The sequence below is a fragment of the Pseudomonas sp. DrBHI1 genome, from assembly GCF_002205115.1.
Lineage (GTDB): Bacteria > Pseudomonadota > Gammaproteobacteria > Pseudomonadales > Pseudomonadaceae > Aquipseudomonas > Aquipseudomonas mosselii.
On sequence record NZ_NIBE01000044.1, the window covers coordinates 1326 to 52700 of the forward strand.

General features: G+C 63.3%; 60 protein-coding genes and 3 tRNA genes. 37 read left to right on the forward strand and 26 right to left on the reverse strand.

All coding sequences use genetic code 11. From position 1 onward, the window contains the following. Positions 1–561: TetR/AcrR family transcriptional regulator (locus CC207_RS06785; RefSeq protein ID WP_143496087.1), on the forward strand; the 561-nt coding region annotated here is incomplete at its 5' end. A gap of 1 nt (position 562) precedes the next feature. On the opposite strand, the gene CC207_RS06790 is transcribed toward CC207_RS06785, so the two are convergent. Continuing rightward, entirely contained in the window at positions 563–1465 is a 903-nt protein-coding gene (locus CC207_RS06790) for a LysR family transcriptional regulator (protein WP_062361185.1), read from the reverse strand. Between the two features lie 90 nt (positions 1466–1555). On the opposite strand from CC207_RS06790, the gene CC207_RS06795 reads away from it, so the two are divergent. Both CC207_RS06795 and CC207_RS06800 read left to right on the forward strand, forming a co-directional pair. Next, positions 1556–2911 (forward strand): MFS transporter, encoded by a 1356-nt coding sequence (locus CC207_RS06795; protein WP_069016820.1) that lies wholly within the window; start codon positions 1556–1558, stop codon positions 2909–2911. Further along, complete coding sequence (locus CC207_RS06800) at positions 2904–3305, forward strand: nuclear transport factor 2 family protein (protein WP_062361181.1); 402 nt, start codon at positions 2904–2906, stop codon at positions 3303–3305. The genes CC207_RS06795 and CC207_RS06800 overlap by 8 nt, the downstream gene beginning before the upstream one ends. 80 nt (positions 3306–3385) lie before the next feature. Here the strand turns inward: CC207_RS06800 and CC207_RS06805 are convergent, their stop codons facing one another. After that, positions 3386–4078 carry a peptidase C39 family protein gene (locus CC207_RS06805; protein WP_062361179.1) on the reverse strand — a complete coding sequence of 231 codons (693 nt, stop codon included), beginning with the start codon at positions 4076–4078 and terminating at the stop codon, positions 3386–3388. A 204-nt stretch (positions 4079–4282) separates the two neighbouring features. On the opposite strand from CC207_RS06805, the gene CC207_RS06810 reads away from it, so the two are divergent. Further along, on the forward strand, positions 4283–4462 hold the full coding sequence (locus tag CC207_RS06810; RefSeq protein WP_028692419.1) for a hypothetical protein: 180 nt from the start codon (positions 4283–4285) through the stop codon (positions 4460–4462). An 81-nt stretch (positions 4463–4543) separates the two neighbouring features. Here the strand turns inward: CC207_RS06810 and CC207_RS06815 are convergent, their stop codons facing one another. Next, positions 4544–5299, reverse strand: a complete 756-nt coding sequence (locus CC207_RS06815) for a TerC family protein (RefSeq protein WP_028692420.1) — start codon at positions 5297–5299, stop codon at positions 4544–4546. Between the two features lie 15 nt (positions 5300–5314). Further along, on the reverse strand, positions 5315–5554 hold the full coding sequence (locus tag CC207_RS06820; RefSeq protein WP_028692421.1) for a hypothetical protein: 240 nt from the start codon (positions 5552–5554) through the stop codon (positions 5315–5317). A 132-nt stretch (positions 5555–5686) separates the two neighbouring features. On the opposite strand from CC207_RS06820, the gene nhaR reads away from it, so the two are divergent. Together nhaR and sstT are read left to right on the forward strand one after the other, a co-directional pair. Further along, entirely contained in the window at positions 5687–6580 is an 894-nt protein-coding gene (nhaR, locus tag CC207_RS06825; RefSeq protein WP_062361178.1) for a transcriptional activator NhaR, read from the forward strand. 96 nt (positions 6581–6676) lie between these two features. Then, positions 6677–7888, forward strand: a complete 1212-nt coding sequence (sstT, locus tag CC207_RS06830) for a serine/threonine transporter SstT (protein ID WP_088851779.1) — start codon at positions 6677–6679, stop codon at positions 7886–7888. Between the two features lie 78 nt (positions 7889–7966). Here sstT and ahpF read toward each other — a convergent pair whose 3' ends face one another. From ahpF to CC207_RS06865, 7 genes are all read right to left on the reverse strand, one after another. Then, positions 7967–9529, reverse strand: coding sequence for an alkyl hydroperoxide reductase subunit F (gene ahpF / locus CC207_RS06835; protein WP_088851780.1), 1563 nt, complete (start codon positions 9527–9529; stop codon positions 7967–7969). Between the two features lie 137 nt (positions 9530–9666). Next, complete coding sequence (ahpC, locus tag CC207_RS06840; RefSeq protein ID WP_008090543.1) at positions 9667–10230, reverse strand: alkyl hydroperoxide reductase subunit C; 564 nt, start codon at positions 10228–10230, stop codon at positions 9667–9669. A 249-nt stretch (positions 10231–10479) separates the two neighbouring features. Beyond that, positions 10480–11835, reverse strand: coding sequence for a glutathione-disulfide reductase (gorA, locus tag CC207_RS06845; RefSeq protein ID WP_028692425.1), 1356 nt, complete (start codon positions 11833–11835; stop codon positions 10480–10482). 96 nt (positions 11836–11931) lie between these two features. Further along, entirely contained in the window at positions 11932–12771 is an 840-nt protein-coding gene (gene galU, locus CC207_RS06850; RefSeq protein WP_010223914.1) for a UTP--glucose-1-phosphate uridylyltransferase GalU, read from the reverse strand. A gap of 204 nt (positions 12772–12975) precedes the next feature. Next, on the reverse strand, positions 12976–13887 hold the full coding sequence (locus CC207_RS06855) for a c-type cytochrome (protein WP_028692426.1): 912 nt from the start codon (positions 13885–13887) through the stop codon (positions 12976–12978). After that, a complete protein-coding gene (locus CC207_RS06860) occupies positions 13884–14534 on the reverse strand; it encodes a cytochrome c (protein ID WP_028692427.1) in 651 nt (216 codons plus the stop codon). Before CC207_RS06860 ends, CC207_RS06855 begins: the two co-directional genes overlap by 4 nt. A gap of 145 nt (positions 14535–14679) precedes the next feature. After that, on the reverse strand, positions 14680–15039 hold the full coding sequence (locus CC207_RS06865; protein WP_028692428.1) for a hypothetical protein: 360 nt from the start codon (positions 15037–15039) through the stop codon (positions 14680–14682). A gap of 164 nt (positions 15040–15203) precedes the next feature. Between CC207_RS06865 and CC207_RS06870 the strand changes: the two genes are divergently transcribed. The 8 genes from CC207_RS06870 to csrA all read left to right on the forward strand — a co-directional run bounded on the left by CC207_RS06870 (position 15204) and on the right by csrA (position 20954). Continuing rightward, positions 15204–15506 (forward strand): DUF1883 domain-containing protein, encoded by a 303-nt coding sequence (locus CC207_RS06870; protein ID WP_028692429.1) that lies wholly within the window; start codon positions 15204–15206, stop codon positions 15504–15506. Positions 15507–15521: 15 nt separating this feature from the next. Further along, the gene (locus CC207_RS27110; RefSeq protein WP_088851781.1) at positions 15522–15692 is read left to right on the forward strand and encodes a hypothetical protein; all 171 of its coding nucleotides are present in this window, start codon (positions 15522–15524) and stop codon (positions 15690–15692) included. 34 nt (positions 15693–15726) lie between these two features. Next, positions 15727–16791 (forward strand): nitronate monooxygenase family protein, encoded by a 1065-nt coding sequence (locus CC207_RS06880; RefSeq protein ID WP_069016822.1) that lies wholly within the window; start codon positions 15727–15729, stop codon positions 16789–16791. 103 nt (positions 16792–16894) lie between these two features. Beyond that, the gene (modA, locus tag CC207_RS06885; RefSeq protein ID WP_028692431.1) at positions 16895–17653 is read left to right on the forward strand and encodes a molybdate ABC transporter substrate-binding protein; all 759 of its coding nucleotides are present in this window, start codon (positions 16895–16897) and stop codon (positions 17651–17653) included. After that, on the forward strand, positions 17653–18333 hold the full coding sequence (modB, locus tag CC207_RS06890) for a molybdate ABC transporter permease subunit (RefSeq protein ID WP_069016824.1): 681 nt from the start codon (positions 17653–17655) through the stop codon (positions 18331–18333). Before modA ends, modB begins: the two co-directional genes overlap by 1 nt. 1 nt (position 18334) lies before the next feature. After that, entirely contained in the window at positions 18335–19426 is a 1092-nt protein-coding gene (gene modC, locus CC207_RS06895; RefSeq protein ID WP_088851782.1) for a molybdenum ABC transporter ATP-binding protein, read from the forward strand. 58 nt (positions 19427–19484) lie between these two features. After that, on the forward strand, positions 19485–20507 hold the full coding sequence (locus CC207_RS06900) for a DNA topoisomerase IB (RefSeq protein WP_028692434.1): 1023 nt from the start codon (positions 19485–19487) through the stop codon (positions 20505–20507). 252 nt (positions 20508–20759) lie between these two features. Further along, positions 20760–20954, forward strand: coding sequence for a carbon storage regulator CsrA (gene csrA / locus CC207_RS06905; RefSeq protein WP_023628788.1), 195 nt, complete (start codon positions 20760–20762; stop codon positions 20952–20954). A gap of 76 nt (positions 20955–21030) precedes the next feature. Here the strand turns inward: csrA and CC207_RS06910 are convergent, their stop codons facing one another. The 4 genes from CC207_RS06910 to CC207_RS06925 form a co-directional block, all read right to left on the reverse strand. Continuing rightward, complete coding sequence (locus CC207_RS06910; RefSeq protein WP_028692435.1) at positions 21031–21390, reverse strand: response regulator; 360 nt, start codon at positions 21388–21390, stop codon at positions 21031–21033. A gap of 4 nt (positions 21391–21394) precedes the next feature. Beyond that, positions 21395–22840: an ATPase domain-containing protein gene (locus tag CC207_RS06915; RefSeq protein ID WP_062361172.1), complete on the reverse strand. Its 1446-nt coding sequence runs from the start codon at positions 22838–22840 to the stop codon at positions 21395–21397. 6 nt (positions 22841–22846) lie between these two features. Then, the gene (locus CC207_RS06920; protein WP_036986660.1) at positions 22847–24007 is read right to left on the reverse strand and encodes a nitrogen regulation protein NR(II); all 1161 of its coding nucleotides are present in this window, start codon (positions 24005–24007) and stop codon (positions 22847–22849) included. Positions 24008–24086: 79 nt separating this feature from the next. Then, complete coding sequence (locus tag CC207_RS06925) at positions 24087–24371, reverse strand: hypothetical protein (protein ID WP_028692437.1); 285 nt, start codon at positions 24369–24371, stop codon at positions 24087–24089. A gap of 103 nt (positions 24372–24474) precedes the next feature. Here CC207_RS06925 and CC207_RS06930 point away from each other — a divergent pair, with 103 nt between their 5' ends. The 3 genes from CC207_RS06930 (at position 24475) to CC207_RS06940 (ending at position 25384) form a co-directional block, all read left to right on the forward strand. Further along, positions 24475–24687, forward strand: a complete 213-nt coding sequence (locus CC207_RS06930) for a hypothetical protein (RefSeq protein WP_036986661.1) — start codon at positions 24475–24477, stop codon at positions 24685–24687. Positions 24688–24780: 93 nt separating this feature from the next. Then, positions 24781–24865: transfer RNA gene (locus CC207_RS06935), tRNA-Leu, on the forward strand. Between the two features lie 105 nt (positions 24866–24970). Next, a complete protein-coding gene (locus CC207_RS06940) occupies positions 24971–25384 on the forward strand; it encodes a DoxX family protein (protein WP_028692439.1) in 414 nt (137 codons plus the stop codon). A gap of 17 nt (positions 25385–25401) precedes the next feature. Here CC207_RS06940 and CC207_RS06945 read toward each other — a convergent pair whose 3' ends face one another. Then, on the reverse strand, positions 25402–25590 hold the full coding sequence (locus CC207_RS06945) for a hypothetical protein (RefSeq protein ID WP_028692440.1): 189 nt from the start codon (positions 25588–25590) through the stop codon (positions 25402–25404). A 238-nt stretch (positions 25591–25828) separates the two neighbouring features. Between CC207_RS06945 and CC207_RS06950 the strand changes: the two genes are divergently transcribed. After that, positions 25829–26503 carry a polysaccharide lyase family 7 protein gene (locus CC207_RS06950; RefSeq protein ID WP_028692441.1) on the forward strand — a complete coding sequence of 225 codons (675 nt, stop codon included), beginning with the start codon at positions 25829–25831 and terminating at the stop codon, positions 26501–26503. Positions 26504–26647: 144 nt separating this feature from the next. Continuing rightward, complete coding sequence (locus tag CC207_RS06955) at positions 26648–27076, forward strand: hypothetical protein (protein WP_028692442.1); 429 nt, start codon at positions 26648–26650, stop codon at positions 27074–27076. Between the two features lie 222 nt (positions 27077–27298). Here the strand turns inward: CC207_RS06955 and CC207_RS06960 are convergent, their stop codons facing one another. Beyond that, positions 27299–27724, reverse strand: a complete 426-nt coding sequence (locus tag CC207_RS06960) for an anti-virulence regulator CigR family protein (protein ID WP_028692443.1) — start codon at positions 27722–27724, stop codon at positions 27299–27301. Positions 27725–27908: 184 nt separating this feature from the next. Between CC207_RS06960 and CC207_RS06965 the strand changes: the two genes are divergently transcribed. Both CC207_RS06965 and CC207_RS06970 read left to right on the forward strand, forming a co-directional pair. Further along, positions 27909–28265 (forward strand): hypothetical protein, encoded by a 357-nt coding sequence (locus tag CC207_RS06965; protein WP_028692444.1) that lies wholly within the window; start codon positions 27909–27911, stop codon positions 28263–28265. Positions 28266–28601: 336 nt separating this feature from the next. After that, positions 28602–29321 carry an META and DUF4377 domain-containing protein gene (locus CC207_RS06970; RefSeq protein ID WP_256582034.1) on the forward strand — a complete coding sequence of 240 codons (720 nt, stop codon included), beginning with the start codon at positions 28602–28604 and terminating at the stop codon, positions 29319–29321. Between the two features lie 66 nt (positions 29322–29387). Here CC207_RS06970 and CC207_RS06975 read toward each other — a convergent pair whose 3' ends face one another. Next, positions 29388–29780, reverse strand: a complete 393-nt coding sequence (locus CC207_RS06975) for a nuclear transport factor 2 family protein (protein WP_028692446.1) — start codon at positions 29778–29780, stop codon at positions 29388–29390. Next, positions 29777–30280 carry a DsbA family protein gene (locus CC207_RS06980; RefSeq protein ID WP_230962651.1) on the reverse strand — a complete coding sequence of 168 codons (504 nt, stop codon included), beginning with the start codon at positions 30278–30280 and terminating at the stop codon, positions 29777–29779. Before CC207_RS06980 ends, CC207_RS06975 begins: the two co-directional genes overlap by 4 nt. Positions 30281–30538: 258 nt before the next feature. On the opposite strand from CC207_RS06980, the gene CC207_RS06985 reads away from it, so the two are divergent. Continuing rightward, positions 30539–31435 (forward strand): LysR family transcriptional regulator, encoded by an 897-nt coding sequence (locus CC207_RS06985; RefSeq protein WP_088851784.1) that lies wholly within the window; start codon positions 30539–30541, stop codon positions 31433–31435. An 87-nt stretch (positions 31436–31522) separates the two neighbouring features. After that, on the forward strand, positions 31523–31729 hold the full coding sequence (locus CC207_RS06990; protein WP_088851793.1) for a DUF6434 domain-containing protein: 207 nt from the start codon (positions 31523–31525) through the stop codon (positions 31727–31729). Between the two features lie 69 nt (positions 31730–31798). Here the strand turns inward: CC207_RS06990 and CC207_RS06995 are convergent, their stop codons facing one another. The 3 genes from CC207_RS06995 to sohB all read right to left on the reverse strand — a co-directional run bounded on the left by CC207_RS06995 (position 31799) and on the right by sohB (position 33410). Then, a complete protein-coding gene (locus CC207_RS06995; protein ID WP_028692450.1) occupies positions 31799–32014 on the reverse strand; it encodes a hypothetical protein in 216 nt (71 codons plus the stop codon). 161 nt (positions 32015–32175) lie between these two features. Beyond that, positions 32176–32249: transfer RNA gene (locus tag CC207_RS07000), tRNA-Cys, on the reverse strand. A gap of 144 nt (positions 32250–32393) precedes the next feature. Next, positions 32394–33410 carry a protease SohB gene (gene sohB, locus CC207_RS07005; RefSeq protein WP_028692451.1) on the reverse strand — a complete coding sequence of 339 codons (1017 nt, stop codon included), beginning with the start codon at positions 33408–33410 and terminating at the stop codon, positions 32394–32396. A 199-nt stretch (positions 33411–33609) separates the two neighbouring features. Here sohB and CC207_RS07010 point away from each other — a divergent pair, with 199 nt between their 5' ends. The 4 genes from CC207_RS07010 to CC207_RS07025 all read left to right on the forward strand — a co-directional run bounded on the left by CC207_RS07010 (position 33610) and on the right by CC207_RS07025 (position 36754). Next, positions 33610–34323, forward strand: a complete 714-nt coding sequence (locus CC207_RS07010) for a histidine phosphatase family protein (RefSeq protein WP_062361157.1) — start codon at positions 33610–33612, stop codon at positions 34321–34323. A 54-nt stretch (positions 34324–34377) separates the two neighbouring features. Continuing rightward, positions 34378–34695, forward strand: a complete 318-nt coding sequence (locus tag CC207_RS07015) for an SCP2 sterol-binding domain-containing protein (RefSeq protein WP_028692453.1) — start codon at positions 34378–34380, stop codon at positions 34693–34695. A gap of 196 nt (positions 34696–34891) precedes the next feature. Further along, positions 34892–35959 carry a phosphotransferase family protein gene (locus CC207_RS07020; RefSeq protein ID WP_088851785.1) on the forward strand — a complete coding sequence of 356 codons (1068 nt, stop codon included), beginning with the start codon at positions 34892–34894 and terminating at the stop codon, positions 35957–35959. 27 nt (positions 35960–35986) lie between these two features. Beyond that, positions 35987–36754 carry an SDR family oxidoreductase gene (locus CC207_RS07025; RefSeq protein ID WP_028692455.1) on the forward strand — a complete coding sequence of 256 codons (768 nt, stop codon included), beginning with the start codon at positions 35987–35989 and terminating at the stop codon, positions 36752–36754. Between the two features lie 55 nt (positions 36755–36809). On the opposite strand, the gene CC207_RS07030 is transcribed toward CC207_RS07025, so the two are convergent. Next, positions 36810–37631, reverse strand: coding sequence for a bifunctional 2-polyprenyl-6-hydroxyphenol methylase/3-demethylubiquinol 3-O-methyltransferase UbiG (locus CC207_RS07030; protein ID WP_088851786.1), 822 nt, complete (start codon positions 37629–37631; stop codon positions 36810–36812). A 136-nt stretch (positions 37632–37767) separates the two neighbouring features. Here CC207_RS07030 and CC207_RS07035 point away from each other — a divergent pair, with 136 nt between their 5' ends. After that, the gene (locus CC207_RS07035) at positions 37768–38787 is read left to right on the forward strand and encodes a helix-turn-helix transcriptional regulator (RefSeq protein ID WP_088851787.1); all 1020 of its coding nucleotides are present in this window, start codon (positions 37768–37770) and stop codon (positions 38785–38787) included. 56 nt (positions 38788–38843) lie between these two features. On the opposite strand, the gene CC207_RS07040 is transcribed toward CC207_RS07035, so the two are convergent. The 3 genes from CC207_RS07040 to CC207_RS07050 all read right to left on the reverse strand — a co-directional run bounded on the left by CC207_RS07040 (position 38844) and on the right by CC207_RS07050 (position 41246). Continuing rightward, positions 38844–39413 (reverse strand): SPOR domain-containing protein, encoded by a 570-nt coding sequence (locus tag CC207_RS07040; protein WP_028692457.1) that lies wholly within the window; start codon positions 39411–39413, stop codon positions 38844–38846. Positions 39414–39568: 155 nt separating this feature from the next. Beyond that, positions 39569–39645, reverse strand: a tRNA-Val gene (locus CC207_RS07045). Positions 39646–39803: 158 nt separating this feature from the next. Further along, the gene (locus CC207_RS07050) at positions 39804–41246 is read right to left on the reverse strand and encodes a SulP family inorganic anion transporter (RefSeq protein ID WP_028692458.1); all 1443 of its coding nucleotides are present in this window, start codon (positions 41244–41246) and stop codon (positions 39804–39806) included. A gap of 142 nt (positions 41247–41388) precedes the next feature. Between CC207_RS07050 and CC207_RS07055 the strand changes: the two genes are divergently transcribed. The 9 genes from CC207_RS07055 to nuoG all read left to right on the forward strand — a co-directional run. Then, positions 41389–42153 carry a secretin N-terminal domain-containing protein gene (locus CC207_RS07055; protein WP_236180205.1) on the forward strand — a complete coding sequence of 255 codons (765 nt, stop codon included), beginning with the start codon at positions 41389–41391 and terminating at the stop codon, positions 42151–42153. Between the two features lie 494 nt (positions 42154–42647). Continuing rightward, complete coding sequence (gene aceA, locus CC207_RS07060; protein ID WP_088851788.1) at positions 42648–43973, forward strand: isocitrate lyase; 1326 nt, start codon at positions 42648–42650, stop codon at positions 43971–43973. 266 nt (positions 43974–44239) lie between these two features. Next, positions 44240–44902: a lysoplasmalogenase gene (locus tag CC207_RS07065; protein WP_088851789.1), complete on the forward strand. Its 663-nt coding sequence runs from the start codon at positions 44240–44242 to the stop codon at positions 44900–44902. A gap of 381 nt (positions 44903–45283) precedes the next feature. Then, positions 45284–45697, forward strand: coding sequence for an NADH-quinone oxidoreductase subunit A (locus tag CC207_RS07070; RefSeq protein ID WP_028692461.1), 414 nt, complete (start codon positions 45284–45286; stop codon positions 45695–45697). Between the two features lie 9 nt (positions 45698–45706). Next, positions 45707–46384, forward strand: a complete 678-nt coding sequence (locus CC207_RS07075) for an NADH-quinone oxidoreductase subunit B family protein (RefSeq protein WP_008096180.1) — start codon at positions 45707–45709, stop codon at positions 46382–46384. Positions 46385–46463: 79 nt separating this feature from the next. Further along, a complete protein-coding gene (gene nuoC, locus CC207_RS07080) occupies positions 46464–48245 on the forward strand; it encodes an NADH-quinone oxidoreductase subunit C/D (RefSeq protein ID WP_088851790.1) in 1782 nt (593 codons plus the stop codon). Positions 48246–48247: 2 nt separating this feature from the next. After that, on the forward strand, positions 48248–48745 hold the full coding sequence (gene nuoE / locus CC207_RS07085) for an NADH-quinone oxidoreductase subunit NuoE (protein ID WP_012313767.1): 498 nt from the start codon (positions 48248–48250) through the stop codon (positions 48743–48745). After that, positions 48742–50109, forward strand: a complete 1368-nt coding sequence (gene nuoF, locus CC207_RS07090) for an NADH-quinone oxidoreductase subunit NuoF (protein ID WP_028692463.1) — start codon at positions 48742–48744, stop codon at positions 50107–50109. Before nuoE ends, nuoF begins: the two co-directional genes overlap by 4 nt. 132 nt (positions 50110–50241) lie before the next feature. Further along, on the forward strand, positions 50242–51375 hold a 1134-nt coding region (gene nuoG / locus CC207_RS27410; protein ID WP_256582035.1), incomplete at its 3' end, for an NADH-quinone oxidoreductase subunit NuoG.

Here is a 51375-nt window from a genome sequence, read left to right on the forward strand (position 1 = left end):
GAGCAGGTGTTCGCCGACAAGGGCTACGGCGCCACCTCCATGGGCGATATCGCCGAGCTGGCGCAACTGCCGCGCTCCAACCTGCACTACTACTTCAGCACCAAGGACGAGCTGTACCGCGCCGTGCTGCAGGACCTGCTGGATGTGTGGAAGCAGGACGCCCTGTGCTTCGAGCGCTTCGACGACCCCAGGGTGGTACTGACCAGCTACATCCGCGCCAAGATGGGCCACTCGCGCTCAAGGCCGCTGGGCTCGAAGATCTGGGCCGAGGAGATGCTCCACGGCGCCCCGCTGCTCGGCGCCAGCCTGGACGAAATCCTGGTGCCCTGGGCGCAGCTCAAGCAAGCGAAGATCCGCAGTTGGGTCGAGGAACGCCGCATCCTGCCGGTGGAGCCGTCTGCGCTGCTGTACATGATCTGGGCCGCGACCCAGCACTACGCCGACTTCGGCTACCAGGTCAACCTGCTCAATGGCGGCGAGTCGCTGTCCGACGTGGCGTTCGAGCAAGCGGTGCAGACCGTCACCGGCGTCATCCTGCGCGGTATCGGCCTGGAGCCATGAACTAGCGCCCCAGGTGCTCGCACAGGAAGTCGATGAACACCCGGGTCTTGTGCGGCACATGGCTGCTGTTCGGGTAGACGACGCTGATGGGCTGCGCCGGCAGGCTGTAGTCCGGCAACACGCGCCGCAACCTGCCGGCGTCCAGATCCTCCTCGACCAGCCAGGCAGGCAGCACTGCCACGCCCAGCGCGGCGCAGGCCATCGCCCGGATGGCGTGGGACGCATTGGACTGGTAGACCGCCTTGCCCACCACGCTCGCACTGCCACTGCGCGTTGCGTGCAAGGTCCAACTGGTCGGGCTGCGCAGGTTGCTATTGGCGATCCAGGGTACCTGCGCAAGGTCGGCAGGCTCGGTGATGGCATGGCGAGCGAGAAAGGGCGGTGAGGCCACCAGCAGAATATCGTAGTCAGCCAGCTTGCGACTGCGCAGGTTCGAGTCCATCAGGGCACCGAGGCGCACCACCAGGTCGAGCCGTTCGGCAATCAGGTCGCTCAGCGACGAGTCGGTCTCGTAGCTGATCGACAACGCTGGGTAGCGCTCGGCGAACACCGGGATCAGCGGCAGGATGAAGCGCTCGCCGTACTCCCCGGTGGTACTGATGCGCAGTCGGCCTGATACGCCATTGTGCCGGCGCAGCACACTGTCGAAGGCGCCTTCGACATCGCTGACGATCACCTTGAAGTCTTCGTAGAAACCTTGGCCGGTTTCGGTCAGGGCGATGGAACGGGTGCTGCGCGCCAGCAGCGTCACTCCCAGGGCCTGCTCCAGCGCCTTGACGTGCTGGCTGGCCATGGCTTTGCTGATGCCGAGAAAGTCCGCCGCCTTGGTAAAGGAGCCGAAATCGACCACCGCCAGAAACGTCTGCACCCGGTTGAGCTGGGTGTGGAGGGCCGTGCGCGGCATTGTTCACTTCCATCAAACAGAGTTTCAAGGGTAGCGATATCGACGGGGACAGTCCACGGCACCTACGCTGCGCGCCGAAAAGGAGTGGCAATGACGTACCGATATCGCGTGGCAACGATCTTCCTGATGGGCTTCTTCATCGACTGCATCAACCTGTTCATGCCGACCGTGGCGTTGCCGCGGATCACGGACCAGTTCGCCATTGGCAATGCCAGCAGCGCCTGGGTCGGCAACGCCTACATGCTCGGGCTGACCCTGGCCGTGCCGGTGAGCACCTGGCTGGCGAACCACTGGGGCGCGCGGCGCCTGCTGTGCGCCGCGATGCTGGGGTTCAGCGTGGCAGTTTGGGGCTGTGGGGAAGCCGCAAGCTTCGCCGCGCTGATCGCCTGGCGTCTGCTCCAGGGGATGGCCGGTGGCCTGCTGATCCCTGTGGGGCAAGCGCTGACCTTCGAGCGGTTCCAGGGCCCGGAGCGCGCCCGCGTGTCCACCCTGGTGATGGCCGTGGCGCTACTGGCGCCGGCGCTGTCGCCGACCCTCGGCGGGATGATCGTCGACCATGGCCGCTGGCCGTGGGTCTTCCACTGCAACATTCCGCTGGCCCTGCTGACGGCGGCGCTGGCCTGGGCCTGGATTGACCAGACGCCCGGCCCGACAGCCTCCCGCCCGGACTTCAAGGGATTGCTGCTGGTCAGCGCCACCCTCGCCTGCCTGCTGCTGGGTCTGTCGCTGTACGGCGCTGGCCATGGCCTCGCGCTGACCATCGCCTGCCTGCTGGCCAGCGTGTCCTGCGCCCTGCTGTACCGCGCCCACTACCGACGCTCAGCCGGCGGCATCGTCGAACTCAAGCTGCTCGGCAGCCCTCGTCTGCGGGTCTCGATGCAGGTCTACCATGCGATCCCCGGTGTGTTCACTGGGGTCAACCTGCTGAACATCTTCTACCTGCAGGACGTGTTGAAACTGAGCGCCCAGGCCACCGGCCTGTTCATGCTGGTCTATGCCACCGGAGCCTTGGCCGCCATGCTGGTGACCGGCCGCCTGTACAACCGCGTCGGTGCCGTCCGCCTGCTGCTGCTCGGCCTGCTTCTGCACAGCCTGGGTATCAGCCTGCTGATATGGGTCGCCACGCCGACGGATAGCGCCGCGCTGGTCGCGGCCTACGGCCTCATGGGTATCGGCGGCGGCGTCGGCGCCAACACCGCCCAGACGACCGCGCTGCTCGATTTCAGCGGCGAGCGGATGCAGCAGGCCAGCGTACTGTGGAACCTCAATCGACAGATGGCCTTCAGCGTCGGCGCAGCCTTGCTGCTGATGATCTTCAACCTGCTGCTGGTGGACCTGGACGCGTCTTCGGCCTATCGCCTGACCTTTGCTCTGGCCGCGCTGCTGGGGCTGCTGCCATTGTTGGTACTGAACACACTGCCCAAGGAGAACCACGCCCATGCCTGAACACGCGATTGCCCGCGCCGAACGCAGCATTCATCACGTCCACGAACTGATCCAGATGATCTTCACTCGGTCGGCGGCCGAGACCCAGTCGGTGCTCGGCGGCCTGATGGCGGTGTTCGCCGACGATTTCAGCATGGTGGGCACGACAGGCAGGCTAGTGGGCCGCCAGCAGGTCGAGCAGTTGTTCAAGGGGGCCGCAGGCACACGTCCCGGGCTGCAGATCACGGTCGGCGATGTGCAAGTGGTGTGGCAGGCCGGGGTGAATGTGGCGGTGCGCTACAAGGAAACCCACCGCGCGCAGGACGTGACACGGGCACGCTGGTCGCTGGCATTGCTCGAATGCAGCGACCGTGGGGTGGTGTGGCGCTGCCTGCACGAGACGGCGATCCAATAAGCCCTTTCGCGACAATGCTCTCATTCGATCGGTAGAGGCACGTTTGAACTGCAGGCGGCGTCCTGCAACTGGCCAAGCCATCACTGGCCCAGGCTGGCAACCGCCTGCCTGGCGGCAATCTCCTGCCCTGAACGGGCCAGCTCATCCGCCGCCCGCAACCAGCGCTGGCGATCCACCTCGGCCGGCAGCTGCCGTGGCGACTGCAGCAGCACCGCCCAACTGCCCTCCTTGCCCCACGCCGATTCGAAATCATCGAAGGCCATCAACTGCCGTCGATGCATGCCCGAACGCAACAGCACCCGCTGCTTGTAGCGGTCATAGCCGATCAACACGGCGTAGCGCGTCTCGCTCCACCAGGCCGAACCTTCCTGGTAGCGCAGCAGCACCGGATAACCGGCGGCCACCTGCGCGAGCAAGGCGTCCAGGTGCTTGTCCAGCGGGTACACCACCCGGCCATATTCGCGGGCAACCCGGGGGATGCCGGTATCCAGCGATTCGGCGGCCTGGGGCAGGCCCAGCGCCTTGTCGAGCAGGCCCGGGGTAATCGGCGCGCCCTGTTGCGACAGCACCGCGGCCAGGGCCATCGAGCCGCTGTGGTTGGCGTTGCCGCGATAGAACGGCACGCTGCTGATCTCGACCCGCTGCGCCAGGCCCTTGAGCGCGGCCGGCGGCGAGCTTGCGCAACCGGAAAGGGTCGCCACCACCAGGCAGGCGGCCAGCAGGCGACGTGGGCCCAGGGCCCGAAACTTGGAGAGCTTTTGCAACGTGGACACTCGCTTGTTCCGCGGTCAGGCAGGCAGCGCCCGACCAAGAAGCCGATCATAGGACGCTGGCGCCTGCGGGTATAGCCCGGCGCGGGCTTGGAACAAAACAACCCAAGGACTAGACCTTCGGTCAATGGAACGTCACAGGCGACGGGCTAGACTAAAGCTGTGTCTGGATGGCGAGTCTGGCTCGCCAGAGATAAGGAGGCACACATGAGCCTGACAATGGCAATTCTAATGCTGGTCGGCATGTGGCTCAGCGTTGCGGCGGCCATGCTCTGGGGGGTGTTGCGCATCGTGCGCCGGCATTCCCACCCTCATCACCTGCCACCCCATGCACTGGCCAAGGCCCAGCCCATGCGCCGTGTCCGACGCCATGCCGGGGCTCATTGACAGCATCTACACACTTCGAGCCATGAACGACAAGAGGGAGACCAGGCTCCCTCTTGCTTATTATCATTTGTAGCTTGCGGCTCAGTTGCCCTCGGCCGCCTCACGCTTCAAGCGTGCCCGACGCGCCAGGATGTTGAGGATCTCGATCGCCGTGGAGAACGCCATGGCCGCATACACATAACCTTTCGGCACATGTGCGCCGAAACCTTCGGCGATCAGGGTCATGCCGATCATGATCAGGAAGCCCAGGGCCAGCATCACCACGGTCGGGTTGTCGTTGATGAACTTGGCCAGCGGGTCGGCGGCTACCAGCATCACGATGACGGCGCTGATCACGGCGATGATCATGATCGGCAGGTGCTCGGTCATGCCCACGGCGGTGATGATGCTGTCGATCGAGAAGACGATGTCCAGCAGCAGTATCTGGAAAATCGCCGCGGTGAAGCCGATGGTCACGGTGCTGCCAACCTTGGACTCTTCCTTGGCGCCGTGAGGGTCGACGCTTTCATGGATCTCCTTGGTCGCCTTCCACAGCAGGAACAGGCCACCGGCGATGAGGATCATGTCCTTCCACGAGAACGTGTGGCCGAACACCTCGACCACAGGCTCCGTCAGCTGAACGATCCAGGCCACGGTACTGAGCAGCGCCAGGCGCATGACCAGGGCCATGCTGATACCGATACGGCGTGCCTTGGAGCGGTATTGCTCAGGCAGCTTGTTGGTGAGGATGGAGATGAAGATCAGGTTGTCGATGCCAAGCACGACCTCCATGGCCACCAGGGTGGCGAGGGCAACCCAGGCGGTGGGGCTTGCGGCGAGTTCCAGCAAATATTCCATTGGTCAGTCCTGCTCTCAGATGTCCTGGGTGTCTTTCTTGTCGTCTTCGGCCTTGGCCTTCTCGGCATCGCCGCCGATGGCGTCGCTCAGGGCCTGCTGGGCGGCGTCGTTGGTCTTGTCGATGGCCTGCTTGGCGGTTTCGGCGGCCTGGTCGAGCATCTGCTGGGCGGATTTCTCGGCCTGGTCGCAACCGGACATGGCGAGCAGGGCCAGTGCCAGCACCAGCGGTGTACCAATGGATTTGAGTTGTAGCATGGGGTCCTCGCTTGTCGAATGCCGGGCGGCGCGTCATGCGCCTGATGGAATGGCATTCTAGAGAGGCTGAAACATCCGGAAAATTCGTTTTTTCAGCGTGTATACTTCGGTTTTCCCGAACCGAGAAAGGCCATGCTCAACTACCGCCAGCTCCACTATTTCTGGGCCGTGGCCAAGACCGGCAGCATCGCCCGCGCCAGCGAGCAGTTGAACCTCACCCCGCAGACCATCAGCGGTCAGATCAGCCTGTTCGAGCAGACCTGGAACCTCGAGCTGTTCCAGCGCGTCGGCCGCCAGCTGGAGCTGACCGAGACCGGGCGCCAGGCGCTGGTCTACGCTGAACAGATGTTCCAGATCGGCGGCGAACTGGAGGCCATGCTGCGGGCCGGGCCGCAGGAGCAGATCCTGTTTCGCGTGGGAGTGGCCGACGTGGTGCCCAAGTCCATCGTCTACCGCCTGCTGGCGCCGACCATGGAGCTGGACGAGGTGCTGCGCATCAGCTGCCGCGAGGACAAGCTCGAACGGTTGCTGGCGGACCTGGCGATCCAGCGCCTGGACCTGGTGATCTCCGATAGCCCCATGCCCAGCCACCTGGACATCAAGGGCTACAGCCAGAAACTCGGCGAATGCGGCCTGAGCTTCTTCGCCACGCCCACGCTGGCCGATCGCCTCGACCGGCCCTTCCCCGCCTGCCTGGACGACGCACCGTTGCTGATCCCCGGCCAGGAGACCGTGGTGCGTAGCCGGCTGCTGCGCTGGCTGGCTGAGCAGCAGGTGCAGCCGCGCATCGTCGGCGAGTTCGACGACAGCGCGCTGATGCAGGCCTTCGGCCAGTCGGGCAGCGGCATCTTCGTCGCCCCCAGCGTGATCGCCGAGGAGGTCTGCCGCCAGTACGGCGTGAGGCTGATCGGCCAGACCGAGGCGGTGAACGAGTCGTTCTACGCCATTTCGGTAGAGCGCAAGGTCAAGCACCCGGGGATCCTGGCGATCACCGAGGGCGCGCGGCGGGAGTTGTTTCACTGGTAGATCGGCCGGTGATCGCGGGACAGGCCCGTTGCCACGATATGCCCTGCGGGTCTGTGATAAAGTCGCGCGCTTTCACGTAACTGGATTGCGCTGCACATGACCCCCATCCTCCGCCTCATCAACCGCACCGGCCTGGTGACGCAGATCTGCATCGGCCTGGTGGCCGGCATTCTCCTCGCCCTGCTCGCCCCGGCCGTGGCCCGCGACCTGGCGTTCCTCGGCAAGGTCTTCGTCAGCGCCCTGAAGGCCGTGGCGCCGGTGCTGGTGTTCATCCTGGTGATGGCTTCGATCGCCAACCACCGCCATGGCCAGGAAACCCACATCCGCCCGATCCTCTGGCTGTACCTGCTGGGCACCTTCGCCGCAGCGGTGGTGGCCGTGACGGCGAGCATGCTGTTCCCGTCCAACCTGGCACTGAGCACCAGCGACGCCACGCTGAGCGCCCCCGGCGGTATCGGCGAGGTGTTGCAGAACCTGCTGCTCAGCGCCGTGGACAACCCGGTCAACGCGCTGCTCAACGCCAACTTCATCGGCGTGCTGACCTGGGCCATCGGCCTGGGCGTGGCCCTGCGCCATGCCAACGACACCACCCGCACCGTGGTCGAGGACCTGTCCAACGGCGTGACCCTGATCGTGCGCGTGGTGATCCGCTTCGCCCCGCTGGGTATCTTCGGCCTGGTCAGCGCCACCCTGGCGCAATCGGGCCTGGACGCGCTGCTCGGCTATCTGCACCTGCTCGGCGTGCTGATCGGCTGCATGCTGTTCGTGGCGCTGGTGATGAACCCGCTGATCGTGTTCTGGAAGATCCGCCGCAACCCCTACCCGCTGACCTTGCTGTGCCTGCGCGAGAGCGGCATCACCGCGTTCTTCACCCGCAGCTCGGCGGCCAACATCCCGGTCAACCTGGCGCTGTCGGAAAAACTCGGCCTGCATGAGGATACCTATTCGGTGTCGATCCCGCTGGGCGCGACCATCAACATGGCCGGCGCGGCGATCACCATCACCGTGCTGACCCTGGCCGCCGTGCACACCCTGGGTATCCCGGTGGACCTACCGACCGCGGTGCTGCTCAGCGTGGTGGCGGCGGTTTGCGCTTGTGGCGCATCAGGCGTGGCCGGCGGCTCGCTGCTGCTGATTCCGCTGGCCTGCAGCCTGTTCGGCATCCCCAGCGAGATCGCCATGCAAGTGGTGGCGGTCGGTTTCATTATCGGCGTGCTGCAGGACTCGGCGGAAACCGCGCTGAACTCCTCCACCGACGTGCTGTTCACCGCTGCAGCGTGCCAGGCAATGGAACAACGCAGCGCCTGATCGCGGCGTTACCGCCGGCAATGAAAACGCCGCCATCCCTCAGGGAATGGCGGCGTTTTCATGTGCGGCGCCTGGCGATCAGGCTGGCGCCGAGGTGCGGATCAAGTGATCGAAGGCCGCCAGCGAGGCCTTGGCCCCCTCGCCCACGGCGATGACGATCTGCTTGTACGGCACGGTGGTCACGTCACCGGCGGCGAACACGCCCGGGATGCTGGTCTGGCCCTTGGCGTCGACGATGATCTCGCCACGCGGCGACAGCTCGACCGTGCCCTTGAGCCAATCGGTGTTCGGCAGCAGGCCGATCTGCACGAAGATGCCTTCCAGCGCCAGGTCGTGCGACGCGTCGGTGGTGCGGTCCTTGTAGCGCAGGCCGGTGACCTTTTCGCCATCGCCGACCACCTCGGTGGTCAACGCGCTGGTGATCACCTTGACGTTCGGCAGGCTGTGCAGCTTGCGCTGCAGAACGGCATCGGCGCGCAGCTGGCTGTCGAATTCGATCAGGGTCACCTGGGCGACGACGCCGGCCAGGTCGATGGCCGCTTCCACGCCGGAGTTGCCACCGCCGATCACCGCCACGCGCTTGCCCTTGAACAGCGGGCCGTCGCAGTGCGGGCAGTAGGCCACGCCACGGGCGCGGTATTGCTGCTCACCCGGCACGTTCATCTCACGCCAGCGGGCGCCAGTGGCGAGGATCACGGTCTTGGCCTTGAGCGAGGCGCCGCCGGCCAGGCGTACTTCGTGCAAGCCGCCATCGGTGGCCGGGATCAGCGCTTCGCCGCGCTGCAGGTTCATGATGTCGACGTCGTATTGCTTGACGTGCTCTTCCAGGGCCGTGGCCAGCTTCGGCCCTTCGGTCTCCTGCACCGAGATGAAGTTCTCGATCGCCAGGGTGTCGAGCACCTGGCCACCAAAGCGCTCGGCAGCAACACCGGTGCGAATGCCTTTGCGCGCGGCGTAGATCGCGGCGGCGGCGCCGGCCGGGCCGCCCCCGACCACCAGCACGTCGAAGGCATCCTTGGCGTTGATCTTCTCGGCCTGGCGAGCGCCAGCATTGGTGTCGATCTTGCTGAGGATTTCTTCCAGGCCCATGCGGCCCTGGCCGAACACTTCGCCGTTCAGGTAGATGCTCGGCACCGCCATGACCTTGCGGGCTTCGACTTCATCCTGGAACAGCGCGCCGTCGATGGCGACATGACGCACATTGGGGTTGAGCACCGCCATCAGGTTCAGCGCCTGGACCACGTCCGGGCAGTTCTGGCACGACAGCGAGAAGTAGGTTTCGAAGGTGAACTCGCCTTCCAGCGCCTGGATCTGCTCGATCACTTCGGCGCTGGCCTTGGAGGGGTGGCCGCCGACCTGCAGCAGCGCCAGCACCAGGGAGGTGAATTCGTGCCCCATGGGGATGCCGGCGAAACGCAAGCTGATCTCGGCTCCCGGGCGGTTCAGCGAGAACGAAGGACGACGGGCGTCGTTGCCATCCGCGCTGAAGGTAATGAGGTTCGACAGGCCGGCGATTTCCACCAGCAGGTCGTGCAGTTCGCGGGACTTCGCGCCGTCGTCGAGGGAGGCAACGATCTCGATCGGCTGGGTGACCCGCTCCAGGTAGGTTTTCAGTTGCGATTTAAGCGTGGCGTCCAACATACGGGCGATTCCTTTTTCAAAACTCGGATACAAAAACGCCCAGGCGAGATCGCCCGGGCGTTTTTACGGGGCGGTAACTGCTTCAGCTTTGGCGGCCGTCTACCGCCCGCGATTGGCGCATGATCAAAGGCTTTGCCTTAGATCTTGCCGACCAGGTCCAGCGACGGCGCGAGAGTGGCTTCGCCTTCTTTCCACTTGGCCGGGCAGACTTCGCCTGGGTGAGCGGCAACGTACTGGGCAGCCTTGACCTTGCGCAGCAGCTCGCTGGCGTCACGGCCTACACCACCGTCGTTGATTTCGACGATCTTGATCTGACCTTCCGGGTTGATCACGAAGGTACCGCGATCGGCCAGGCCGGCTTCTTCGATCAGCACGTCGAAGTTGCGCGAGATGACGTGGGTCGGGTCACCGATCAGCGGGTACTTGATCTTGCCGATGGTGTCCGAGGTGTCGTGCCAGGCTTTGTGGGTGAAGTGGGTGTCGGTGGACACACCGTAGATTTCCACGCCCAGTTTCTGGAACTCAGCGTAGTTGTCAGCAAGGTCACCCAGTTCGGTCGGGCAGACAAAGGTGAAGTCGGCCGGGTAGAAGAACACGACGGACCACTTGCCTTTCAGGTCGGCTTCGCTGACCTGGACGAATTCGCCATTGTGGAAAGCAGTGGCGTTGAACGGTTTGACCTGGCTGTTGATGATTGGCATGAGAGACGCTCCTTCATGGGTTGAAATCAGTTGACGGAGAGAATCCTAACCGCTGGTCCCGATGAAGGCTCATTGGCAAAGCTCATGCTGGTGATTGGTTTTGGCTATAAGGCGGGATTATTAATAGAAGGGATTGGGCTGAGCAAAGGATTGCGGGGGCAAAATGCATCGCGGGGCAAGCCCGCCCCCACGCCAGAAGGTTTTCAGGCGTGGGGGCGGGCTTGCCCCGCGATCCGGGATAAACGCGTATCAGCGGGTGACGGTGCGCATGGTCACGAACTCTTCCGCGGCGGTCGGGTGCACGCCGATGGTCTCGTCGAACTGCTGCTTGGTCGCACCTGCCTTCAGGGCGATCCCCAGGCCCTGGATGATCTCGCCGGCATCCGGCCCGACCATGTGGCAGCCCAGCACCTTGTCGGTTTCTGCGTCGACCACCAGCTTCATCAGGGTCTTTTCCTGGATATCGGTGAGGGTCAGCTTCATCGCGCGGAAGCGGCTCTCGAAGATCTGCACCTTGTGCCCGGCGGCCAGCGCCTGCTCCTCGGTCAGGCCCACGGTGCCGATCGGCGGCTGGCTGAATACCGCAGTCGGGATGTTCTGGTAGTCGACCGTGCGGTACTGCTCGGGCTTGAACAGGCGCCGGGCCACGGCCATGCCTTCGGCCAGGGCCACGGGGGTGAGCTGCACACGGCCGATGACGTCGCCAATGGCCAGGATCGACGGTTCGGTGGTCTGGTACTGCTCGTCGACGCGGATGAAGCCGCGCGGGTCCAGTTCGACGCCGGTGTTTTCCAGGCCCAGGTTATCCAGCATCGGCCGGCGCCCGGTGGCGTAGAAGATGCAGTCGGCGACCAGCTCGCGACCGTCCTTGAGGGTGGCCTTGAGGCTACCATCCTCGAGCTTGTCGATGCGCTGGATGTCGGCGTTGAACTCAAGGTCCAGGCCGCGCTTCTCCAGCTCTTCCTTCAGGTGGGTACGCACCGAGCCGTCGAAGCCACGCAGGAACAGCTCGCCGCGGTACAGCAGCGTGGTGTCGGCGCCCAGGCCCTGGAAGATGCCGGCGAACTCCACGGCGATGTAGCCGCCGCCCACCACCAGTACCCGGCGCGGCAGGTCCTTGAGGTAGAAGGCTTCGTTGGAGGTGATCGCCAGCTCCTTGCCGGGGATGTCCGGCACCTGCGGCCAGCCGCCGGTGGCGATGAGGATATGCGCGGCGCTGTAACGCTGGCCCTCGACTTCCACCTCATGGGCGCCGGTCAGGCGCGCATGGCCCTGCAGCAAGGTCACGCCACTGTTGACCAGCAGGTTGCGATAGATGCCGTTGAGGCGCTCTATCTCGCGGTTCTTGTTGGCGATCAGCGTGCCCCAGTCGAAATGCCCCTCTTCCAGGGTCCAGCCGAAGCCCGCGGCCTGTTCCAGTTCGTCGGCGACATGGGCGCCGTACACCAGCAGCTTCTTCGGTACGCACCCGACGTTGACGCAGGTGCCGCCGAGGTAGCGGCTCTCGGCCACCGCCACTTTCGCACCGAACCCCGCGGCGAAACGTGCCGCGCGCACACCGCCGGAACCGGCGCCAATCACGAACAGATCAAAATCGTAGGCCATGTATTCACTCTCCTAGGCAGGCGCCCAGCATAGCGCCGTTGGCCGCCGCAAACAAAAAAGCCACCCGAAGGTGGCTTTTCACACAATACCGGAAACTCAGTAAGCCTTGCCGGTCTTGTAGAAGTTTTCGAAGCAGAAGTTGGTCGCTTCGATGTAACCTTCGGCGCCACCGCAGTCGAAACGCTTGCCCTTGAACTTGTAGGCAATCACACAGCCGTCCTGGGCCTGCTTCATCAATGCGTCGGTGATCTGAATTTCACCGCCCTTGCCAGGTTCGGTTTCCTCGATCAGCTTGAAGATGTCCGGGGTCATGATGTAGCGGCCGATGATCGCCAGGTTCGACGGTGCATCTTCGGGTTTCGGCTTCTCGACCATGTTGCGTACGCGGTACAGGTCGTCACCAATCAGGTCACCGGCGATCACGCCGTACTTGCTGGTTTCCTGCGGGTCGACTTCCATGATCGCCACGATGGTGCAGCGATACTGCTTGTACAGCTTTACCATCTGCTTGAGCACGCCGTCACCTTCGAGGTTGACGCACAGGTCGTCGGCCAGTACCACGGCGAATGGCTCGTCGCCGATCAGCGGACGACCGGTGAGGATCGCGTGGCCCAGGCCTTTCATTTCTGTCTGGCGAGTGTAGGAGAACGAGCACTCGTCGAGCAGTCGGCGGATGCCGACCAGGTATTTTTCCTTGTCGGTACCCTTGATCTGGTTTTCCAGCTCGTAGCTGATGTCGAAGTGGTCTTCCAGGGCGCGCTTGCCACGGCCGGTGACGATGGAGATCTCGTTGAGGCCAGCGTCCAGCGCTTCTTCAACGCCATACTGGATCAGTGGCTTGTTGACCACCGGCAGCATTTCCTTGGGCATGGCTTTGGTAGCGGGCAGGAAGCGGGTGCCGTAACCGGCTGCCGGGAACAAGCATTTCTTGATCATATACGTCCTTAACAAGGGCTTTGCGTACGAAATTCGGCGCAGTCTAATCAGGCGGCGTTCACCTTACAATGCCCCCCGCGCTGGCCGATGCCATCATAGAGATATTCCAGTGTAGATAGTTCCGCCAGGGCGTGAATTTCAGGCGACCGGCAGCGTCATCGCGGGGCAGGCCCGCTCTCGAAGATGCCCCGCGATGACCGTGGCTCAGCCGCCGATCCCCTGCCCGATCAGCACGCCATCGACCTTCTGCCCATACAGGTTGACCCCGTCGTTGGCATGGAACTTCAGCCGGGTCTTCTCGATCGAGCCTTCGACCAGCCGCGGATCCTGCGGTCGCTCATGGCGGTTGATCCACGCGGCCACGTCCCAGGCCTGCTGATCACTCAGGCTGCCAGGCTTGCCCAATGGCATGTTGTACTTGATGAACGACGCCGCGGTATTGATCCGGTGCATGCCGGCGCCCCAATTGTAGGAATCCTTGCCCCACAGCGGCGGCATCACATACTCCCCGGCCACCTTCTGCCCTTCGCCATTGCCACCGTGACAGATCGCGCATTGCTCGTCATACACCTGCTTGCCGCGCTTGAAGTCATAACCACCTTCGGGCCTGGGCACCTCCGGGTAGCCGCGACCGGCGATTTCCACGCCTGTCGGCGCCTGGGTCGACAGCCAGTAGGCGTAAACGCTCAAGGCGGTCATCTGTGGGCTGTCGGCCGCCGGCGGCTTGCCGTTCATGCTGAAGGTGAAGCAGCCCTGGATGCGCTCGGCGAAGGTGTTGACCTTGTCGTTCTTCTTGCGATACGCCGGGTACATTGGGTAGGCGCCCCACAATGGCGCGGAATGTGGCATACGTCCCTGGTCGAGGTGGCAGTTACTGCAGTTCATGCCGTTGCCGACCGCGTCGGGCATCAATCGTCGCGTATCGACGAACAGCGCGTGGCCTTCACGGATCATCTTGCCGAAGGCGTTATCCGGGATCGCGCTTTCCGCCGGCGGCACGAACTGCGGGGCGGCCTGCACGCCCGGGACCTTGAGCTGGGACTGGTCTTCCATGGCGATGGGGGCGGCTTGGGCAGTGCCCATGGCCAGCAGCAGGGTTGGCATCAGGACTTTCATGGCTTGACCTCCTGGCTGGCCGGTTGGGCAAAGTAGTCAGCGACCGCCTTGACCTCGGCATCGGTCATCGCCTTGGCCACGTTGACCATCAACTGGTTGGGGTCATTGCTGCGGCTGCCATCGCGCCAGGCATTGAGTTGCGCCACCAGGTAAGCGGCGGGCTGCCCGGCCAGCGGCGGGAAGTGCTCGCCGACGCCGCTGCCGCCCGGGCCATGACACTGCACGCAACCGGGGATCAGCCGGCTCCAGTCGCCGTAGATGGCCAGGCGGGCCACCGGATCGTTGGCGATCTGCTGGCGACGCGTGCCCGCCGCGGCATCGGCAGGCAGCTTGGCCAGATAGGTGCTGACCGCCTCGATTTCGGCATCGTCCAGGGCCTTGGCCAGCGGCTCCATCACTGGCTGCTTGCGGCTGGCGCTGCGAAAGTCGTGCAACTGCTTGCTGAGATAGCCGGCAGGCAGGCCGGCGAGACGGGGAAAGCCGGCGGCGGCGATACCCTTGCCGTCCGGGCCATGACAGCCCAGGCAGGCCATGGCGGCGGGGTTCTGCCCGCCCTGGTTGAAGATTTTCTGGCCATCGGCAGCGTGCGCCGAGGGCCAGGCCAAGATCAGCAGGCTGCCGATCACGACATGGCTCAGGGGTTTCATCACGGAGGCTCCATTTCCTTGTTATAAGCTTAGGCTCAAACGATATAAGCCCAGAAATACTAGGCCTAATCCCCGACGTGCGACAACGCGTCACCGGGAAGGAAAGTGGCAAACCGCCAGCTAATCGCCGATTAACTGAGCTGGATCAAGAACCGGAGATGCACTGGGTCGCCGAAGTACGCACATCACCCAGGCGCAGCGGGAAGTTGTTCAGCCGTTCATACACCTTGATCGCGCTGCCGCTGCCGCGCTTGTCGATATCGAGCAGCGCCGCAGGACCGACACCGGCCGACACCTTCTGCGGCACGGTCAGGCGCAGGCCATCGCCCCGTACCTCTTCCTGCAAGGGATCACGCGTGTCGGCCAGCTTGCGCTTCACGCAATCGGCATATTCGCGCGGCGTCTTGCCGGAGATCACATCCAGCGTCGCGTGGGACTGCTCGAGTTCCGTTACGCTGACACAGCCCCCCAAGGCCAACGATACCGCCGCTAAAACCCATTTCATCTACATCGTCTCCAGCATCTGCAAAGTCATCCTCTGACCACATCCAGGCGGTTTTGCTCCCACGTCTGGCAGAAATCTCCTTGGCTTGGCCAGCCCGGGCGCAAGTGTAACCTCACATCGTGGTATCTTTCGCGTTTGCTGAACCAATCCTTGCGGAGCTCCCCATGAAATTCGTACACCAGCGCGAGCACCTGAACGAAGACGACATCGTCGTCATCGAGTGCTCCCAGCGCTGCAACATCCGCCTGATGAACGACGCCAACTTCCGCAGCTTCAAGAATGGCGGGCGCCACACCTACCACGGCGGCCACTTCGAGCGTTTCCCGGCGAAGATCACCGTGCCGAGCACTGGCTTCTGGAACATCACCATCGACACCGTGACCACTCGCCCGATCTCGGTGACGCGCAAGCCGGCCCTCAGCCACAAGATCAAGATCGTCCGTCGCTCGTCGTCGAAACTCGGATAACACGTGGATAGCCGCATGACCCAGACCATCAAATATGTGATCAAGTACAAGCTCGACGGCGAGCGCCGCTGGGACTTCGCCCAGATGCCCGACGCCTCCCTCGAGCAGGCGCAGCAAGCGCTGCGCAAGATCCACGGCGACGACGTCGACAAGATCAGCGACATCCAGGTCAGCAAGGCCTTGTAACCACGCAGCACGCCCCGCACTCAAGGAGTCGTCCATGAGCACCCGGCAAGACCGTCGCATCCTCGACCTGCTGAGTATCGAGCTGCCCATTCTCCAGGCGCCCATGGCCGGCGCCAGCGGTTCGGCCATGGCCATTGCCGTCGGCAACGCCGGCGGCCTCGGCGCCCTGCCCTGCGCCATGCTCACCGCCGAGCAGGTGCGCGGCGAGATCGAGGCCTTTCGCGCCGCCTGCCGGGGCCCGCTCAACCTGAACTTCTTCTGCCACCAGCCGCCGCCGCCGGACCCCGAGCGCGACGCCCGCTGGAAGCAGGCGCTCAAGCCCTACTACGAGGAAGTCGGCGCGGACTTCGAGGCGCCGACGCCGGTGTCCAATCGCGCGCCCTTCGACGAACAGAGCTGCCAGCTGGTGGAGGAACTGCGCCCGGAGGTGGTCAGTTTCCACTTCGGCCTACCGGCGCCCGAGCTGCTGCGAAGGGTCAAGGCAGCCGGGGCCAAGGTGCTGTCCAGCGCCACCACGGTGGAGGAAGCGCGGTGGCTTGAACAGCATGGCTGCGACGCGATCATCGCCATGGGCTACGAGGCCGGCGGCCATCGTGGCATGTTCCTCGACAGCGACATCAACAGCCAGATCGGCACCTTCGCCCTGGTGCCCCAGGTTGTGGATGCCGTGCAGTTGCCGGTGATCGCGGCGGGTGGTGTCGGCGACCATCGCGGCCTGGTCGCCGCCCTGGCCCTGGGCGCCTCGGCGGTGCAGGTCGGTACTGCGTACCTGTTCTGCCCAGAGGCCAAGGTGTCCCCGGCGCACCGCCGCGCCCTGGACAGCGCGTCCGCCAACGATACAGCGCTGACCAACCTGTTCACCGGCCGCCCGGCGCGTGGCATCAACAACCGCCTGATGCGCGAGCTGGGGCCGATGAGCGCCCTCGCCCCGCGCTTCCCGCTGGCCGGCGGCGCGCTGATGCCACTGCGGGCGATCACCGACCCGCAGGGCAACGCCGATTTCAGCAACCTGTGGTCCGGACAGGCGCTGCGCCTTGGGCGTCACATGCCGGCGGGTGAGCTGACCCGAGCCATTGCCGGGCGGCCAACAAAAAGCTGACCAAAAGATCAAGAAAATTTCAGGCACCCTCTTCCCGACGGATGGCGTATCGCTATATAGTTCAAGCCATAACGATAATCCGCCGCCCCTAGGAGCCGTCTACATGCGTATTCGTCTGCCCCACCTGGCCTTAAGTGCCCTGGCCACCCTGATCGCCGTCAACGCCGCCCAGGCCGATGAAGTCCATGTCGCCGTAGCGGCCAACTTTACAGCGCCCATCCAGGCCATCGCCAAGGACTTCGAGAAGGACACCGGCCACAAGCTGGTCGCCGCCTACGGCGCTACCGGCCAGTTCTACGCACAAATCAAGAATGGCGCGCCGTTCGAAGTGTTCCTCGCCGCCGACGACAGCACCCCGGCCAAGCTCGAGCAGGAAAAGGAAATCGTCGCGGGCTCACGCTTCACCTACGCCATCGGCACCCTGGCGCTGTGGTCGGCCAAGCCGGGCTACGTCGACGCCAAGGGCGACGTGCTGAAGAAGAACGAATACAAGCACCTGTCCATTGCCAACCCCAAGGCCGCGCCCTATGGCCTGGCCGCCACCCAGGTGCTGGACAAGCTCAAGCTGACCGAAGCCACCAAGGCGAAGATCGTCGAAGGTCAGAACATCACCCAGGCCTTCCAGTTCGTTTCCACCGGCAATGCCGAGCTGGGCTTCGTCGCCCTGTCGCAGATCTACAAGGATGGCAAGGTCAGCGAAGGCTCCGCCTGGATCGTGCCCGCCGAGCTGCATGACCCGATCCGCCAGGACGCGGTGATTCTCAACAAAGGCAAGGACAACCCGGCCGCCAAGGCCCTGGTCGACTACCTAAAGGGTCCAAAGGCCGCCGCGGTGATCAAGTCCTACGGCTATGAGCTCTGATGCCGCTCGACGCCGGTGACCTGAGCGCGATCTGGCTGACCATCAAGCTGGCCAGCCTGACCACCGCCATTCTCCTGGTGCTGGGCACGCCCATCGCCTGGTGGCTGGCGCGCACACGCTCCTGGCTGCGCGGACCGATCGGCGCGGTGGTGGCCCTACCGCTGGTGCTGCCACCGACCGTGATCGGCTTTTACCTGCTGCTGGCCCTCGGCCCCCATGGCTGGATAGGCCAGGCCACCCAGGCCCTGGGCCTGGGCAGCGTGGTGTTCAGCTTCACCGGGCTGGTGATCGGCTCGGTGGTGTACTCCATGCCCTTCGTGGTGCAGCCCTTGCAGAACGCCTTCGGCGCCATCGGCCAGCGCCCGCTGGAGGTGGCCGCCACCCTGCGGGCCAGCCCGTGGGATACCTTCATCCACGTGGTGCTGCCGCTGGCGCGCCCCGGCTTCATCACCGCCAGCATTCTTGGCTTCGCCCACACCGTGGGCGAGTTCGGCGTGGTGCTGATGATCGGCGGCAATATTCCCGACAAGACCCGGGTGGTCTCGGTGCAGATCTTCGATCATGTCGAAGCCATGGAATACAGCCAGGCGCACTGGCTGGCCGGAGCCATGCTGGTGTTCTCGTTCCTGGTGCTGCTGATGCTCTATGCAGGCCGTCGCAGCAAGGCCGGCTGGAGCTGACATGAGTACATCGATACAGGCGCGTCTGAAACTGGCGCGTGACGACTTCACCCTGGACGTCGACCTGAACCTGCCCGGACGCGGCATCAGCGCCCTGTTCGGCCATTCCGGCTCGGGCAAGACCTCGTGCCTGCGTTGCCTGGCCGGCCTGGAGCGGGCCGCCAGCGCCTACATCGAGGTCAATGGCGAGGTCTGGGAAGACAGCGCGCGCGGGCACTTCATCCCGCCACACCAGCGGCCAGTAGGGTACGTGTTCCAGGAGGCCAGCCTGTTCCCGCACCTGTCGGTGCGCGGCAACCTCGAGTTCGGCTGGCGCCGCATCGCCCCCGAGGCGCGCAAGATCAGCCAGGAGCAGGCCTGCCAACTGCTGGGCATCGGCCACCTGCTGGCACGCAAGCCGGCGACCCTGTCCGGTGGCGAGGCGCAGCGGGTCGGTATCGCCCGAGCCCTGCTCAGCAGCCCACGGCTGCTGCTGATGGACGAACCCCTGGCCGCGCTGGACAGCGCGCGCAAGCGGGAAATCCTGCCGTACCTGGAACGCCTGCACGACGAACTGGACATTCCGCTGATCTACGTCAGCCATGCCCAGGACGAAGTGGCGCGCCTGGCCGACCACCTGGTCCTGCTCGAACAGGGCAAGGCCGTGGCCAGCGGGCTGATCGGCCAGACCCTGGCGCGCCTCGACCTGCCGCTGGCCCAGGGCGAGGATGCCGGCGTGGTGCTCGAAGGCGTGGTGGTAGGTCACGATCCGCATTACCAGCTGTTCGAGCTACGCCTGCCCGGCAGTGACGGCCAGCGCTTGCGCATCGCCCACCCGGGGCTGCACATGGGCAGCACCCTGCGGCTCAAGGTCCAGGCCCGGGATGTCAGCCTGGCACTGACCGCCGACAGCGCCTCGAGCATCCTCAATCGCCTGCCGGTGCGAGTCCGCGAATGCCGCCCGGCGGACAACCCCGCCCATGTGCTGGTCAGCCTGGACGCCGCCGGCAACGCCCTGCTGGCGCGCATCACCCGCTATTCGGCGGATCAGCTCGCGGTGCAGCCGGGCCAGACCCTCTGGGCGCAGATCAAGTCGGTAGCGCTGCTGGGCTGAGCAATGACGCAACCGGCGCTGTCCATTGCAGCAAGAGTGCCCTTCATGGACCGCCCCCATGCCCGACTGCCCGCTCCCTGCCGCCCTGCACTACGTCGATGACAGCCAGCCCGGCTTGACCCGGCGGCGCTGGCGCGATCGCTTTCATTATTTCGACGCAAGCAACCAGCGTGTCCGCGATGCCGACACACTGGCGCGCATCGCAGCCCTGGTGATCCCGCCGGCCTACACCGATGTGTGGATCTGTGCCGATCCACAGGGCCACCTGCAGGCCACCGGCCGGGATGCCCGGGGGCGCAAGCAGTACCGCTACCACACGCAATGGCGCGAGCTGCGCGACCAGCACAAGTACGGGCGCATGCTGGCCTTCGCCGAAGCGCTGCCGAAGCTGCGCAAGCAACTGGATGCGCACCTGGCCTGCCCGGGGCTGGGCCGGGAGAAGGTCATGGCGCTGGTGATCAGCCTGCTCGACAGTACGCTGATCCGCATCGGCAACCGCCAATACCTGCGCGCCAATCGCTCCTACGGACTGACCACGCTCAACACCCGCCATGTGCAGGTCAAGGGTAGCCAAATTCGCTTTCAGTTCCGTGGCAAGCGCGGAGTCGAGCACAACGTCACCCTGACCGACCGGCGCCTGGCCGGGCTGGTCAAGCGCTGCATGGAATTGCCCGGCCAAGCCTTGTTCCAGTACCTGGACGAACAGGGCCAGCGCCATGGCATCGGCTCGACCGAGGTCAACCAGTTTCTCCAGCAACTGACCGGCGCCGACTTCACCGCCAAGGACTACCGCACCTGGGCCGGCAGCAGCCTTGCCCTGAGCCTGCTGCGGCCACTGGCCTGGGAACCCGACAGCGAGGCCAGGCGCCAGGTCGCCGACACCGTCCGCCAGGTGGCGGCGCGACTGGGCAACACGCCAGCGGTGTGCCGACGCTGCTACATCCACCCTGCCGTACTCGAACACTTCCAACTCGGACGCCTGGCGGACCTGCCCCGCGCGCGGGCACGCAAGGGCCTGGAACTCGAGGAAGTGTCACTGCTGCGCTTTCTCCAGGCGCTTGCGCGCCAAAACGATCATTGACCCCAACTATTTAGTTCATCGAGCAGAGAAATTTCCCATATGGACCCAAGCACCCTATCCTTGCCACTGAGCACCTTGGCCAGCGGAATGCGTAGCACCCCCACTGGCACCTGCAACTAAAGATCGATAACAGAATTTGTCTGTCGGGGAATTACTATCCGCCGAAAGCGTCTTTAATGAGAGGGAAGAGGGACAGGCTCCCACCGCAGACCATCAGGCTCGGCGGTTTTCTACATCACCAAGGAGAAATACATGCTGATACTCACACGCAAGGTTGGCGAAAGCATCGTCATCGACGATGACATCAAAGTCACCATTCTGGGCGTCAAGGGGATGCAGGTGAGGATCGGTATCGATGCACCGAAGGATGTCCAGGTGCACCGTGAAGAGATCTACAAGCGGATCCAGGCCGGCAGCCCGGCGCCGGAAAAAAGCAACGACGAGTAACCCCAAGCCAACCGCATCATGCCGCACGGATGCGCCTGATCGATTGCCCGCCCATGCGGGGAGCCTCTTGCGAACCTCAGGCGCCAAGCAGTTCGCGTACCGTGGCGATCATTCGGTCCATGTCGAAGGGTTTGTCGAACACCGCCGCGAACCTTCCGGGGCAGGCCCGGCCCTGGCTGGCCTGGGCACCGCTCATGAGGATCACCGGCAGGTCCGTCAGCAGCAGTTCGTCACGAATCGCATTCAACAGTTCCTCGCCATTGAGCACCGGCATCATGTAGTCGGTGATCACCAGGTCCACGCGCTTTTCTCTCAAGGCCTCCAGCGCCTTGCGCCCATTGCTGGCCTTTTCCACCAGGTAGCCCTCATCCTCCAGAGCGAATCCCAGGATATCGGCGATCAGGTACTCGTCGTCGACGATCAGGATGCTGCTCATCCCATTAGCGGTCTCCTGGCGATGTCGCCGAGCCACTGAGCACGCCGCTGGCGCCATCGAATGCCCGCGCCAGGTTGATGCCTGTCGGCCCCAGATTCAATGCCTGCAAGGCCGGATCGTGGTCGCTGTCACGCACCTTGATGATCGACAGGGCGCGATGCAGTTGTGCGTCGAGCTCGGCGAAGCGCATGAGGATCAGGTTGTCGACGATGCTCGACAGGTCCGGAGCCGGCGCAGTGATCTCCGCACCGAAGATGTCGCGCATCTCCCAGGTCAGCAGCACCGTGACGCCACGGGCACGCAGCTCGCCGGTCAGCGCGCGGAAGAACGCATTCAGACGGGCGGGCTCTAGCGCCAAACGGCCGAAGGCGCCCAGGCTGTCGATCACCACGCGTCGCGCGCCCAATGCCTCGACCTGCGCCAGCAGGCGCGCGCCGAGTTGATCCAGCAGGCCTTCGGTGGTCGGCTGCCAACTCAGTTGCACCGCCCCCTCGCGCTCCAGCGCAGGCAAGTCGTAGCCCAGAGCGGACGCTTTCAGGCGCAGTCGCGCCGGCGTCTCGTAAAATCCAAAATGCAGACCCGGTGCGGCCCTCGTCGAGGCGGCGAGAAACGCGATGCCCAAAGCCGTCTTGCCCACGCCGGATGGCCCCATCAGCAAGCTCACCGAGGCTTCGGCCAGCCCGCCACCGAGCATGCCGTCCAGGTCGGCGACCCCGGTGGCGACCCGCGCCAGGGTTTGCGCACCCTGCTGGCTGGGGCGGCTGTAGAGCGCTTCAAGGCGCGGATAGACCTGCAACCCCGACTCATCGATCTGGCATTCGTGGCGACCAGACAGCGCGCCGCTGCCGCGGGTCTTGCGCAACTGGACATGCCGCACCGCGGTACTGCCGACCAGGTGTTCGCCCAGCTCTATCACGCCGTCGACCATGGTGTGCTCGGGACTGCCCTCCTCAAGCCGGGCACTGGTCAGCAGCAGCACCGTGCAACCGGCGAACGCCGCATGCCCCTGCAGCTCGGAGACGAACTTCTTGGTATCCAGGCTGGTTTCCGCCCGTGAGCGGGCGTTGAGCAGGCCATCGACGACCAGCAAGGTGGCCTGCTGCCGCGCAATCTCTTGACGCAACAGCCTGACTACCGCATCCAGGCCATCCTGCTCGAGGGTATCGAAGGCGCTGACGAACTGGATGCTGTCGCCGACCAGCGCCGGGTCGAAGAAGCTCAGCGTCGACAGGTACTGGAACAAGCGCTCATGAGACTCGCTGAGCAGGGTCGCCACCAGCACCCGGCCACCGTCGCGCACATGGTTGCAGGCCAGCTGGTTGGCGAGAATGGTCTTGCCCGAGCCCGGGTGGCCCTGGACGATGTAGGACGCACCGACCACCAGCCCGCCCTTGAGCAGCGCATCAAGCCCTTCGATGCCGGTGGCCAGTCGCTTGAGTTGCTCTACCATGATGGTCTATCCGTCGCTCGATGGGGTATCGTCGCCCATTCGGGCGGGCAGGTACAAGCTCATGCAGGTGCCTTCACCGGGGCGGCTGGACACGCTGATCGCGCCATCACTCTGACGAGCGAAACCATAGGCCTGGCTCAGGCCAAGACCGGTGCCCTTGCCGAAGGCCTTGGTAGTGAAGAACGGCTCGAAGATGCGCGGCAACACCTGGGGGTCGATACCCTGCCCGTCATCACGCACATCGAAGCGCACGAAGCGCCCATGCAGCCCCTCCACCTCGCCGGCCAGGCGGACGCTTTCGGCCGTCAGGTGGATCTGCCCCGTCGTCGCGATCGCATCGCGGGCATTGAACACCAGGTTGAGCAGGACCATCTGCAGCTGCCCGGCGTCCACCTCGATCAGCGGCAGGTCCGGCTGCACCTGCAGCAGCAGTTCGATGTCCCTGGGCAACGCGTGCTCCGCCAGCCCGCGAGTGGTGTCGATCACCTGGGCTGGCGCGATGCTGGTGACATTCAGTTGCCGATGCCGGGCAAAACTGAGCAGTTGCTGGGTAAGTTGGGTACCGCGCTGCCCGGCGTCGAGAATATGCTCGAGCAGGCGCCGCACGCGTGCCGGATCCTGGTTGCCAGAGGCCAGCCGGGCAGAACTGATGATGATCGTCAGCAGGTTGTTGAAATCGTGGGCCAGGCCTCCGGTCAGTTGTCCCAAGGCTTCGAGCTTCTGCGCCTGGAACAACTGTGCGCGCATGGCGTCCAGTTGCAGCGCGGACTCGCGGCGATCGGTGATGTCGCGGGTGACCTTGGCCAGGCCGATGACCTCGCCATGCTCATCACGGATCACATCCAGCGCCGCCAGCGCCCAGAACTGCGTGCCATCCTTGCGCACGCGCCAGCCCTCGTCCTGCGCCTTGCCTTCTTCCAGGGCCTGGCGTAGCAGTTGTTGTGGGCGCCCTTCAGAACGGTCCTGATCGGTAAAGAACAACGAGAAATGCTGGCCGATCACCTCATCGGCACGATAACCCTTGATTCGCTGCGCACCCGCGTTCCACGACACCACATGGCCGGTCGGGTCGAGCATGTAGATGGCATAGTCCACCACGGCCTGGACCAATTGCTCGTAGCGCGCCTCGGGCATTACCGAATGAGTGGGGCGGTCTGTCGACACCATGCAAGCTCCACAAGCACCGCGAAAGGACATATTGAGCGTAGCCAAAGTCCCGCCGACACCGTCCTTCAGGCGACGATCGTCAGTGCTCACGCTCCACCACCGTCGGCACCAGACGGCGCGGCATCGCCACCTTCAACAGCCACAGCCCCAGTAACAGGATCGACACGCCGCCGCCCAATGCCAGGAAGCGTTGAGGTTCGGGGTGGTCCAGGTCGAGCCCTAGCATCAGCAGGTAGCCGCCCAGGCTCATGAAGCCGGCGTACAGGAATGCCGCCAGCAGGCAGACAAGCAGGAACAGCAGCCGCCAGAACAGCTTCGGCTGTACACGCCGTGCTGTCTCTGGATAGGAGGAACGCGATGACATGGCGACACGACCCGTTGGATCCAATGCCTGAACAGTGGCGTAATGGCGGCATGCTGTCAATTGGCCTATAGTGGGCCCCGCCCCGATCCCACGAGGACCCGACATGACTTCGAACTTTCGCATGCAAGGGCTGCAGGATGATCTGGTGCGCAACGCCAGCGAACTCGACGAACTGTGCCAGGCCCTGGATGGCCATGCCCGCTTCCTGCGTCACTCGGTTCACGAGGCCGATGCACAGGCCATGGACGGGCATGTCGATGCCCTGCGCCACTCGGCCTGCGACATGCGCGACATCGCCCGCAGCATCGAACCCTGAACCCCAGGGCCAGTTGACGCTTCTATAACAATGGGTTATAAAGCGCGCCTGATTGCCCAGGCCCCGCCGCTATGCAGCGCGCCGGCCTATCGTGCGAGTGTGGTGGAATTGGTATACACAGCAGACTTAAAATCTGTCGGCGTGAGCCTTGCGGGTTCGAGTCCCGCCACTCGCACCATCTTCTGTCGATCAAGGCGCCCTTGCGGCGCCTTTTTCATGCCCGCCGGAAAACCGCCACACAACTGCTAGAGTGGAACTTGTCCCTGTCCACTGGAGCGCCGCCATGCGCTATAGCCTGCTCGACGGTCAACGCGACGTCATCCTGCTGCTCGCTCGCATCCTGCTGATGATCCTGTTCGTGCTCTCCGGCTGGAGCAAACTGAGCGGTTTCGAAGGCACGGTCGGCTACATGACCTCCCTGGGCGCGCCCGCGCCCATGCTGGCGGCGGCCGTCGCCGTGATCATGGAACTGCTGGTCGGCATACTGTTGATCCTGGGCTTCTACACCCGCCCGCTGGCCTTGCTGTTTGCCCTGTTCGTGCTGGGTACCGCGCTGCTCGGGCACCCGTTCTGGAACATGGTCGAGCCCGAGCGCAGCGCCAACATGACCCAGTTCCTGAAGAACCTCGCTATCGTCGGCGGATTGCTGCTGCTGGCCCTCACCGGCGCCGGGCGCTTCTCCCTCGACCGTCGCTGAGCGTGACGGCGGCGACATCAATCGTCGCAGTCGTCGTGCCAGGCCGGGTGGTCGTCCTCATCGTCGAAGTCGTCGAGTGACTCTTCATCCTCTTCGACTTCATCCAGCGCCCCGTAAGCGTCGGCCTCAGGGTCGTAGTCTTCGTGGAATTCGGGATCGAGCAGGTGATCGTGCTCGGGTTCGGGCAGATCGTCTTCGTCGTGCATTGCAGGCTCCGGTAACAACGGCACGCCTGTATAGGCGCATCGGCGCGGGCGGTCAATGCTCGCGGCACTTAACCTCGGCTTAACCGACAAGGTGCAAGGTACAGGCTCTCCCTTCAAAAACGCACTTCGCCCGCCGCCCTGGCGGGCTTTTTTTGCCCGGACCTCCCTGGCTCACTGAACCCGACGCCTTTCAACTGCTCGCATAGGTGCAGGATCTTTTTATCCAGGAGGTTTCCGTATGGCCGTGAACATCGACACGCTGATCATCACCACACCGCTCGCCAAATCCGCTAGCGACCCTCTGGCCCTAGAGGTCACCGGGGCACAGGCCCTGGCCACCCTGCCACAGGTGGTCAGACGCCTGGACAATGGCGCGGTACGCATGACCGCGCCGACCAAGGGCGCGTCGAGCAAGAGCACACATCGCACTCGCTGCGAGTGGAAGGAAGCCACCTATTGGGCCATGAACAGTGCCAACCGACATTTCAGCCACCAGCGCATGGTGCTCGAGCAGGTCAACTCGGCGCAGAAGGTGGTGATCGCGCAGATGCATGTGAAAGACGACGACAGCCCGGCGATCAAGGTGTTCTGGAACAAGGGCAGGATCACCCTCGGCTTTCGCCGGGACTTCGATCAGGTGACGCCGATCAACAGCACCTTGCTGGCTGGCGTGCCCTTGGGCGCCCTCTTCGACATCAGTATCGAAGTCACTGCCGACGGCTCTGCCAAGGTCATCGCCATCCATGACGGACGCGAAGCAGACTCGGGCACACTGAAGCTGACCTCAAGCTGGTATGGACGCACGTTCAACTTCCATGGCGGGGTGTACAACCAGGTGGACTACAGCGCAGCAACGCCCGCGGAGGATCGCTCGGTGTGCGTCATCAGCCAGTTGGCGCTCGCGCATGCTTGAGCTGGCCGAGTGTTTTTTCATGGCTATTTCTGACGAGTACGGATGATTCGGATGACAGCCGGGTTGCCGTCCTGGGCGCAGCATGGCATTACCTCGTGCCCATGGCTTGCGAGGATGAATTCCCCCCGCAAGTAAGGACTCACGATGCTTCATCGCTATCTGCTGACTGCAGCGCTACTTACGCTGATCACCGGCTGCGCCAGCGGCCTGAATTCCGTCCAGACGGCCGAACTCGATCATTACCGGGCCAACAACCTGGCCGTGGAAGAGAAGAGCCCCGTGGGTGCACTGCTGTTAGGGCTGTTGCCGGGAGGTGGCTCATTCTATGGGCGTGCCTACGGCTACGGCACCGTAAACCTGTTGCTATGGCCTGTCTCGGTACTGTGGGACCCGTTCAGTGGGTACAACGCGGCCGAGTCAATCAATTATCAGGTCACCCGGGCGCATGTGTCAGGCATGAAAAGAAGAGAACTGGATGAGCTCGACAACCAACTGCTGCTGGATATCATCAACCAGAAACAGTACGCCGTGAAACGGCGCAGGATCGATGAAAAATTCAGTAACGGTTACTGACCAAGCCTTCACGAAATTCTGACATCTGCACAGGCAGACTGACCTGGCTTCGATACGTTCTGTTCAACCCGCCTCTTTAGGCGGGTTTTCTTTTTTGGGCGCTCCGATCACGAGAAAGCCACGGCAATTGACAACATTTTCACGTCTGCCGTGCCAAGGTAGTGACTCATCCGTGAAACACTTGGCCCGCCCTCCCCAGCGGGCCTTTTCTTTGCCTGCGCGCTAGTCGAAAGCACCGTTGAGTACTTCGTAGATCACCCCCGTGGCGACTGCCACCAGAATCAGGTCGACACCCGCCTGCATCCATTCGTAACCGTCATAACGCGGCAGTTGGCCCAGCAGCCGGCCATCGAGCTTCTTTGCAATGCCAGGGGGCAGAGGCTTGCCACGCGCCAGGTTCTTCTGGATACCCGGAGGAAGCGCTGGCCCAGGACTCCAGTAGTCACGGTGCCCCCCCAGGATACCGAGCACATCGCCACGGTCGATCACGGGGCCGCCATGACCACCATCGTGCTTGCCCGCCCCCGGGTTGCCATGGTTCTGCTGGGATTTCCCCTTGCCATTCCCCGGGTCGGCGAAGGATATGCAGGGCGCCAGTACCAGTGCGATGGATGTCAATGTGGCAATGACGGTGCGGTATTTGCTCATTGCTGTTTGCCTCTGCAGATTGGGGTCTGTGCAATCCTAGCCCACGACAACGACAAGAAGCTTTCTCATACCCCTACTTGAGCGATCAGGCATATCAACACCACGGCGGATGCGCACTCTCCCGTTGCGACTTGGTAAAGTGGCATACGGCCGGTATTGAAGGACCATAGGTCAAAAGAACGACATGCTGAAACTGCTCACCGACATCGCCTTTCTGTGCGCTGGACTGTTGGTACTGATCGCCCTCTTCTGGGCATGCACCTACGAGCGCAATCGCTGGCGCGCAGCCTTAGAGGCAGACTTCACGGCCAGGCTGGGCAGTTTGGATATCGACGGCTACGAACTGATGGTCGATAAAGTCACGCTACCAACCCCCCATAGAGCTGCCGATGTTTACCGGATCTTCCACGACCTGCAGGGCAACTATTTTCTTTACATCAAGAACGGCTATGCAGCAGGGGCACTCACGCCCTTGGCCAGGGAGCGTGCGCTGCAGGCCGCGAAAATGAGTGGATATCCCTGCAAAGGCCCGCAGGTCTAGAGGGCGCTGGCTTTCCTGCAAAATCCGGCAACACTTGCAGGCCACCCCGTTGATGAAACTCAATGGAATCGATGCTGTCCCATTGCCATCGGTTACTGCCGAGGCCGTCCGATAGCGCTCACAGGCGTGGCAAGGTCCACATCGCGAAGCGATCCTGAAACGGTCTCGATATCCCGGTTTACCGGCGCGCGCATCCCGCCTGTCGAGGATGCCGCCCCCCACTTTTCAAGGCTGAAAGAGCGAACCATGAAACAGAATATTCTCCTCGTTGCCGTCTGCGCCGCCCTGCTCCAGGCGTGCGCTCCGGCTTCCACTTCCCATGAAGGGACGCCTTCCATGCCTGCTACTGCCGCCTCTCCCGCAACCCAGCCCAAACTCTCGGCCTACTACTGGAACTTGGTCGCTGCCAACGATGCGTCGGGCAAGGCCATCGCCGCCATGGCGCCTGGCATCGAGGGCAAGCTGCGCCTGAACTTCGCCGAGCGTAACCTGAACATCAATGGCGGCTGCAACAACCAGTTCGGCGGCTATTCCTACAAGAACGGCGTATTGAAGGTGCAATCACTGGCCTCGACCCTGAAGGCCTGCGATAAGCCCCTGATGGAGTTGGACGCCCAGGTCGGGCGCCTGTTCAAGGGCGACCTGCGCACCACCTTCTCCGACGATGCCGGGGAGCCGGTGCTGCAACTGACCACCCAGGACGGTTCGGTGCTGAAATTCCAGGGTGAAGCCACCCCAGAGACCCGCTATGGCAGCAAGGGCGAGATCAAGTTCCTGGAAGTGGCCGCCAAGACCGTCAAGTGCAGCCACCCGCTGATCCACAACTACCAGTGCCTGCAAGTGCGCGAGCGTCGCTATGACGACGCCGGCCTGCAACTGGCGACCCAGGACAGCTGGCACCCGCTGTACCAATCCATCGAAGGCTACGAGCACCGCGACGGCGTGCGCACCGTGCTGCGCGTGAAGCAATACGAATGGAAGAACCCGCCGGCCGACGCCTCGTCGCAGGTCTATGTGCTTGACCTGGTGGTCGAGCAGGACGCTTCGGGCAAGTAATTGCCTGTCGGCGCAGGCCGCTCTGCGGCGGCCTGCGCCTTAAGCCAACGGCGACCGTGAAACGGCTCAGGTGAGCGCCGCGTTGACCTGCGCACTGTCGACGTATTGCTCCATGCTGACAATTTTGCCGTTCGTCAAACGGTACAGATGGGCAAAGGTTGCGGTCATCGCTTTCCCGGTCTTGCGATAGGTACCTGAGTAAACGCCAAAGGCGGCAACTCGGTCGTCCTCGGCCACATAGGTATGCACCTTGGCCTGGTAGCCATCCCATTCGGTGGCCAGGCGATGGAACACACCCTCCATGATCGCCTGGGGGCCGACATAGGTACCGGCATAAGGAAAGCCGGCCGCCTCGGTCCAGGTCACGTCCGCAGCCAACGCCGCCAGCAGATTCTGGCCATTCTGTTCGGCTGAGCCTTCGTACGAGGCTCGGATGATGTCCAGGTTGCCCTTGCTCATGATTTTACCCCCGCGTTCAGCTCGCGAATGAAGGCCCGTGGATCTGAAAAGATAGCGCTGGCAGGCAACAACTGCAGGGCATCGTCCGCTTGTTGCAGAACGAATGTCGGTACGCCTTGGCCGCCCACACGACGCAGCAAGGCACGCCCCTGCCCCACACGATCGTCGTTGACCTGCAGCAAGGCCGAATCCGGACGCGTCAGGCGCTCGGCGGCGGTATCCAAGCCCAGGTTTGCCAGGACAGCGGTCAACGTCTCCACTCGAGTCACGTCCAGGCCATCGACATAGCGCGCCGCCTGGATCGCCTTGAGCGCTTCGAACTCGCGCTCAGGCGCTGTCAGGTTCACTGCACTGAGCGCCAGGGTAGATGGGCCGCTGTCGAACGCCTGAAGACGGTCGGCGAGTACATGGTCGCGATAGCGTTCACTGAAGACTTGCCCGGTCAGGCGTTCGATACGCTGGTCGTTGCTCCAGGCATAGGCCGCAAAGTCGTCATCCATGACGCGCGCACCGCTACCGGAAAACAGCCCCGTCGGTATCAGGCGCAACGCAAGGCCAGTGGACTCGAGGACCTGAGGCAGCGGTCCAGCTGCGCCGTAGCACCAGCCGCACAGTGGATCGAAGAGGTAAACCAGAGTCCTGCTCATAGTAGATCGCCTTAAATGGAATGCCTCAAATCCTACCGCGCAGGCATTGACATTTAAATACATACGAAATAAACAAACCGTATGCTATAGACATACATTGAGGATCTATCAATGACCGGCGCTTCCAGCCTGAACAGGCTTGCGTACTTCACCGCAGTGGTCGAGACCGGCTCCTTCACCGCCGCTGCCGAACGCCTCGGCATCACCAAGGCCGTGGTCAGTCAGCAGGTAGCGCGGCTGGAAAGCGACTGCCGCACCACACTGCTGGTGCGCAGCACGCGAAAAGTCCGCACCACCGAGGCAGGCCAACAGTTCTACCACCGCTGTGCTCTGATCCTCAAAGAGGCGGAAGAGGCTTTCGAAGAATTGTCCGAGGCCGCCAGTGAGCCGACGGGCACCCTACGCCTGACCGCCCCTTTCGATTACGGCATCGGTGTCGTGGTGCCGGCCATCACCGCATTCTCGCAGCGATATCCGCAGTGCAAGGTCGAGGCCCATTTCAGCGACCAAACCCTGGATCTGGGCGCCAACGATCTGGACCTTTCCATTCGCGTTGGCTGGATTACCGAGCAACATCTGCAGGCCCGACGAATCGGCCAGTTTGCGCAACGATTGGTGGCCGCCCCTCAGTGGCAAGCGCGGGTAGGCAAACTGCAGACCCCAGCGGAGCTGGCCGAGTTGCCGATCGTGGCGAACCTGGCGCTGCGAGAACCAACCCGCTGGGTATTTGCCAAGGACACCTCACAGCGCGAAACGGTTGAGATGAGAGCCAGCCTGTCGCTCAACGCCACCTTGGCAGTGCGCGAAGCCACGCTGCTCGGGGCCGGGCTATCGGTCCTTCCGGACTATGTGGCGGAACCTGACCTGCAAGCAGACCGGCTGATCGAGGTGCTGCCGCAATGGTCGCTACCCCGAGGCGAGATCCATGCAGTCTTTCCAACGGCTCGCTTTCGACCGGTCAAGGTGCGGGCGTTTGTCGAGCTTCTGGCAAGCCGCCTGGCTCAATAGACGGCACTGACCATCAGGTGAGCGCACGCCCGCACAGCCGCAGACAGTGCTACGCTCCGAGGATCATGGCCATCCAAGGGAATGAAGATGAGCTTCGACTGGCACGCTGGGCCGATCACCCGCACCACCCCGCTGGAAAGGCACTACCGGAATACGCAGAAGGTCCGACAGTTCCTGGTTAATGAATGTGGCGAGGCCTTCAAGTTCGACCGCGCCTTCATGGCCTGGATCAAGAGCGCTGCGCCTGCCACCATGGGGGACGTCGCGGATGAGTGGCTGCGCAGACGCGGCTGATCAAGGCGGTTCGCTGTCCAACGTTGGCCGCCCTTGCTACCACCCAAGACCACTACCCAGTAGCTGCCTTCAGGATTGGCCCTTTTTAGCGTGGAACGGCGCGAAGGTCATACCGAAGAACCAGCCGCCAATCATTGCCAGCCAGATCGATTTGTATCCCTCTACGTTGTAGGCGCACCAATAGTTGATCGCCGTAATCACAACGAAAATCGAGAAAAACTGCTTGCGGGAGTACCTGCTCAGGTAACGGGTGGCGGCTGCGTCCAGCTCTTTGAGCTTCTTCATTGCGTTTCATCCTTGAATAACCAGTAGAAGATCACCGCGGATTTACTGGTGGTCACACACTTTCCTTAGTGTCCCACGATTTGTCCCAGATAGTGGGACGACGAATAATTCGCAGGCATTAAAAAACCCCGCAGACCTGCGGTCTGCGGGGTTTCGAATAGTGGAGGCCGAGGTCGGAATCGAACCGGCGTAGACGGATTTGCAATCCGGAGCATAACCACTTTGCTACTCGGCCTCAAAGTCGGAGTCAGCTTTCGCTATCCCCTTGAAACCGCTGGGCTTTTTCAAGTCAGCTGCGTTTCGATGGACGCCATTATGTCGGCATTCGATGGACCTTGCAACCCCCTTGAAGAAAAAAATCTTCAAGGGGTTCAAGGTGTTAGCGCAGACGCCCGAGTTTGCTCCACAAGCCTACCAGGGTGTTCTCCACCGCCCCACTGGCGGCCACGCCGATGCGCTCCTGCAGGCTCTTGCGCTCGGCGAAGCGCAGGTGGAACACATTGGCCTCGCGGGCGCTGCGGCTCAGGTACTCGTCACTGGTGCCCAGCTCATCGACCAACTGGCGATTGAGCGCGGCGATGCCGAGCCAGACCTCGCCGGTCGCCACTTCGTCTATATGAAGCTGCGGACGGTAGCGGGCAACGAAGTCCTTGAACAGCTGGTGGGTAATGTCCAGGTCTTCCTGGAACTTCTCCCGGCCCTTGTCGGTATTCTCGCCGAACACGGTCAGGGTGCGTTTGTACTCACCGGCGGTGAGCACTTCGAAATCGATGTCGTGCTTCTTCAGCAGCCGGTTGACGTTGGGCATCTGCGCCACCACGCCGATCGAGCCCAGCACCGCGAACGGTGCACTGACGATCTTCTCGCCGATGCAGGCCATCATGTAGCCGCCGCTGGCGGCGACTTTGTCGATGCAGATGGTCAGCGGGATGCCGGCCTCGCGGATACGCGCCAGCTGCGAGGAAGCCAGACCGTAGCTGTGCACCATACCGCCGCCGCTCTCCAGACGCAGCACCACCTCGTCACGCGGGGTGGCCAGTGTCAGCAGCGCGGTGATCTCGTTGCGCAGGCTCTCGGTGGCCGAGGCCTTGATGTCACCGTCGAAGTCGAGGACGAACACCCGGCGCTTGTCCTCGGGCTTTTTCTTCTGCTGTTTTTCCGCCTTGGCCTGCTGCTTGCGCAGGGCCTTGAGCTGGGTCTTGTCGAGCAGGCCCGATTCCAGGCGCTCGCGCAGCTCCTTGTAGAACTCGTTGAGACGGGTGACCTGCAACTGCCCGCCCGGCTTGCGCCGCCCTTTGCCACGCAGGCCGGCGATGGCCGACAGCACCACCAGGATGGCGATCACCAGGGTGGCGGTTTTGGCGAGAAAGCTTGCGTATTCGGCAAGAAACTCCACATTGACTCCTTGATAAACCAGCGCCGCAACGGCGCGAACTGGATGCAAGCATACCGGGGCGCCAGAGCCGCTGCCAGCCGGTGAAAATGCTGGCAACACAGTTCAAACGACCTTTTCAAACGCTTGTATGTTTTTTCGTTGACAGCCCGCCTGGGGCAACCTAACCTCGCAACAACCTCCAACCGGGCCGGACTTCAACGTGGGCAATCTCTACCTGATCCGACATGGCCAAGCCTCCTTCGGTGCCGCTGACTACGACGTGCTCTCGCCGGTCGGTGAGCGTCAGAGCCGGGCACTGGGCGAGCACCTCGCTCAGCTGGGCGTGCGCCTGGACCGTTGCCTGGCCGGCACCCTGCGTCGCCAGCAGGACACCGCCCGCCTGGCCCTCGACGCGCTGCAGGCACATGGCGAGGCAGTCCCGACCATTGAGACCGACGCGGCCTTCAACGAGTTCGACGCCGACGGCGTGATCCGTGCCCTGCTCCCTGCCCTGCTGCCCGAAGAGCCCGAGGCCCTGCATGTACTGCGCAATGGCGCCCAGCACCGCGGCGAGTTCCAACGTCTGTTCGCCCTGATGGTGCAGCGCTGGCACGACGGCGAGCATGCCCACGATGAACACCTGGAAACCTGGCAGGCCTTCACCGGCCGGGTCGGCGATGGTCTGCGACGGCTGCTCGACAGCGCCGCCAGCGGCGACAACATCGCCCTGTTCACCTCCGGCGGTACCATCGCTGCCCTGCTTCACCTGGTGAGCGGAATCACGCCGGCTCAGGCGTTCACCCTGAACTGGCAGATCATCAACACGTCGCTCAGCCACCTGAAATTCCGGGGCCGCGACGTCACCCTGGCTTCCTTCAACAGCCAAGCCCATGTGCGGCTGTTGCGGTTGCCGGAGCTCGTCACCTACCGATGAGCCCGGTCTGTTGTGTCCTTGCGGACGCGAATATCACTTAACAAGGAATACACCATGAGCGATGTAGCTAAAGCCGTCGAGGCGATGAAGGCAAAATTCAACCCATCCGCTGCCGCCGGCCTGGACCTGGTGTTCGGCTTCAACATCACCGATGAAGACAAGCACTACGCCCTGCTGGTCAAGGATGGCACCTGCGAGATCCAGGAAGGCGAGAATGCCGACGCCAACTGCACCCTGGTGATGGACAGCGAGACCCTCAAGGGCATCGTCAGCGGTGAAACCGACGGCATGCAAGCCTTCATGGGTGGCAAGCTGCGCGTCGAAGGCGACATGATGCTGTCGATGAAGCTCAGCGAGCTGTTCCCATCCTGATCGGCGCGGCGAATCGCCAATGAAAAACCGAAGCCTGACGGGCTTCGGTTTTTTTTCGCCCGCCGCTAGGCCCATCCATCAGGGCGATTGATCGTCCGGCAACACCCAGGCCAATAAATGTCTGGCACGCTTGTACCAGCTTTGACGGGAAATTAGATTAGCCAATAGTCCTTGCTACCGATCATAAGGAAATCGCATGACGCTCACCGACCAGTCCACCCAGGCACGCCCCGGCGAAGAACTCGACGCGGCCGTCATCGATCCGTACCTGAAGGATCACATTCCCGACCTCGACGGCACGCCGAGCATCAGCCAGTTCCCCGGCGGCGCCTCCAACCTGACCTACCTGGTCAGCTACCCGGATCGTGAATTCGTGCTGCGTCGCCCACCGTTCGGTCACAAGGCCAAGTCGGCCCACGACATGGGCCGTGAGTTTCGCATCCTCAACCAGCTCAACGCCGGCTTCCCCTATTGCCCCAAGGCCTACGTGCACTGCACCAACGAATCGCTGATCGGCGGCGAGTTCTATGTAATGGAACGGGTCAACGGCATCATCCTGCGTTCGGACATCCCTGCCGAACTGGACCTTGATGCTGGCCGCACCGAAGCCTTGTGCAAGAGCTTCATCGATCGCCTGGTCGAGCTGCACCAGGTCGACTACCAGGCCTGCGGCCTGGCTGACCTGGGCAAGCCGGAAGGGTATGTGCAGCGCCAGATCGAAGGCTGGGCCAGCCGCTATGAAAAAGCCCTGACGCCCGACGCGCCGCGCTGGGAGCAGGTGATCGCCTGGCTGCGCGAGAAGATGCCCACCGACCATCCGCACCCGGGCATCGTGCACAACGACTACCGCTTCGACAACGTCATCCTCGACAGCGCCAATCCGATGCGCATCATCGGCGTGCTGGACTGGGAGATGGCCACCATCGGCGACCCGCTGATGGACCTGGGCAACAGCCTGGCCTACTGGATCGAGGCGGGCGACCCGGCGCCGGTGCAACTGATGCGCCGCCAGCCGAGCAACGCCCCCGGCATGCTCACTCGCCAGCAGTTCGTCGACTATTACGCCGAGCGCGCCGGCATCCGCATCGACAACTTCGACTTCTATTATTGCTACGGCCTGTTCCGCCTGGCCGGCATCGTCCAGCAGATCTACTACCGCTTCTTCCACGGCCAGACCCAGGACAAGCGCTTCGCCCAGTTCATCCACATGAACCGGCTGCTGGAGCAGATGAGCCTGCAACTGATCGGCAAATCCAGCCTGTAACTTCGGCAGACAACAAGGAATATGCGCATGTCCAAGACCCACCTGTTCGACCTCGACGGCAAGATCGCCTTCGTTTCCGGCGCCAGCCGCGGCATCGGCGAAGCCATCGCCCACCTGCTGGCCCAGCAAGGTGCCCATGTGATCGTTTCCAGCCGCAAGCTCGACGGCTGTCAGCAGGTGGCCGAGGCGATCGTCGCCGCCGGCGGCAAGGCCACCGCGATGGCCTGTCACATTGGCGAGATGGAGCAGATCCAGCAGGTGTTCGCCGCCATCCGCGAACAGTTCGGCCGCCTCGACATCCTGGTCAACAACGCCGCCACCAACCCGCAGTTCTGCAACGTCCTGGACACCGACCTGGGGGCGTTCCAGAAGACCGTCGACGTCAATATCCGCGGTTACTTCTTCATGTCGGTGGAAGCCGGCAAGCTGATGCGCGAGCACGGCGGCGGCAGCATTATCAACGTGGCCTCGATCAATGGCGTCTCGCCCGGATTGTTCCAGGGCATCTACTCGGTGACCAAGGCGGCGGTGATCAACATGACCAAGGTCTTCGCCAAGGAGTGCGCGCAGTTCGGCATCCGCTGCAACGCCCTGCTGCCGGGGCTGACCGACACCAAGTTCGCCTCGGCGCTGGTGAAGAACGACAGCATCCGCAACGCCGCGCTGCAGCAGATCCCGCTCAAGCGCGTGGCCGACCCGAGCGAGATGGCAGGCGCGGTGCTGTACCTGGCCAGTGATGCCTCCAGCTATACCACCGGCACCGCGCTCAATGTCGACGGTGGATTCCTGTCCTGATCCGGATTCATGCACGCGCCTAAGGGGTGGTGACGCATGCCATAGGTCCGCGCGCCTACCCCTTCACCGCCTGCAGCGTATAGCTCAGCGGCAACCGCCACGGCGCCTCGTTCAGGCGCCACTCGCCGTCATCGCCCAGCGTCATCTGCCCCGGCAGCGCCTCCCAGGGGAGGCTCTGATGCTCTTCCAGGCCGGTAATGCGCAGGCCATTGTTCAGCAACGCGGTGATCACCTCGCCCAAGCCATGGTTCCACTCATGAGTTTCGGTCTGGGTCAGGGCCTGGTCGGTCTCGACGTAGGTCTCGTCGCTGTGCCACACCGTCGGCGCCTCGCGCTCGAAGTACGGATACTCCAGTTGCAGGCGGTCCTGATGGTCCTCGTTCACGGCCATCAGCATCGGGTGGCCGTCGCGCAGGAACAGCCGCCCGCCCGGCTTGAGCAAAGCCGCCACGGTCTGCGCCCAGCGCTCGATGCACGGCAGCCAGCACAGCGCGCCGATGCCGGTGTAGACCAGGTCGAATGCCTCAGCAGCCAGTACCTGCGCGGCCTGATAGACGTCCGATTCGACATACCCGATGCCCGCACCACAGCGCTCGGCCAGTTGGCGCGCCTGAGCCAGGGAGGCCGCGGAGAAGTCCAGGCCGCAGACCTCGGCGCCCAGGCGCGCCAGCGACAGGGTGTCGGTACCGATATGGCATTGCAGGTGCACGGCGCGCAGGCCGTGGATATCGCCCAGACGCGGCAGGTCGAAACGCACCACCTCGGACAGATGCCCGGGCTCGGCGACGAAGCGCTCGACTTCGTAGTCCCCGGAGGCGGCGTGCAGGGGCGCGCGCTCGTCCCAGCTGGCGCGGTTGAGTTCCAGTGATCGGCTCATTGCGGTGCTTCCCTGTCCTGAGTGAGTCAGGCGCCACGTTAACCGGCCCCGACATGCCCGGCAACCACCCCGTCAACCTCAAGTTGACAGCTCGGGTATACTGCCCCCTTCGTGCCCGCCCAAGGATCCAGCGCCCATGACCGAAAACAGCTTCGCCTTTCGCCTCAAGGAACTGCTCGAACACCACAAGCTAACCCTGCAGGCTGTGGGCACGGCGCTGGGAATCTCGCGCACCGCGGTGCACAAGTGGACCCGCGGCGGCGAGATCGACTACGACAACCTGCGCCGCCTGGCCGACCTGCTCAAGGTCAACTGGATCTGGCTGCGCTACGGCGAGGAGGCCCTGCACAGCGTGCAGCAGGCCGCGGTGGTCGAGCTGCCGATGACCGACGTGCGCCGCCGCTACACCGCCGAGATCATGGAAAGCGAGACGCGCATGAAGCTGGCCCAGGAGGGCGCGCGCATCGTCACCTGGGAATGGAACCTGGTCACCGACGAAGTGACCTACTCGCCCAACGTCGAGGCGGTGTATGGCTGGCCGTTGCGTCGTAACGAGGACTTCTGGGAACACATCCATGTCGATGACGCCCAGCACATGCAGGGCATGTATGCCCAGGCGGTGGCCGACGGCACCGGCTGCGAATGCGATTTTCGCATCACCCGCCCCGACGGCGGCCAGCGCTGGATCGCCTCACGCGCCACGGTATTGCGCGACAGTGTCGGGCGCCCGGTGAAAATGGTCGGCATCAGCATGGACAACACCGAGCGCAAGGTGGCCGAAGAGGAGCTGCGCCATAGCGAAGCGCGTTTTCGCACCATCTTCGAACTGGCCTGGGGCGCGCTGGCCTACATCGACCCAGATGGCAGCTGGCAGCGGGTCAACGGCAGTTTTTGCGAGCTGCTGGGGTACAGTGAAGACGAACTGTACGGCACGACCTTCCAGCAGATCACCCACCCCGACGACCTGCCGGACAACCTGGCGCTACTGAGGCGCATGCTGGCCGGCGAGATCGACCGTTACGAGGTGCAGAAACGCGTGCGCCACAAGGACGGGCACTATATCTGGGTGCGGGCGCGCACCTCGCTGGAACGCCGAGCAGATGGGCAACCGCAGCATCTGATCAGCGTGTTCGAGGACATCAGCACTGATCGCTAGCCGTTGAAGCGGTCCGCACCGCAACCTGGGCAATGCCCCCAAGCCACGGTCGACAATCAGCGTTGGACGCCGTGCTGGATGACGATCGAGTCAGTGCCCAGCTTGGCCATCACTTCGGCCTTGCGCGCATCGGCATCGGCCTTGGCCGGGAACGGCCCCATCAGCACCACCGGCTTGCCCTCGCGGTATTCGACCCAGGACGGAATGCCCTTCTCGATCAGGCGCGCGGTCATGTCGGTCAGGGCGCCCATGTTCGGCCCCTGGATCACCTCCACGTCCCAGCCCTCCGGCGCCGGCTGGTCGGCCAGGGCCTCGGCGCGACGCTGCAGGTCGGCGCCCCCGCAGACTTCACGAATGCGCAGGTTGTTGCCGGTCTCGTCGATGAGGATTTCGTATTGCCCATCATGCTTGATCGCCACGTAGCTGCGATACGCTTCGTACTGCCCGGCGTCGTCCTTGCCACGCACCTGGCCGCAGATAGAGCCCTGGGTGTCGAAGCGCACGTTGGCGAACTTGGCCGTCTTGGGGTTGTTCAGGTGTTCGGCCACCTGCTTGTGTACGCCTTCGACCTCGTTGTTACAGCCCGCCAGGGCCAACACCGCCATTACCACCGCCAGTTTGCGCACGCCTGTACCTCCAGATTCGAAGGGGCGGATTCTAACATGAGCGGACAGCTCGGCCGCAGGGATGAGGCGAAGGTGGAAGGTTGCAGCGTATGTCGGCAACGGTGGAACGGCACAAAGCAAAGAGGGCGATCCTTACGGATCGCCCTCTTCAGGTTTGGTAGGCACAATTGGACTCGAACCAACGACCCCCACCATGTCAAGGTGGTGCTCTAACCAACTGAGCTATGTGCCTGTCGTGTGGGGCGCATATTAGTCATCGATCGTGCGTCTGTAAAGCGGTTTTTTCAAAAAAATCAAAAACTTTGCGAATCAGCTTAACGCGACCTCTGCTTGGACGCGCAGTGCCCAGGCCCAAGACCCTCTACAACAATCCTGCTCGCCAGCACACACTCAGTGCTGCTCCCCCGCACGCCTGAGCAGCTTCCTGCAACGCTCCGACAAGTGCACCACCCGCAACTGCTTGCCTGCCTTGGCATACCGCTCGCGCAAGGTCTTCAGCGCCGCCACCGCAGAATAATCGACAAAGCTCAGGTGCTGGCAGTCCAGGGTGACCCTGGCCGGATCATTGGCCGGATCGAACTGGTTGAGAAACGGCGTGGTCGAGGCGAAGAACAGCGTGCCATGGACCTGGTAATGCTTGCTGCCCTCGCCGTCCACATGACTGTCGGCATACAACTCCCGCGCATGCTGCCAGGCGAAGTTGATCGCGGCGATGACGATGCCGAACAGTACCGCCGTGGCCAGGTCAGTGAACACCGTGACCACGGTCACGGCGATAATCGCCAGCACATCACTTACCGGCACCTTGTGCAGCACCCGCAGGGAGGCCCAGGCGAAGGTCTGCTGGGCCACCACGAACATCACCCCGACCAGCGCCGCCAGCGGAATGCGCTCGATCAGCGGCGACAGGAACAGGATGAACAGCAGGATCATCACCCCGGCCACCACGCCCGACAGGCGCCCACGGCCATTGGAACTGAGGTTGATCACGGTCTGGCCGATCATCGCGCAGCCGCCCATGCCACCGCACAGGCCCGAGACCATGTTGGCCGCGCCCAGCGCCACACACTCGCGGTCCGGATAGCCGCGGCTCTCGGTGATCTCGTCGGTGAGGTTGAGGGTCAGCAGGGTTTCCAGCAGGCCGACCATGGCCATCAGCACTGCATAGGGAGCAATGATCTTGAGGGTTTCCAGGTTCCATGGCACCTGCGGCAGGGCCAGGATCGGCAGGCCGCCGGCGATGTGCGCCATGTCGCCGAGGGTACGGGTCGGCAGGCCGAGCAGATAGACCAGCAGACCGACACCGAGGATCGCGACCAACGCCGGTGGCACCGCACGAGTCAGCTTTGGCAGGACGTAGACCACCAGCATGGTCAGCGCCACCAAGCCGATCATCAGGTACAGCGGCGTCCCGCCAAGCCAGTGCTCGCCGTCCTTGAAGTGCTCCAGCTGGGCCAGGGCGATGACGATGGCCAGGCCGTTGACGAAGCCGAGCATCACCGGGTAAGGCACCAGTCGCACCAGCTTGCCCAGGCGCAGCGCGCCGAACAGGATCATCACCACACCGCCGAGCAGCACCGTGGCCAGCAGATACTGGGCGCCGTGCTGCACCACCAGGGCGACGATCACCACCGCCATGGAGCCGGCGGCGCCGGAGATCATGCCGGGACGACCGCCGAACAAGGCGGTCAGGGTACAGATAATGAAGGCACCATACAGCCCCATGAGCGGGTTGAGGTGTGCCACCAGGGCAAAGGCGATGCACTCCGGCACCAAGGCGAACGAAGTGGTGAGGCCGGCGAGCAGGTCGGCGCGTAGTCGGGCGGGTTTCATGGAGGTCCTGTAGACAACCTCAAGCTCCCACGCTGTGGAGACTTGAGTAATGAGCCTGAAAATCGAGGGCGCGATGTTACGGATTTTGTCTGACAGCAGCCACCGCCAATCCGCACGGCAAGTTGCACGCAAATTTGCCATCATGTCCATTCCACCCGCGGAGATCATGGACATGCCGCTACGCCCCCTGCTCGCCTCCCTGCTGCTGGCCGCCAGCCTCACCGCCCAGGCCGCCACCGAGGTCATCCCCCTGCAACACCGCAGCAGCGCCGAACTGCTGCCCGCCGCCCAGTCGTTCCTGGGCAAGGACGGCAGCGTCAGCACCTTCGAGGACAAGCTGATCGTCAACGCCAGCCAGGAACGCATCGACGATCTGCGCGCCCTGCTGCAACAGCTCGACACCGCGCCCAAGCGCCTGCTGATCAGCGTCGACAACAACGACAGCAACTTCCAGGACAACCACGGCAACGCCCGCGTGATCCGCTACGGCACAGCCAATCGCGAAGGCGGCGTGCAGCAGGTGCAGGCCAGCGACGGGCAGCCGGCACTGATCCAGGTGGGCCAGAGCATTCCCGTCACCAGCACCGCCACCGATGGTTACGGGCGCCTCCAGAGCAACACCGAATACCGCAATGTCACCCAAGGCTTCTACGTCACGCCACGCCTGAGCGGCGACACGGTTCGTCTGCAAATCAGCACCAATAATGATCGAATGAGCCAGGAACGTGCCGATGTAGTGAAAGTTCAAAGCACCGACACGACCGTCACCGGCAAGCTCGGCGAGTGGATCACCCTGGCCGGGTTCAACCAGCAGAGCCAATCCGAACGCAGCGCTTCAAGCCTCAGTTACAGCACTCAGCGCGGTGAAAACATGACTCTGCGCGTCAAAGTCGACCTTCTCGACTGAACCCAGGCAATTCAAGGCCTCGACCAAAGGCCTTGAAACTGACCGCCAAGTCGCATTAGACCAAAGATGTAGTAAGCAGAAAAAAGCACTACAAAACATTTGACAGGCTCTTTTCGCCAAGGGCATGATGGCCTCGCTCCCGCTAATCAGAGGCCCTGGCAAGGGTCTTCGAGGTGCGCTCCTCCCACCGTGGAGGCACCTCGTGTCCATACGGCCCACAAGGCGGTTCGACGGGATTGCGACTGCAACGAAGAAGTTGTCCCGAGGGACGGAAGCGCATCACCGCAGTTCTGGCAATCGCGTCGCACCGCAGCAAGGCAACCACGAGCCGACCTGCAGGGCACACCTTCGCCTGGCCGCACACCCCTTCCCCCTTCGAGCCTTCTGCGTTCGCCGCCGCACGCCCCCGGACAGGACAGCCGCCTGGCTTCTGATCCGCGTATCCGAGCATCAGCACAATTACACTCAAGATCGATGCGACGAGGTTTATTTCCATGGCACTGACACGCGAACAGCAAATTGCAGCCCTCGAGAAAGACTGGGCCGAAAACCCGCGCTGGAAAGGCGTGACCCGTACCTACACCGCCGCTGATGTCGTTCGCCTGCGTGGCTCGCTGCAGCCAGAGCACACCTTTGCTCGCCAAGGCGCAGAAAAACTGTGGAAGCTGGTCACCGAAGGTGCCCACCCATCCTTCCGCCCAGAAAAAGATTTCGTCAACTGCATGGGCGCCCTGACCGGTGGCCAGGCAGTGCAGCAGGTAAAAGCTGGCATCCAGGCCATCTACCTGTCCGGCTGGCAAGTTGCCGCCGACAACAACTCGGCCGAGTCGATGTACCCCGACCAGTCGCTGTACCCGGTCGACTCGGTACCAACCGTAGTCAAGCGCATCAACAACGCCTTCCGCCGCGCCGACCAGATCCAGTGGAAAGCCGGCAAGAACCCGGGCGACGATGGCTACATCGACTACTTCGCACCGATCGTGGCTGACGCCGAAGCCGGTTTCGGCGGCGTGCTGAACGCCTACGAGCTGATGAAGAACATGATTGAAGCGGGCGCCGCCGGCGTGCACTTCGAAGACCAGCTGGCCTCGGTGAAAAAATGCGGCCACATGGGCGGCAAGGTCCTGGTGCCGACCCAGGAAGCCGTGCAGAAGCTGGTTGCAGCGCGTCTGGCCGCCGACGTCTCGGGTGTGCCGACCATCATCCTGGCCCGTACCGACGCCAACGCCGCCGACCTGCTGACCAGCGACTGCGACCCGTACGACCAGCCGTTCGTGATCGGCGAGCGTACCCGTGAAGGCTTCTACAAGGTGCGCGCCGGCCTCGACCAGGCCATCGCCCGCGGCCTGGCCTACGCCCCGTACGCCGACCTGATCTGGTGTGAAACCGCCAAGCCGGACCTGGAAGAAGCCCGTCGCTTCGCCGAGGCGATCAAGAAGGAATACCCAGGCCAGATCCTGTCGTACAACTGCTCGCCTTCCTTCAACTGGAAGAAGAATCTGGACGACGCCACCATCGCCAAGTTCCAGCGCGAGCTGTCGGCCATGGGCTACAAGCACCAGTTCATCACCCTGGCCGGCATCCACAACATGTGGCACGGCATGTTCAACCTGGCGCACGACTACGCCCGCAACGACATGACCGCCTACGTGAAGCTGCAGGAGCAGGAATTCGCCGACGCGAGCAAAGGCTACACCTTCGTGGCGCACCAGCAGGAAGTCGGTACCGGCTACTTCGACGACATGACCACCGTGATCCAGGGTGGCGCCTCGTCGGTGACCGCACTGACCGGTTCGACCGAGGAAGAGCAGTTCCACTGAGTGCAGTGAGCTGTTGAGCAAGGCCCGGGATTCGCGAGGATTCCGGGCCTTCTTCATTGTTTTCAGGCCAAACGCCCCCCTGTAGGAGCGGCCTTGTGTCGCGAAAGGGCCGCAAAGCGGCCCCGGCGATCTTTGCGTCAACGCTGAAACCCTGGGGCCGCTCCGCGCCCCTTTCGCGACACAAGGCAGCTCCTACAGGGACCGCATTACCAGCAAAACCCAGGATCAGGTCTAAGCTTGTGGCTACCCCACAGCAAGGACTGCCCATGCCCCGCCCTGGCCACCTGCTCACCCTCGCCGTCGCAGCCGCCGCCGTCTATCTATATGCGCTGACCAGCGACAACGCCCTGCTCGGCCTGCTGGTCAAACCCATTCCGGTGCTCGCCCTGATTGCCTGGCTGAGCACCACCCCCGTCACACCCTATCGTCGCTGGATCATCGTCGGCCTGGCCTTCTCAGTGCTTGGCGACATACTCCTGGCCATTCCCCGTGACCTGTTCGTGTTCGGCCTCGCGGCGTTTCTTTGCGCCCACCTGGCCTACCTGCGCGGCTATTGCAGCCTCACATGGCGCCCGGCCTACCCGGCCCTGGCCTTCGCCGTGCTGATCGGCGGTTCGCTGTTCGGCCTGCTCGCCGGCCATGGCCTGGGTCCACTGCTGATCCCGGTGGTACTCTACGCCCTGACCATCGGCGCCATGCTCTGGCGCGCCCTGGCCTGTGGTGGCCTGGCCGCGCTGGGCGCCTGCGCCTTCGTGTTCTCCGACGGCCTGATCGGCATCGACCGCTTCGTCAGCCCGTTCGCCGCCGCCGAGTACCTGATCATCCTCTTCTACTGGCTCGGCCAGTGGCTGATCGCCGCGTCGGTCAGCCGCGACGCAAGCGACAAAGTATTGATCCAGAGCGGTACGCGCAGCGCCGGAAGCTGCTAGAACGAGAGTTTTTCGCATTTGCAAGAGGGGCGCTCGGCAGATGAACTTTGCAAGGGCCAGAACAGCAAAAACATTACAGGCCAGATCAAATGATATTAATTATCATTACGCAACTAGCCCGTCATTACGCGGGGCAAGAAACATAATTAACAAATCCGCGCCCAATGCCCGAAACTCAAGGGTTTCAGCCAGTTACGAAAGATTTTTGTTCTTAAACCTACGAATAAATTTGCAACGGAAATTTTACTTGCACTGGGTTTACCCATAAAATCAGCGCGATTGATTCAGCTGCGACATTTGGTCACTGCGTCTGCGACACCACGTCGCCGCTCTACTTTATTTCAGACTGCAGAGCTGGGTCTCTGTATAAGGATTTCTAGCATGTCCGATTCGGCAGGACTCATCGCCCACAACTGGGGCTTTGCCATCTTCCTCCTGGGTGTCGTCGGCCTGTGTGCCTTCATGCTCGGCCTGTCCAGCCTGCTCGGTAGCAAGGCCTGGGGTCGCGCCAAGAACGAACCCTTCGAATCCGGCATGCTGCCCGTCGGCAGCGCCCGCCTGCGCCTGTCCGCCAAATTCTATCTGGTCGCGATGCTGTTCGTGATCTTCGATATCGAAGCCCTCTTCCTGTATGCATGGTCTGTGTCCGTCCGCGAAAGCGGCTGGACCGGATTCGTCGAAGCTCTCATTTTCATAGCAATTCTGTTGGCAGGTCTTGTCTACCTATGGCGCGTCGGGGCGCTCGATTGGGCTCCCGAAGGTCGCCGCAAGCGGCAAGCGAAGCTGAAACAATGAGGCTTTGGCATGCAATACAATCTCACCAGAATCGATCCGGACGCACCCAACGAGCAGTATCCGGTCGGTGAGCGGGAAACCGTCACCGATCAACTGCTGGAAGACCAGGTCCACAAGAACATCTACATGGGGAAACTCGAAGATGTGCTGCGTGGCGCGGTCAACTGGGGTCGCAAGAACTCCCTCTGGCCGTATAACTTCGGCCTTTCCTGCTGCTACGTGGAAATGACCACGGCCTTCACGGCACCCCACGACATCGCCCGCTTCGGCGCCGAAGTCATCCGGGCCTCGCCGCGCCAGGCCGACTTCATGGTCATCGCCGGTACCTGCTTCGTCAAAATGGCGCCGATCATCCAGCGCCTGTACGAGCAGATGCTCGAGCCCAAGTGGGTCATCTCCATGGGTTCGTGCGCCAACTCCGGCGGCATGTACGACATCTACTCGGTCGTTCAGGGGGTCGACAAGTTCCTCCCCGTGGACGTCTATGTGCCTGGCTGCCCGCCGCGCCCCGAGGCATTCCTGCAAGGCTTGATGCTGCTGCAGGAGTCGATCGGCCAAGAACGACGCCCGCTTTCCTGGGTGGTTGGTGATCAAGGCATCTACCGTGCCGAGATGCCCGCCCAGAAAGACTTGCGTCGCGAACAGCGCATTGCGGTAACCAACCTGCGCAGCCCCGACGAAGTCTGATCCAGCGACCTGCCGCCCGCTCCCGAAGGAGCCGGCGGCCTGGCTTCATTCTTAACGCTGACCCAAAGCGACCGAGACCATGACAGCGGACAACGCTATTTATATTCCGCCCTACAAGGCTGACGACCAGGATGTGGTCGTCGAACTGCACAACCGTTTTGGCGCCGACGCGTTCGTCGCCCAGGAAACCCGCACCGGCATGCCGGTACTGTGGGTAAAACGTGCCCAGCTCAAGGAAGTGCTCAGCTTCCTGCGCGGCGTCGCCAAGCCGTACAGCATGCTGTACGACCTGCACGGCGTCGACGAGCGCCTGCGCACCCAGCGCCGTGGCCTGCCCGCCGCCGATTTCAGCGTGTTCTACCACCTGCTGTCGGTCGAGCGTAACAGCGACGTGATGATCAAGGTGTCGCTCAGCGAGGGCGACCTGAACCTGCCGACCGTGACCGGCATCTGGCCGAACGCCAACTGGTACGAGCGCGAAGTCTGGGACATGTTCGGCATCGATTTTGCCGGCCACCCGCACCTGAGCCGCATCATGATGCCGCCGACCTGGGAAGGCCACCCGCTGCGTAAGGACTACCCGGCCCGCGCCACCGAGTTCGACCCCTACAGCCTGACCCTGGCCAAGCAGCAGCTTGAAGAGGAATCGGCGCGCTTCAACCCCGAAGCCTGGGGCATGAAGCGTCACGGTGCCAACGAGGACTACATGTTCCTCAACCTCGGCCCGAACCACCCTTCGGCCCACGGTGCCTTCCGCATCGTCCTGCAACTGGACGGCGAAGAGATCGTCGACTGCGTCCCGGACATCGGCTACCACCACCGTGGCGCCGAGAAGATGGCCGAGCGTCAATCATGGCATAGCTTCATTCCCTACACCGACCGTATCGACTACCTCGGCGGGGTGATGAACAACCTGCCGTACGTACTGGCGGTGGAAAAGCTGGCCGGCATCAAGGTGCCGCAGAAAGTCGACGTGATTCGCATCATGCTCGCCGAATTCTTCCGTATCACCAGCCACCTGCTGTTCCTGGGTACCTACATCCAGGACGTCGGCGCCATGACCCCGGTGTTCTTCACCTTCACCGACCGCCAGCGCGCCTACACCGTGATCGAGGCGATCACCGGTTTCCGCCTGCACCCGGCCTGGTACCGCATCGGTGGTGTCGCCCACGACCTGCCGCGCGGCTGGGACAAGCTGGTCAAGGACTTCGTCGAATGGCTGCCCAAGCGCCTCGATGAGTACACCAAGGCGGCCCTGCAGAACAGCATCCTCAAAGGCCGTACTATTGGCGTCGCCGCCTACAACACCAAGGAAGCCCTGGCCTGGGGCACCACCGGTGCCGGCCTGCGCTCCACCGGTTGCGACTTCGACCTGCGTAAAGCACGCCCCTACTCCGGCTACGAGAACTTCGAGTTCGAAGTGCCGCTGGCCCACAACGGCGATGCCTACGATCGCTGCATGGTCCGCGTCGAGGAGATGCGCCAGAGTATCCGCATCATCGACCAGTGCCTGCGCAACATGCCGGAAGGCCCGTACAAGGCGGACCATCCGCTGACCACGCCGCCGCCGAAAGAGCGCACCCTGCAGCACATCGAGACCCTGATCACCCACTTCTTGCAAGTCTCGTGGGGCCCGGTCATGCCGGCCAACGAGTCGTTCCAGATGATCGAGGCGACCAAGGGCATCAACAGTTATTACCTGACGAGCGACGGCGGCACCATGAGCTACCGCACCCGGATCCGTACCCCGAGCTACCCGCACCTGCAGCAGATCCCTTCGGTGATCAAAGGCAGCATGGTCGCGGACCTGATCGCGTACCTGGGCAGTATCGACTTCGTTATGGCTGACGTGGACCGCTAAGCATGAACAGCACGCTTATCCAAACCGACCGTTTCGCCCTGAGCGAAACCGAGCGCTCGGCCATCGAGCACGAGATGCACCACTACGAGGACCCGCGCGCGGCGTCCATCGAGGCCCTGAAGATCGTCCAGAAAGAGCGCGGCTGGGTGCCAGACGGCGCCATCTACGCCATTGGCGAAGTGCTGGGCATCCCCGCCAGCGACGTCGAGGGCGTGGCCACCTTCTACAGCCAGATCTTCCGCCAGCCAGTCGGTCGCCACATCATCCGCGTGTGCGACAGCATGGTCTGCTACATCGGCGGCCATGAATCGGTGGTCAGCCAGATCCAGAGCGAGCTGGGCATCGGCCTCGGCCAGACCACTGCAGACGGCCGTTTCACCCTGCTGCCGGTATGCTGCCTGGGCAACTGCGACAAGGCCCCGGCGCTGATGATCGACGACGACACCTTTGGCGACGTGCAGCCTGCCGGCGTCTCCAAGCTGCTGGAGGGTTACGTATGACCATCACTTCCTTCGGCCCGGCCAACCGCATTGCGCGTACCGCCGAAACCCACCCGCTGACCTGGCGCCTGCGTGACGACGGCGAGCCGGTCTGGCTTGCCGAGTACGAGTCCAAGAACGGCTACGCCGCCGCGCGCAAGGCGCTGGCCGACATGTCCGCCGACGACATCGTGCAGAGTGTCAAGGACTCCGGCCTCAAGGGCCGTGGCGGCGCGGGCTTCCCCACTGGCGTGAAGTGGGGCCTGATGCCCAAAGATGAATCCATGAACATCCGCTACCTGCTGTGCAACGCGGATGAAATGGAGCCCAACACCTGGAAAGACCGCATGCTGATGGAGCAACAGCCCCATCTGCTGGTCGAGGGCATGCTGATCAGCGCCCGTGCGCTGAAAGCCTACCGCGGCTACATCTTCCTGCGTGGCGAATACACCACTGCGGCAAAGAACCTCAACCGCGCCATTGACGAAGCCAAGGCCGCAGGCCTTTTGGGCAAGAACATCCTCGGTTCGGGCTTCGACTTCGAGCTGTTCGTGCACACCGGCGCCGGCCGCTATATCTGCGGTGAAGAAACCGCGCTGATCAACTCGCTGGAAGGCCGCCGCGCCAACCCACGCTCCAAGCCGCCCTTCCCTGCCGCGGTCGGCGTGTGGGGCAAGCCGACTTGCGTCAACAACGTCGAGACCCTGTGCAACGTGCCGGCCATCGTCGCCAATGGCAACGACTGGTACAAGTCGCTGGCCCGTGAAGGCAGCGAGGACCACGGCACCAAGCTGATGGGCTTCTCCGGCAAGGTGAAGAACCCCGGCCTGTGGGAACTGCCGTTCGGCGTCACCGCCCGCGAGCTGTTCGAAGACTACGCCGGCGGCATGCGCGACGGCTTCAAGCTCAAGTGCTGGCAGCCAGGCGGCGCCGGTACCGGCTTCCTGCTGCCCGAGCACCTCGATGCACAAATGTATGCCGGTGGTATCGCCAAGGTCGGTACCCGCATGGGTACGGGCCTGGCCATGGCGGTCGACGACAGCATCAACATGGTCTCGCTGCTGCGCAACATGGAAGAGTTCTTCGCCCGCGAATCCTGCGGCTGGTGCACGCCGTGCCGCGACGGCCTGCCGTGGAGCGTGAAGATGCTGCGCGCCCTGGAGAAAGGCCAGGGCCGCGCCGAAGACATCGAGACCCTGCTGGGTCTGGTCAACTTCCTCGGCCCAGGCCGCACCTTCTGTGCTCACGCACCAGGTGCCGTCGAGCCATTGGGCAGTGCCATCAAATATTTCCGCTCGGAATTCGAGGCCGGTGTAGCCCCAGCCAGTGCTGGTAGCGAAGCCCTGCGCCCGAACCTGGCGAAGCCGATCGTGGTCGGCGCATAACAAGATGAACAGCGGATGGTCCGTGCCATCCGCCAGCTCGCCGGCCGGCCCGAACGATTCGTGGCTGGCCGCGAGCTCACCGATTTCCATTAGCCACGCCCGCCCACGCGGGCCAACGAAGAACTTTGAACAATGGCCACTATCCACGTAGACGGCAAAGCGCTCGAAGTCAACGGTGCGGACAACCTGTTACAGGCCTGTCTGTCGCTCGGCCTCGACATCCCCTATTTCTGCTGGCACCCGGCGCTCGGTAGCGTCGGCGCCTGCCGGCAGTGCGCGGTCAAGCAGTACACCGACGAGAACGACACCCGTGGTCGTATCGTCATGTCCTGCATGACCCCTGCCTCCGACGGCACCTGGATTTCCATCGACGATGAAGAGTCCAAGGCGTTTCGCGCCAGCGTCGTCGAATGGCTGATGACCAACCACCCGCACGACTGCCCGGTGTGCGAGGAAGGCGGTCACTGCCACCTGCAGGACATGACGGTAATGACCGGCCACAACGAGCGCCGCTACCGTTTCACCAAGCGTACCCACCAGAACCAGGACCTCGGCCCGTTCATCGCTCATGAGATGAACCGCTGCATCGCCTGCTACCGCTGCGTGCGCTACTACAAGGACTACGCTGGCGGCACCGACCTGGGTGTGTATGGCGCCCACGACAACGTGTATTTCGGTCGCGTCGAAGACGGCGTGCTGGAAAGCGAGTTCTCCGGCAACCTCACCGAGGTCTGCCCGACCGGTGTGTTCACCGACAAGACCCACTCCGAGCGCTACAACCGCAAGTGGGACATGCAGTTCGCCCCGAGCATCTGCCATGGCTGCTCCAGCGGCTGCAACATCAGCCCCGGCGAGCGCTACGGCGAACTGCGCCGCATCGAGAACCGCTTCAACGGCTCGGTGAACCAGTACTTCCTGTGCGACCGTGGCCGCTTCGGTTATGGCTACGTCAACCGCAAGGACCGTCCACGCCAGCCGTTCCTCGCCGATGGCAGCAAGCTGAGCCTGGACGCCGCCCTGGACAAGGCCGCCGACCTGCTGCGCGGCCGCACCATCGTCGGCATCGGCTCGCCACGCGCCAGCCTCGAGAGCAACTACGGCCTGCGTGAGCTGGTCGGCGCCGAGTACTTCTACTCGGGCATGGAAGCTGGCGAACTGGCCCGCGTGAGACTGGCGCTGAACGTGCTGAATGACAGCCCGCTGCCGGTCCCGACCCTGCGCGACATCGAAGACCACGACGCCGTGTTCGTGCTCGGCGAAGACCTG

Bases quoted from the DNA above. Each gene is read 5' to 3' on its own strand.
- CC207_RS06865 (WP_028692428.1), bottom strand. From the start codon at position 15,039: ATGAAATGGGTTTTAGCGGCGGTATCGTTGGCCTTGGGGGGCTGTGTC.
- CC207_RS06965 (WP_028692444.1), top strand. From the start codon at position 27,909: ATGCTGAAACTGCTCACCGACATCGCCTTTCTGTGCGCTGGACTGTTG.
- aceA (WP_088851788.1), top strand. From the start codon at position 42,648: ATGGCACTGACACGCGAACAGCAAATTGCAGCCCTCGAGAAAGACTGG.
- CC207_RS07035 (WP_088851787.1), top strand. From the start codon at position 37,768: ATGACCGAAAACAGCTTCGCCTTTCGCCTCAAGGAACTGCTCGAACAC.
- CC207_RS06940 (WP_028692439.1), top strand. From the start codon at position 24,971: ATGCGCTATAGCCTGCTCGACGGTCAACGCGACGTCATCCTGCTGCTC.
- ahpF (WP_088851780.1), bottom strand. From the start codon at position 9,529: ATGTTGGACGCCACGCTTAAATCGCAACTGAAAACCTACCTGGAGCGG.
- CC207_RS07055 (WP_236180205.1), top strand. From the start codon at position 41,389: ATGTCCATTCCACCCGCGGAGATCATGGACATGCCGCTACGCCCCCTG.
- CC207_RS07070 (WP_028692461.1), top strand. From the start codon at position 45,284: ATGTCCGATTCGGCAGGACTCATCGCCCACAACTGGGGCTTTGCCATC.
- CC207_RS06980 (WP_230962651.1), bottom strand. From the start codon at position 30,280: ATGGATGACGACTTTGCGGCCTATGCCTGGAGCAACGACCAGCGTATC.
- CC207_RS07030 (WP_088851786.1), bottom strand. From the start codon at position 37,631: ATGAGCCGATCACTGGAACTCAACCGCGCCAGCTGGGACGAGCGCGCG.
- CC207_RS07020 (WP_088851785.1), top strand. From the start codon at position 34,892: ATGACGCTCACCGACCAGTCCACCCAGGCACGCCCCGGCGAAGAACTC.
- CC207_RS06870 (WP_028692429.1), top strand. From the start codon at position 15,204: ATGAAATTCGTACACCAGCGCGAGCACCTGAACGAAGACGACATCGTC.
- CC207_RS06960 (WP_028692443.1), bottom strand. From the start codon at position 27,724: ATGAGCAAATACCGCACCGTCATTGCCACATTGACATCCATCGCACTG.
- CC207_RS06975 (WP_028692446.1), bottom strand. From the start codon at position 29,780: ATGAGCAAGGGCAACCTGGACATCATCCGAGCCTCGTACGAAGGCTCA.
- CC207_RS27110 (WP_088851781.1), top strand. From the start codon at position 15,522: ATGACCCAGACCATCAAATATGTGATCAAGTACAAGCTCGACGGCGAG.
- CC207_RS06800 (WP_062361181.1), top strand. From the start codon at position 2,904: ATGCCTGAACACGCGATTGCCCGCGCCGAACGCAGCATTCATCACGTC.
- CC207_RS06990 (WP_088851793.1), top strand. From the start codon at position 31,523: ATGAGCTTCGACTGGCACGCTGGGCCGATCACCCGCACCACCCCGCTG.
- CC207_RS06795 (WP_069016820.1), top strand. From the start codon at position 1,556: ATGACGTACCGATATCGCGTGGCAACGATCTTCCTGATGGGCTTCTTC.
- CC207_RS06880 (WP_069016822.1), top strand. From the start codon at position 15,727: ATGAGCACCCGGCAAGACCGTCGCATCCTCGACCTGCTGAGTATCGAG.
- CC207_RS06995 (WP_028692450.1), bottom strand. From the start codon at position 32,014: ATGAAGAAGCTCAAAGAGCTGGACGCAGCCGCCACCCGTTACCTGAGC.
- nuoC (WP_088851790.1), top strand. From the start codon at position 46,464: ATGACAGCGGACAACGCTATTTATATTCCGCCCTACAAGGCTGACGAC.
- CC207_RS06930 (WP_036986661.1), top strand. From the start codon at position 24,475: ATGACTTCGAACTTTCGCATGCAAGGGCTGCAGGATGATCTGGTGCGC.
- sstT (WP_088851779.1), top strand. From the start codon at position 6,677: ATGACCCCCATCCTCCGCCTCATCAACCGCACCGGCCTGGTGACGCAG.
- nuoE (WP_012313767.1), top strand. From the start codon at position 48,248: ATGAACAGCACGCTTATCCAAACCGACCGTTTCGCCCTGAGCGAAACC.
- modB (WP_069016824.1), top strand. From the start codon at position 17,653: ATGCCGCTCGACGCCGGTGACCTGAGCGCGATCTGGCTGACCATCAAG.
- nhaR (WP_062361178.1), top strand. From the start codon at position 5,687: ATGCTCAACTACCGCCAGCTCCACTATTTCTGGGCCGTGGCCAAGACC.
- CC207_RS06820 (WP_028692421.1), bottom strand. From the start codon at position 5,554: ATGCTACAACTCAAATCCATTGGTACACCGCTGGTGCTGGCACTGGCC.
- CC207_RS06955 (WP_028692442.1), top strand. From the start codon at position 26,648: ATGCTTCATCGCTATCTGCTGACTGCAGCGCTACTTACGCTGATCACC.
- CC207_RS07050 (WP_028692458.1), bottom strand. From the start codon at position 41,246: ATGAAACCCGCCCGACTACGCGCCGACCTGCTCGCCGGCCTCACCACT.
- CC207_RS06970 (WP_256582034.1), top strand. From the start codon at position 28,602: ATGCCTGCTACTGCCGCCTCTCCCGCAACCCAGCCCAAACTCTCGGCC.
- CC207_RS06945 (WP_028692440.1), bottom strand. From the start codon at position 25,590: ATGCACGACGAAGACGATCTGCCCGAACCCGAGCACGATCACCTGCTC.
- CC207_RS07075 (WP_008096180.1), top strand. From the start codon at position 45,707: ATGCAATACAATCTCACCAGAATCGATCCGGACGCACCCAACGAGCAG.
- modA (WP_028692431.1), top strand. From the start codon at position 16,895: ATGCGTATTCGTCTGCCCCACCTGGCCTTAAGTGCCCTGGCCACCCTG.
- CC207_RS06925 (WP_028692437.1), bottom strand. From the start codon at position 24,371: ATGTCATCGCGTTCCTCCTATCCAGAGACAGCACGGCGTGTACAGCCG.
- CC207_RS07025 (WP_028692455.1), top strand. From the start codon at position 35,987: ATGTCCAAGACCCACCTGTTCGACCTCGACGGCAAGATCGCCTTCGTT.
- galU (WP_010223914.1), bottom strand. From the start codon at position 12,771: ATGATCAAGAAATGCTTGTTCCCGGCAGCCGGTTACGGCACCCGCTTC.
- CC207_RS06915 (WP_062361172.1), bottom strand. From the start codon at position 22,840: ATGGTAGAGCAACTCAAGCGACTGGCCACCGGCATCGAAGGGCTTGAT.
- csrA (WP_023628788.1), top strand. From the start codon at position 20,760: ATGCTGATACTCACACGCAAGGTTGGCGAAAGCATCGTCATCGACGAT.
- CC207_RS06910 (WP_028692435.1), bottom strand. From the start codon at position 21,390: ATGAGCAGCATCCTGATCGTCGACGACGAGTACCTGATCGCCGATATC.
- CC207_RS07065 (WP_088851789.1), top strand. From the start codon at position 44,240: ATGCCCCGCCCTGGCCACCTGCTCACCCTCGCCGTCGCAGCCGCCGCC.
- CC207_RS06920 (WP_036986660.1), bottom strand. From the start codon at position 24,007: ATGGTGTCGACAGACCGCCCCACTCATTCGGTAATGCCCGAGGCGCGC.
- modC (WP_088851782.1), top strand. From the start codon at position 18,335: ATGAGTACATCGATACAGGCGCGTCTGAAACTGGCGCGTGACGACTTC.
- CC207_RS06790 (WP_062361185.1), bottom strand. From the start codon at position 1,465: ATGCCGCGCACGGCCCTCCACACCCAGCTCAACCGGGTGCAGACGTTT.
- CC207_RS06900 (WP_028692434.1), top strand. From the start codon at position 19,485: ATGCCCGACTGCCCGCTCCCTGCCGCCCTGCACTACGTCGATGACAGC.
- CC207_RS07015 (WP_028692453.1), top strand. From the start codon at position 34,378: ATGAGCGATGTAGCTAAAGCCGTCGAGGCGATGAAGGCAAAATTCAAC.
- CC207_RS06985 (WP_088851784.1), top strand. From the start codon at position 30,539: ATGACCGGCGCTTCCAGCCTGAACAGGCTTGCGTACTTCACCGCAGTG.
- CC207_RS06855 (WP_028692426.1), bottom strand. From the start codon at position 13,887: ATGAAAGTCCTGATGCCAACCCTGCTGCTGGCCATGGGCACTGCCCAA.
- gorA (WP_028692425.1), bottom strand. From the start codon at position 11,835: ATGGCCTACGATTTTGATCTGTTCGTGATTGGCGCCGGTTCCGGCGGT.
- CC207_RS06815 (WP_028692420.1), bottom strand. From the start codon at position 5,299: ATGGAATATTTGCTGGAACTCGCCGCAAGCCCCACCGCCTGGGTTGCC.
- CC207_RS06860 (WP_028692427.1), bottom strand. From the start codon at position 14,534: ATGAAACCCCTGAGCCATGTCGTGATCGGCAGCCTGCTGATCTTGGCC.
- CC207_RS06810 (WP_028692419.1), top strand. From the start codon at position 4,283: ATGAGCCTGACAATGGCAATTCTAATGCTGGTCGGCATGTGGCTCAGC.
- CC207_RS06950 (WP_028692441.1), top strand. From the start codon at position 25,829: ATGGCCGTGAACATCGACACGCTGATCATCACCACACCGCTCGCCAAA.
- nuoF (WP_028692463.1), top strand. From the start codon at position 48,742: ATGACCATCACTTCCTTCGGCCCGGCCAACCGCATTGCGCGTACCGCC.
- ahpC (WP_008090543.1), bottom strand. From the start codon at position 10,230: ATGCCAATCATCAACAGCCAGGTCAAACCGTTCAACGCCACTGCTTTC.